Raw genomic sequence first — 47158 nt, forward strand, 5'->3', positions numbered from 1 at the left:
GCGAGCACCGCCGGAATATATTTGAGAAGTTTATTTTTCAATTCGGATAGTTTTGAAATGTTTTATTGTGGGTACAAAATTCATGCTAAACACCTCACAAATTAGCATAATTAGTTTAAAACATCAAACATGATGGTAAGGCTCGCCTTTTATAATAGTCATGGCCCGATACAATTGCTCGGTAAAAATCATCCGAATCATTTGATGTGAGAAAGTCATTTTCGATAAAGAAACCTTTCCTTGAGCATTCCGATACACATCATCTGAAAAACCATAAGGACCGCCAATTACAAAAACCAATTTTTTAATTCCACCAATCATCTTCTGTTCTATAAAATTCGAAAAAGAAACCGAAGAAAACTCTTTCCCTCCCTCATCGAGTAATACTAATGTATCGCCCGATTTAATCTTTTCTAAAATTAATTCTCCCTCTTTTTGTTTTTGCTGACTTTCGGAAAGATTCTTTGTGTTTTTTATATCTGGGATTATTTTCATTTCGAAAGGTAGATAGTGCACCAATCGCTTTTGATATTCTTCCATCCCCGTTTTCACAAACTCTTTATCTGTCTTCCCAATTACCAAAAGAACAATTTTCATTTATTTTTTATTTTAAAATTTAGCCTAATTGCTGTGCAATAATAATTTACAACTATTAAAAACGCCTTCCTATCTACAAAAATTAATTAAAAAAAAACCAAACAATGGTAGAAGAAACCCATTAAAAACACCCAAATCTACACATCATAATTTGCAATTCTTTCTCATTAAAGAAAAAGAAATTCAGATTTTTTTTAACTTGCGGTGTATTTTTCGCACAGTATTTGTGTAAAGGTATATGATATTAAGTTGAAAATTATTCATATGAGATCTATAAAATACATATTTGCCGGAATATTCTTCCTATTAGTTAGTTGCTCATCAGCAATTTCACAAAATCAGGACGATTTACCACGAGAACTAATCAGTGCTTTTAAACAAGGGAATAGCATAAGCCTTTCCAATTACTTTGGAGAGCGCATACAGTTAACCATTCAGGATAAAGAAGCTATTTACAGCAAATCGCAAGCAAAACAAATCATGGCCAAATTCTTCAAGGAATTTCCGCCAACAGGATTCACGAAAAAACATGTAGGTGGAAAACCCGAAGCCCGATATGTGATTGGTAGTTTAAGCACCAGTCAAGGAGATTTTCGAGTTAATTTCCTACTGAAAAATGATACGGGAAAATTTGTTGTACATCAACTCCGAATAGAAAAAAACTAATTGAAAAGCTCCACTATTGGAGCTTTTTTTTTACTTCAATAAAAACCCTCCAAATAAATCGAAAATAACTTAAATAGCATTAAAAACAGCAACAACCCCACCCATTGTGGGGCATAGCTTAGCTATAAACCCTTTTTCAAAGCACACACCCCACATATAATTAGGTAGTTTGGTATTTTTATTCTATTTTTACCATTCAAGCGTAATATTTGACGGACTACAATCCATAATCACACCAACCGGATTTTGTACATTTCTTAAACCATTATTGTGATGAAAAACAGTAAAAAGTGGCTTTATGCCTTTTTGCTACTTATTGTAGTGTCGATTATTGGAATTTTTGTTCCCGGTGTTGAATTTGGAGTTAAGGATCCCAATATCGTTTCGGGCGATGTAGCTTGGATGCTTACCTCCACAGCCTTAGTTCTTCTTATGACTCCAGGTCTTGCTTTCTTTTATGGAGGTATGGTTGATCCTAGAAACATCATTTCTACCATTCTTCAAAGTTTTGTTGCTATGGGAATTGTGAGTATGATTTGGGTTGTTGTTGGATTTAGCTTGGCATTTGGAGACAGTATTGGTCCTGAAGGATTTGGAATCGTTGGAAACCCTCTTACTTTTCTCATGTTTCATAATGTAGGAGGCAACACCAACCCCGACATGTCGCCCACCATTCCCTTTGCTCTTTTTGCGCTTTTCCAGTTAAAATTTGCAATTATTACACCAGCCCTAATTACTGGATCGTTTGCCGGAAGAGTAAGGTTCCGCTCCTATATGATATTCATTAGTCTTTTCACCATATTTATATACGCACCACTTGCACATTGGACATGGCATCCAAACGGATTCCTCCGCAATATGGGAGTATTGGATTTTGCCGGAGGAACAGTGGTTCACATGTCGGCAGGATTCGCAGCTCTTGCTGGAGCAATGTTTCTTGGAAAGCGTACAAAATCGAGATACAACGAGAAACGCTCCAACATTCCATTTGTACTTCTTGGCGCAGGAATGCTTTGGTTTGGATGGTTTGGCTTTAACGCCGGATCGGCTCTGGAAGCCTCATCGACCGCAGTATTAGCTCTACTAAATACAAATACTGCCTCGGCCGCCGCCATGCTCACCTGGATTTTTCTTGATGGTGCTCGAGGACATAAGCCATCGGGATTAGGAGCTGCCATTGGATTGGTGGTTGGACTTGTTGCCATTACCCCTGCCGCAGGTTTCGTAACTGTCGGAGCCTCAATCACCATTGGAGTAATCGCATCAATTGTAAGTAACTACGCTATAACCCTGCAAGGAAGAACATCTTTAGATGACACTTTAGATGTATTCCCGGCACACGGAATGGGAGGAATCACAGGAATGATTCTCACCTCGGTATTTGCCCATGAAGTTGGATTGATACATGGTGAATTCCGGACTTTTTTCATGCACCTTATTGCATTAGTAATTGTCGGAGTCTTTACTTTTGGAGGATCCTACCTTTTATATTGGATCACCAACAAATTTGTATCCTTACGAGTTTCAGAATACTCCGAAGCTAAAGGTTTAGATATTTCTCAACACGATGAATCCTATTCCTTCGCATATAAAGAGTAAAAAAATAACTAAAAAAAAGTCCCGCAGCTTTCGTTGCGGGACTATCCCCTATAAAAATCTAATCTAGTATCAAATTTAATCTGAAAACCAAACCCTTAAGTATTTTCAGTAAAAAATCCGGCACGATTACATGCAATGAATGTATTCATTTACAATCGACATAATTCGATCGACATTACCCAGAATACGGTCATTTAACCCATTATCTTCATATAACTTTAGTTTTTTAACAACAGCATCCAATCTTCCTGCTGGAAAAACACCATTTCGTTCAAAAATCTCTCTTTGTTCGAGTAGACAATCTGCACTTTCCCAACAACAAGTAGGCAACTGTTTCAAGCTATCTAATTTTTCTTTGTAGTGCGGAGCAAAAATATCCACATTAGCATACAAATCTTCTGCTACCTGCAAGCCATCTTCCATCTCTAATCCGTATTGACCAGCAACTATTAAACCAGCCAACAAAGCATGAATATCAGCAGAACCATCCGGCACTCTAAATTCAAAAGTTTGCTTGCTCGAAAAATCTCTTGCATCAGCAGGTTCTAATGGATTTACACTTTTAATCATATCCGAAGCACCTACCCAACCAAGAGGCACCCGAACCAAAACAGAACGATTACGATCTCCCCAACAAACATAAGTTGGAGCCTCCTGATGTGGCACCAAGCGCAAATAGGAAGTTGGTATTGTATTTCCAAAAGCAGTTAAAGCACCCGAAAGTTTCATAATACCTGCAATCATTTTTTTTGCAGTATCGCTCAGCTTTCCATTTTCGATGCAAATATTTTTCCCATCTTTTTCTACCAACATATGAATATGCAAACCGCTACCAGCCTTACCAACAGTAATTTTTGGAGCCCAGCTCACCAATGCCTTTTCACGAGCCGCCAACATTCTCACAATCCATTTTGCAATCACTAGTTGATCAACAGCATCCTCGGCCTCAACTGGTAAAAATTCGATTTCATGTTGTTCGTAACCATCTTCCCCCGAAGAAAAATTCCCAACCTCAGAATGTCCGTATTTAATTTTTCCACCACACTGAGCAATTAAAACCATTGCCTCGCGTCGTAAGTTTTCCCATTTAGTAAAAGGCTGAGAACTATGATATCCTTTTTGATCGACATCTGGATATAAAGTATGATTTTCACTCTTAATATAGTACTCCAATTCCCCCATCGCCTTAAACGTAAGGCCAGTAGATTTCTTGAAATTATTGTGTGCCTTTTGTAAAATATATTCAGGAGCACTTTCCATTGGTTTTCCTTCGGCAGTATAAAAGGAACAAAGAATATCTAAACAAGGCACTTCCGAAAACGGATTCAAAAATGCCGTTTTAAATCTTGGTATCACATATAAATCACTTGAACCTGCGCCTATATAGGAAAACAAACTCGATCCATCAACGCGCTCGCCCGATGATAGAATGTTATCTAAATGATTTTTACCAGTGATAATAAAGTTCAAAGTTTTCAATTTTCCATCCTCAGCAACGTAACGGAAATTAATCATCTTAATTCCATTCTCCACTATATATCTTATCAAATCCGCCTTTGTGAATTCGTTGCTTGATTTCTGAAGGAATTGAACCAATTTGTTTGGATCCATTAAATATTCATCCCTTGTCATAATACGCCTGTTTTAATTTGTGTGTTGTTCTTATTTGTTACTGAAGGATAAAATAGCCTAGTTTCAATTGAATATCCAAGCGGAAAACAAATTTTAAAACAAAGCACAAAACAAACACTAAACAACAATGAATATGGGATATGCAGGCGATGAAATTTATCAAAATAACGAAGTAAAAACCTGTTTTACAGCAGTTTTTCGAAATCGTTTTCGGGTAGTGAAAAATAGATTTTTAGCCCACCCCCCTAAAAAGCACCTACTCCAATCTGTTATCTTACACTTCTATTCCTTCCACTCCCTTAATTAATCTAGTCTTTCACGAAAAGAAAAACAAGACGAGAGAAAACACCCCATTTTAAAGCACCCAAGGCTAAAAACGTCATTTTTCACATATAAAGGGTGTGGTTTTGCAAAAACACAGACTCATTTTAGTCTTTTTAAGCAAGCACACCCCTGTATTTTTAATTTTATCAGACTCAGGTCATTTCAATACTGTTTAATAGAGGGTGATTATCCAATTTATTTATTAAAATCTCAAGGATAAATGTATCCCTCCTGGCGTATTTACCAACCTAAACCCATTACGATACTTCACAAAATAGATACTTCCATTTGTATAATAATCGTTTCCGCGATGCGAAACCCGATGACAATTGTCGGGAACATAAGAGAAATACAGTGAATTTGGTGCATCCACCATAACATACCCTACTTCCGGGTAAAATCGGTAGTAATCACCATCCGAAAAATAGTAATCTCCATGCGTGTGTCGAATCACTACCGGAGCAGCTGCAAACCTCAACACTACATTTCCGTATCGATCATGACGATAACAATTGTGTCCATGCTGGTTGTAAAAATTTCTATAACGCTTATTGGAATGAACCGCTTTTGGATACGAATAGCTCATATAGCGATCTCCAGAGGAATAATACGATTTATGAGGTGAGGTATGATTGTGACTACGATCCCAATGCTTACTATTCCCATTATTACTATTCTTTGAATATTTATTTGAGGTACGATCCCTCTTGTAGTAATCACTTTGTTTATTGCTTGTATTCTTTTTTTGCGAATTTGATCGATCAGAATAACTACTCTTGTTATACTTCTCGCTTCGATCGGCATCGGTTAAACGAGTTGATTTATTGCGTTCTTCGTAACGAGTCTTCTCTTTTTGTTCCGATCGGCGTTGTGCCGAAGCACTTGAAGTAGAAATTGCGATTGCTGCAACCAATACTATACTGGCTGTCAACTTATATAATACAGACTTTTTCATGGCATTTAGATTTTAATATTTAAGCCAACTAGTCCTTTCGTGTAGGATGAAGTTCAACTACTCAATTTACACTATTGAATGGCTTTTACTATTGTTGCCCTATGGTGGGGACAAATCTTCTAAAAGTCAAGTACCGGTATACTTTGATTGGATAGTTGCAAAGCTTGTGCCAAAAATTAAAAAAGCACCAATCCACAGTAAAATTGGTGCTTTCGGCCTTCTTAATTCATACAAACTCCGTTCTTTTCCTGCTGTTTTTTTGAAGCTCGATCGGTAAAACTTCGTTTATTGGGTCGAATTAAAACACGCAACGATTGATCGGAAGTCCAATAGTTCCAAACCCAATTTACCAATATAAAAAATCGATTCTTTACCCCCACAATTGCCATTAAATGAACAAACAACCAAAGTATCCAAGCCAAAAATCCTTGTGTTTTAATTCCAGGCAAATCGGCCACTGCTAAATTCCTACCAATAGTTGCTAACGAGCCTCTGTCCTTATAATGAAAAGCCTTCCATTTTTTCCCTTGCTGACTATTTATGAGATTTTTGCCCAACACAGAAGCCTGTTGCAAACCTACCTGTGCCACCTGAGGATGCCCGTTCTGAAATTCCCCTTCCTGTTGCATCGCTAAATCTCCAATAGCATAAACGTTATTTAAGCCATTTATTTTATTATACCTATCTACGCGAAGTCGGCCGCCACGAGTAGCTGCAAGTTCCGAAATACCTTTTATTGGATTAGCAACAACCCCCGCAGCCCACACCAAGGCATATGAAAAGAACTCTTCGCCATCGGCCAAACTAATTTTTAATCCGTCGTAATCGGCAACCTTAGCCTCGGTTTTCACAATCACCCCCAACTTCTCTAAATAAGTTTTCGCTTTCGCGGATGCTTTCTCCGACATGCCACTCAATAATCGATTGGATGCTTCGAACAAATACACATTCATTAAGGAAAAATCGAGCTCGGGATAATCCTTTGGCAGGATATCATTTTTCATTTCAGCCAAAGCCCCTGCCAATTCAACACCTGTTGGACCACCTCCTACCAAAACAATATTCATGTAATTGGCCGCTTTTTGCGGATCCGATTCATTCAAAGCTTTTTCGTAGTTGCGCAAAATAGAGTTACGCAGAAAAATGGCTTCGGACACCGATTTCATAGGAATTCCAAACTCCTCGATGTTTTTGTTTCCGAAATAATTAGTATCCACCCCAGTGGCTAACACCAAATGATCGTACTTTAGCGAGCCTAAACTTGTATATATCTCCTGAATATTGGTGTTTACCTCCAGCAAATCGGCCATTCTAAAATGCACATTCTTCTTTTTCTGGAAGATTTTCCGCAAAGGAAACGCAATAGAGCTTGGCTCGAGGCCCGAGGTTGCCACCTGATAAAACAAAGGCTGAAACTGATGAAAATTATTCTTATCAATTAAAACTACCTGATATTTTGTTTTCACCAGTTGCCGGGCAAGCTTTAAACCTGCAAAACCACCACCAACGATAACAATTCTTATTTTTCCATTTTCGGGGATATGCTTAATCGTATCCATATTCTTCTCTAGCATTTAGTCATAAAATCAGCTTAATTCGTCCGCATCTCCTCCTTTAAAATTCGTTTCGGATTTTCGGACTCCTTTATCTTTTACAAATTAAAGAATTATTTCTCTAATAATCTAATGTACCAAAATCTTCAACCGATTGCGATGGATAAATTTATTTTGTAAGCACAAAAAAATCCGAAAGACATTTAAACTGCATTTCGGATTCTATTTCATTTTGTCTTTCGCTTTACTTTTTAGCCGCAATTACCGACATTTCGACCAATAATTCAGGTCGAGCCATACGTGCTTCAACACAAGCCCGCGCTGGTTGATATCCATCTACAACCCATGCATCCCAAACTTCGTTCATCGCAGCAAAATCTTTCATATCGCGAACATATATCGTTACCGATAGAATGTGTTTTTTATCAGCACCTGCTTTTTCTAAAAGCTCTTCTATTTTCTCTAAAGTAGTAGTAGTTTGTTCCTTAATATCTGCGTTAGCATCTTTAGCTGTTTGCCCGCACAAATAAATAGTATTGCCATGCTCTACAATACGACTCATTCTTGGTGTGGAATCCATTCTTTTGATTGTCATTTTGGGAAATGTTTAAGTTATTTTGTGGTGCGAAGATAAGGATTCTCAAAGAACAGGAAATAATAATCAGTTATCCGCAAATAAAATGCCGTTTCAAATGAATGAAACGGCATAGCTATATTCTGGAATAAAATTTATCAATCTTTAATTCGACTAAATGCGATTGTATTCACCATCCAATTTGGCAATGATTTTTTAGGATTTCTATCCTTTAGCTTCATATACCAACCAAGCTTTTCCACAATTGGAAGCTTATGTGTTTCAACAAATTCAATTAATGTACCATCTGGATCAGCAATATATGAAAAATGACCAGCAGCAGAACCCATATCGAAACTATCGGCACTATTTACAGTAAAAGGGAAACCTTTTTCGGCACATTCATGTTGCAAATATTCCATTCCCTGAATATCAAAACACAAGTGGATAAAACCAAGCTCACCCCAAATTCTATTTTCAAAAATCATTCTAGGCTGACGATCAAGAGCTTGAATTAATTCAATTTGAGTAGGTCCTAACAACTTTCCAAAAGGACCAGTTCTTTCTTTATGTTTTAAAAGCACACGCCGGTACCTTTCATTTCCTCCTGGTAATTCGGCAAAATCGGCAAAACTACCCGATTCATCATATATTACTTCGCTATATTGCAATATATCGGCATAAACAAGCAATGATTTTTCAATATCAGAAACACCAATTACGACACCAGCTACACCACCGGTTACTGATTTTTGCTTTTTATAATAATTTGATTCCTCAACAACTTCGAATATGTTATTGTAAGGATCCTTTAAATAGTAATGAGCATTTCCTTTTGGATCTTTACTCACCTCACTCAAAACCTCGAAATTTTGATCCTTATGCTTGGCATAAGCTTTCTGTACATCGCGACATTTCATTTTATTAATAAAAATTCCAGTATCGCCCAATTGCACTTCGAAACTAGGCTTCTTAGGTGTTATACTAGTATGTTGCCAAATCTCAAAACCTCCGCCACCTTCCATATTCATGGCTAAGGCTGCATGCCGATCACATTCTTTTCCATTGGTATAGGGTAACATTAACTTAGCAGTAGCGGTATCCTCGAAAACATTAATATCCATACCAAATGCACTTCGATACCATTTCCATGCTTCCTCAACATTTTTTACTCCAACTCCCACTTGTTGAATGCCACAAATATTTTTTTCCATATTGTTTTGTTATTTAATAGCAAGCTTTGAAGGCTTTAATTATTAATTCGTGTTACTAGTTTATGATATAAGGCAGGAAAAAATCGTCTGATATATACCATCAACAATTCCTTTTTACCCACCAATATTTCTTTTTTTTCTTTCTTTACCGCTTTTAAAATTTTTAATGCACATTCTTTAGCCAACATTCCATTTGCCTGTCCGTTGTCCATTTTGTTGTACGATTCGCCCGATTCAATTAGTGCATTACGCGATATATTGGTATTTATCCGACCTGGTGAAACAATAGTTACCTTTATATTTTCTTTCACCAATTCGGCTCTTAAAGATTCAAAATAGCCTTGAATTGCATGTTTTGATGCAGAATAAGCAGTTCGCCACGGGAAACCAAATTTTCCTGAGATACTGCTTACAACAACAATATGCCCTGATTTATTACTGAGCATTTGTGGTAACACAAATTTGGTTAAAGCCACAACACTAAAAAAATTCAATTCCATAATACTTCGATCGTTTTTTAATGGAGTATCCTTTGCCAAGGATCGTTGACTTCTTCCGGCATTGTTAATTAATAAATCGATTTTTCCTGTTTGCTTCAACACCTTATTTACATGCGCTTCCAATTGACTAATGTCCGAAAGATCCATAACCTGGAGCCAGCATTTTGATGTTTTCTGCAAACACTTCTCTCTTACTTGCTCTAGTTTTTTGTCATTACGAGCAGAAAGAACCAGAAAAGCACCTTCGCTAGCAAAAGCATAAGCTAACTCTTCACCAATTCCCGATGAAGCTCCAGTTATCCAAACCACTTTATTTCTAATCTCTTTCATAAAATGCCGCTCCTTTCTTAAAAACTCATTTCCGCCCTAAAAAATATTCCATTTCTATCGGTAAAATCAGATCCTTCGAACTTACCTCCTAATTGCCGAACATACTCAACACGCAAAATTTTAAATATATTCGCCAATCCAAATCCTATTTCACCGTAAGGTGATTTCTTATTGTTTTCGTAGTAATCGGGCAAGTCGAATACTCCTTTGTACGAATGATTCAATTTTCCATGATGAATTTTTAAGGAAACGATCTCTCTTAATTTCAATTTTTTAACTAAAGGAATACGATTCAAAATAATACCGCCTCCATTTATATGCAAATGAGTATTTGTGTACAAATTATGAGCGAAAGATGCATGATGCAATAAATTAAATCGATACTTCGCATATCCTAAAGACATAGAACCTACGGGCATATCGAGTAAATCAAAAGGTGCATCGCCCAACAAATATCCGCCGTTCACCATATAATTCATAAACACCTGCCCCATAACAATTCTGCCTTGAATCGATCCATTAAATTGAACATAGCTTCCAAAATCATCATCGTTACCCGAAATAGATGTTTTACCCATATCAACACTTAAATTTACTATCGGAATTGGATTCATATAGTAAACCCGATCGAAATAATATTTATCGAAGTTCTGATGAAAAGTTAACTTATAATTCATTAGCACACCATAGTTTTGATATCGATTGTAAGTAAGTCCATTCCGATGAAAAGTTACATCAGGAGTAGTTGTACTCGATAAAAAGTAAGGTGAAAATTCAAAATGCATATCACTTTTAGTATGATATTCAAACCTCATATCAACGGACTTCTCCTCTTTGATATAAGGGTTTTTCTCTCGGGTGGTAAACGAACCTATAAAGTTACTATTCCCCTTAATATTTGGGTTGTTCTTTATAAATCGCAAATATTTATCTTGAGATACTAAATTGTAATCATCGGAATAATTGAATCGCATAATAAACTGATCGCTTTTTTGAGGCTGATAGATTAAATTCAATCCATACTTTAACTCCTTACTTTTAGTTCCCACACCTAAAAATCCACCAACTGAAAATCGTTCCCACATTCTTTCATTAGTACGAATTGGAGCAGTAATCCGTGTTCCCTCAACTGTATTGGTTGTATATATACTAAAAACAGGACCAATATCAAATTTCCCAGCTTTCATGTAACTACTTAACACAATTCCACCAATAGCATCAACACCTTTAACAGCTCTTTCCTGTTTTAATTTCCCAACACGATCGTAGTTTTCTTCTTCTATGTCGTTGGCAATAAATTCGGCTTGATTTTTCCAAACACTTGCTTTAACTTCGTTTAAACGTTCGGCAGTAGAGTATCGGGTTGTTTTACTGATTAACCAGTTGCCACTACTTACATTCTCCATTCGCTTTGAACTGTAATTAGAAAGTGAATCCTTATTAATTCGAAGGGACATATTGAGACCAACCTCTTGTTCCTCGTAAAACCAACCTCCTTCGTTGCGCTTTTTATAATTTACTTTCCCTTTAAATCCGTTCACAAAATTCAGATTGGCTTCCTGAGGAATATTAGCCTCTATTTCGGTCAATGCAAAACTTCCATCTTCAATGGTAAAGTGTCCAGAAAACAACGGATTGTAGGGGTTTTTTGGAGCAAAAGAAAAGCTATAGTATTTTATATTATTAACAATAGTACTATCGTTATAATACAAATGATAATACAACATAGCCGAATTACTCAAAGGAGATATAAATCCGCGATCCAGAATATTAATTTGATCCTTATAAAAATCCAGGTCAACAACAACATTATTAAGAATCATAGACTCGATTGCCTGATTGAGATTTGGAAAAATTCCATCTCTTTTTTTGAAGGCAACAGAAGAACTGTCGGTGGTATAGCTCATTGCTTTTTCAGCCAAATAAATCGGCGAAAACCGAATACTTTTATCGTCCGATTCGAGAGTTACCTCATTAATATCAGAAATAAATCGATTTACTTTAGATGCTGTATCGATAGCAATATAAACAGTTGTGTTCTCGACACTTTTATAATTGCTAACACTCTGAATTTGTTGCCTATTTTCCTTTTTATGTTCTTGAATGAGGTCGAATAGCACTTTTGCTCTAGGAACTTTAGGCTTTACCTTTACCTCGCTCAATTGCATAACATCATTTTCCAATAGAACTTCTATTTGATAACCACTTTTTTTAATCGATATTTTTTCGGATTTATAACCAACCGACGAGACACATAAAGTATCAGTTTTCGAAGACGAAATCCGAAAAAAACCATTTAAATCGGATGTTGTTCCCAGTGTTGTTCCCTGAAACCAAACATTCGCAAATGGAATTGCTTCCTTACTATCCTTATCTTTTACATAACCTGAAAGTTCTTGTGCAAAAAGTCCCGAACTAAAAAGAGTAAGTAAAACACTTATCGTTATTCTGTACAACATTGAAGTTCTTATTTGTCCTCTTTTTTCATCAACCAGTACAATCCCTTTACACCAATTTTAATATCATCGAGTTTGAACAAAACGAGGATTTTTTCGATATAAGCGACAGCACCCCAACCAATTGCCAGGTAGTACATCCAAGGATAAAATCCAAAAACGAAAAGAATAAAAAAGAAAATACTTTGAACATATCCGGCAGAAACAGCAGAATATAAATGCAGTCCTGGAATTTTTCCAAATCGGAAAAAAGAAACAAAATAACTCAATACAAATACAGTAAGAAAAATGTAAAGAATTAATGCATGAGGTTCAATTTCTGTCCATTTAAAAACGAAAAGACCTAACAATGCCATTGCATAGGTACAAATATCGGCCAAGTTATCGAGTGCAGCACCAAAATTTGTTTGAAGCTTGAAATAACGAGCAATATTCCCATCTAAAACATCGCTTACTAAACTAATACATAACAAAATAACAAATAGGTTTTCTTGCTTTGTAAGAACTGTGTATAGAATTACCGGAAATACTAAAAGACGATATAAACTAATAAGGTTTGGCACGTTTAAGACACTTTCCCCTTTTACCATTATTTTTTTCATACAATTTATAATCAAATTTGTAAATATAATTTACCAAAAATCAATGCCAAACAACATTCGTTAACTTTAAAATACTTTATACACCTGTTGAATTAACTTGCACGAACGTATATATTTTTAACCTTTTTGTTGGAAAGACTATCCAAAAAATATTCAAGCATTTTATGAATTGTTTGCTCGTTTGCCTCATAAGCTCCATCCGAATCTATAAAACAGTCAAGATTTTTAGTGTCAAAACGCAGATTCGTACTCACGTAACTCCCTGTAAAAGACATTCCAATAGATATGATTCTTTCAACTACATTCATCTCTTCCTTTTTTATAGATTCTGAAGGTTCAATATGAATGGGTAATAGCTTACACAGGCTATTTATAATATTTTTATTCTTTGTTGAATTTTTAGCAATAAAATTCATGATAACTGGCAATTCTTTAGCCTCGGCAGTTCTCATTAAATAACTTACCACGGTATCAATTGGAATCAAATTTTGTGTAGACTCTGGATCAACTTTAACTCTAACCTTCGAATTTGGACTACGATGGGCAAGTCCATGCACTCGTTTGGCAAAATCAAATATACCGTAATCGGTTTTTGTAACTCCCGATTGATTGTTGCCTACTACCTGAGACAAACGTAAGATATGTATATCTAATCCTTTTGACTCCCTATATTCTCGAATGATATTTTCAGCATATCGTTTCGATTGTTCGTAGTAGTTACGAAATTTAGAGATGTCTTCGTTATCGTAAAAGCGTTCCTCAAATACACCACTAAATTTACCGCAAGAGTATGCTGTACTAATAAAAAAGAATCGTGAGGTTTTATTCGAAAATTCCAAAAATACATTCAGCGAATTTTTCACTCCATCAATATTTGTTGCGAAAATTTCGTCCTTTGATTTCAGATCATATTTTAAGCTAGCTGCAAAATGGTAATAGTCCACATCTCCGTTAAAAAGATCCTCCAAAAGATCTTTTTCCAATCCAAAATTATCATCTAAAAGTGAGTATCCATAAACAGTTAAATTTTCGGGCACACAATAATCTGCATCATTAATTTCGGCAAGCACATTATTCATTCTATCTCTAGAAGAACATTTATTACTATCCCTAACCAATGCTATTACCTCATAATTCTGTTTCAGTAATTCAGTTATAAAATTAGAAGCCACAAACCCATTAGCTCCATTAATAATTATTCTCTTCATCTTCTTTTTTTATTTACTATTCATTACCAGAAATATAATTTACGCATTGTTTTTGTAATAAATTAACATCACAAAAATAATACTAACATGACCACAACACTTAAGGGTATTGTTAAGTTATCCGATCCTCTCCAACTAATAAATTCCGCTAAAGTACTCACCAATGCGATGGAGGAAGCAAGCCAAAATGTTTTCAAATCGAACAATTCTCTATTAAAATACAGTGCTATTAAACTAATTACAAAACTTGTTAGAAGAAATGCTCCGGAGCCAAGCCAGGTTTTATTGAATTTATGCCCTAACAATAATATCTGCCCATTCATCTTTTTAATGTTCATTCCAAGAATTGCAGCCATTGGATCACAAATAGCCAAAATTACCATCGGGAGAACATAAATTAATTTTATTTGCAACTTGTACGAAATGTAAAAAGTTAGGTAAATAGAAAGTGGCAATAAATAACTTCCTATTGATTTTCTTTCGATATCGTGTATTGATTGTAACTTGTTGCTGTATTGCGTAACAAACAAAAGAACACAAAACAGCAAAGCCAATACTAGTATGTACCAGTGTGATGTAAAAATGTAAGGAAAAGGTACTGTTGCCAAACAAGCTGCAAAATGAGCAAACTTTCGGGTTATTTCCCCTTTTACTTTTAATCTCCTATAATTCAATTCATTAAACGCCAATAAAAGAACAATTCCAACTAAATATACAAATGAAAGTATGACAATATTATTCATGCTTATTTTTTAATTAACTCAACAAATAAAAATAAAATGCTCCCCAAGCCCCACCTGCAATAAGACTATCAAATCGATCCAAAAAACCTCCATGACCAGGAATAAGTTTACTAAAATCTTTAACCTTATATTTTCGCTTATAATAAGAAGCCGCTAGGTCTCCTAAAAATGCAAAAACCACTACTCCAACCGCCATTGCTAAGGTTTTAAAACTTACCCCTTCATACAAATCTCCCAATAGTAATGAGCTAGCTATTGCAATGACAGCACCACCAACCAATCCTCCCAAGGTTTTATTAGGACTTATTGTCGGAAAAATCTTTTTCTTTCCAAAAAGCTGTCCACTAATCTGACTAAAACTATCGAAAATGGAAAGTATTAGAAAAACAAACAAGAGTACTTTCCAGTGCAAACCACTAAAAATGAAAAAGCCAACAGATAAACTAATTAAAATTACTAATGACCCTACAAAGAAGGTATTCCTTTTAATATAACTGAACGACCTGAGTCTAATTAGTTCAAATATGCTACAAAAAATAATTCCCAAAGTCAAAAATCTAAAAAATTCTGGTTGAATAATAATACTAAAAAAGATAATATGAATAATCAAAAAGTAGGAAGCAAACTTCGTATAGCTTTTTTTGGCCACTTCGGGCTCTCTTTTCCGATTAATAAGATAAAAGCCAATTCCACCCAAAACAAAATAACTGAAAATAATGACATAGATGATTTTAATCATTTTTCTCTTTTTTTCCTAGCCCAAAATCATCGCAAATCCAATTGCAACAATAACTAATGCATAAATATATTTAACTTTACTCTCCGATTTATCTGTCTTTACTTTCGATAATAGAAAAGGCCCAAGCAATGCTCCCATTGCAGATCCTATTGTTAATAACCCAACTAAAGTAAAGTCGACTGTTCCGACTAAACAATGGGCACCAACCGCGAACAAACCATTCGCTAAAACTACCATTAAGGAAGTTCCAATTACCATTTTTAACGGAATATTCATTGAAAATAATCCTGCCAAAATAGGCGCTGTTCCGCTTGTACCAAACGTTCCAGTAATTAATCCCGCACACAATCCAAAGAATGAAATTTTTGCTTTTTCAAAGCCAACAATACCATCTTTGGCCTGTGTTTTGTTATTGATATTGTATATCATCTGAAAGGCAATTAGGATGGAATATATCCCAAACCCTATTTTCAATTGATTAGCACTAATTAAACTTGTAATGCCCGCACCCAAAATCGCTCCAATTACACCGGCAATGGCAAACAAGTATCCAATACGAAGATTCACATTCCCTTTTTTATAATGAGCAACAGTGCCAACGATACCAATTGGCAAAGTAGCCACTAAAGAAGTGAGAACCGCAGTTTGGGTTGGAACCCTAATGAGTAGCGTTAGTATTGGCAGAAAGAAAAATCCGCCACCTCCACCAAGCATAGTTCCAAACAATCCAATTACAAAACCCAACAAAGGTAATAAAAAATAAAAATTCTCCACCGTAGAATCACAAATCATAACCAATTAATTTACATAGTCAAATAGTTGTCTATATAGTGAGTTATCTATAAGCTAATTAGGACTCATTACTTGTAATTTGAAAATTTTTAATATTCATTTTTTGAACATACTCTAAAGAACGAACCTTCATATTCGAACTTCTTCCAGACTCCAAATTACTTACATGAATAGATTTAGGATAATATTTACCATTAGAGTTGCTTACCTTGATGTAATCGGATAATGCAGTAAGACTTTGCAATTGATCCTTGCTATTGTACTTTTCGACACGCAATAAATACTCTTCTTTTATCGATATATAGGCAATTGCATACTCTTTCTCTTCTGGCTTTTCCACTTTAATTTTGTAACAATCTGTTCCATTCACTTCATCATTACCTAGCATGCTAAATAAATAATCCGATTCTACAACTGAACTAAACTGTGTGATTGGAATTTCACTTCCCATCAATTTTAAATTTCTATTATTTGCTCTGAATTTTTGAATTTTACCAGAAGCAGGCATATAAATCTCAATAATCCCCTTTTTATCCAAGTAATTGGTGGTTAAAATTCTTGTTCCTTTCACTTCCTCGGGAGCAGTTATTTCAATCATCACTTTTTTCTGCTGATTAAATTCACCAAAAGCAACCGATAAGGATTTTGATTTTGTATTTCCTTTCTTATCAAGAATTTCCAAATCGAGATTCAAACAAACGTTTTTAAGAGAAAGTTTTTGCTTCGAGTTTTCAAAGAGTTCTTTAGCTTTTACATGATCAGTACTCGTGGCAAATAGGCTATTCACACCAACGAATAAGCACATGAAGAAAAATATCTTTTTCATATCAATTTAATTTAACTTGGTTCTAAAAATCGTGGTTTACTTACAACAATTACGGCTGGAATCAGCAACAAAGCACTAATTAGGCATGAAAAAATGGAAACAACTACCAATACTCCAAAAAATCGAAGCGGTGCAAAACTTGAAAAAATAAGAATAGTAAAACCAACAATCACCGAAAAGGCATTGAAAATAATTCCTCTTCCAGCTGTTTTCAATGTATTCACAATTGCCTGTTTACTATCTTTTAGTTCTGCATATTCCGACTTGTAGCGCCATAAAAAATGGATGGTATAATCAACACCAACACCAATCATAATTGAAGATAACAATGCAGTAACGATATCCAAAGGAATACCTAAAAAACCCATCAAACCAAACAAAAACAAGCTTGACAAAATTAATGGCAAACTTCCCTTCAGCCCAGCGATGATAGATTTAAAGATTAAAGCCAATAATACGAAAATAATAATCAAAGCCATAATTAACGATTTTATTTGCCCTGAAATTACCATATCAGCAATTTGAATTTTAGATAAACCCGGTCCGGCAATACATACCAGATTTGGATCCTTTTCGGTTAACTCTCCCAAGGCTTTTAATATTGACTTCATGGTTTGATTACTACCATCTGTCATACTAACCAGAATTCGAGCATACTCATAATTGTAATCTATTAATTGAGAAGCCGAGCCATCGTAACCACTCATAGCTAATAACTCCATATATTGTAGTGCCTCATCCTCGGTTGCCGGCAATGCTTCGAAACCCAATTCATTTGGCTCGTACATCCCTTTGCTCAATTCTTTAAAGAAGGAACTAGGCGAAATAATATGGCCTACATGGGGAATTTTCCTGATCTCTTTGGTATAATTCTCCATCCGATTTAACACTTCGGGAGCTAAAACATCACCCTTAAATAAAATAGACACATATTGAGATCCACCAAATTTTTTATTGACCAATTCAATCCCCTTTTTAATATCTGATTTTCCAATAAAATAGCTTTCTACATTAGTATCTACTTTTAAAAAGAAGAGTCCAAAAGAACTCAGCATGGTAACGATAATAAAGGTAGCAATTACTCTTTTAGGATAACTATTTACCCATTTTGCGAAAAGCTCGAGAACATAAGTAATGAAAAATTTCTTATGAATTTCCTTCCTCTTTTTATCTTTTGGAATAGGGTAAAAACTCAACAAAACGGGCACCAGAAACAAGCTCATTAACAATGCCAACCCGATACCAACAGCAGCCAAAACACCAAGCTGGGCAGCAGGAGGCATTTTATGCGAAAGCAAACCCAAAATTCCACCAATTGTAGTTAAAGCGGTAATTAAAATTGGCTTACGTAATTCGTAGTATATTTCGATCACAATATCTTTCATGCTTCGATCCTGCGAATACTCCACTTTTTCTTGATACAAATTAATTAGATGAATGCTATAATCATTGGCTATTGCAATTAGCATGATTGGCAATAAAATTGTTATTAATGAAATTTCCCAACCAATAATTGCCATTAGTCCAAAAGAAAATACAATAGACAAAATCACAACAACAAATGGAATAAAAACACCCTTCCACTCCCTAAAGGAAAAATATAACATTAAAAGCATTAAAATAATTGCACCTGGCAACAGGGTAATCAAATCATGTTTAATATATGATTTTATTGATTGCCTAACATAAGCCAAGCCTCCAATATAAACATTCTCTGTTCCTGGATTATTCTCTATTACACTTTCAATTTCCTTAACAATCACATTATCATCTACCTTTGTTGATTTACTTAAAATAATTGCAGTTGCAGTTAAATCCTGAGACACAAATCGTTGTCCCATTTCATTATTTAAAATCCTTTGTGTTAACATGGATAATTCCTTTGGATCTTCTGGTATATCATCCAAAATCGGATCAAAACTGGTAATCCCATCTTCTAATTGAATCTCGATCACATCCAAAAGCGACATACACCTTTCTACCCCATCCAAATCATGCAGATCAGTAGTTAATTTAAGAATTCGATCGTAAGTATCTGAATTTATAATCCCCTCCTCATTTGTGAGAATTAAAAGTAATTTCTCACTTCCTCCAAAAATACTATCCAATTTTTCTAAATAAGCTCTGTTTCCAACTCCAGCTGGGATATAATCGTTAAAACTTGGATTAATTCGAAGTTTTGAAAATTGACCTACTGATAGAACAGCAAGCAAGATAGCACCACTCAGTACTAAAATTCGATATTTATGAATTAATTTACTCACAATTACTTGATATACTTTTGTTTATTACTAATCCTTGTTTAAATGCATTTTGGCGCGTAAAATTAAATAAATTAAACTAAGCAAGTGCATTTTATTCTAAGATTTTGAAACAGTTAACATTTGCACTTTAATCGGCTTAAAACGATAGAGGCTGAATCGATATGGATTCAGCCTCTGTTTTATTTTCAATATCTATTCTTTTATCCGATCATAAACCCTCTGCGGTATTTTACACTCCTTACCTGAAGCTTTCACTAGATCGATGTATTTTTCCTATTACCGGATAGCCTAAAAAAAATATATACAATGTATTCATATTATTTATTCTTTTCAATTTGAATGCCCTTATTATTCCGACCAGTATAAATTGCTTTTGAATCAATAAAATAACAAGTATCTTTAATGTATAATTTAATAATCGGTTGGTAGGCTTTATTATAATCAGTACCTTCAATTGTTTTCACATATGATATATATAAAGTATCTCCATATATTTTATTTTTACATAAATCAGAAAAATAAGTCATATGACCAACACCTACAAAACGTGACGTATCACCTTTTACATCAATAGTATAATAGTATAGCATATTACCATCGATTCCATCAACTTTTCCTTCTTTATTATCTCCTATAACAATTTTCAATCCATATGTACCATTAAATTTGTCAATGTCATCACTTTTTTCATTTTGATCTATACATGATATCATAGATAGATAAAATACAAACAAAACAAAATATTTAATCATAATTTCTTTCTTTTAATTTCTATATTTTTCACCTTCTTTAAGATACTTCTGTACACTTTTTTTAATTTCCTTTTTCCACATCTTACCATCTTTATCTAAATCCATTCCTTTATTTGGTTCGTAAGCATCTTTGCGAAGGCTTTGAAGATAAATACTTTCTTGCTTATCTAGACCTTTTCCATCTTTACTGAATACAATATGATCAGGCTTACCAGATGAAATTGGGAACAATACTTGTAAATAAAAATCAACAAATTCCACAGTCTTCCCTTTTAATGGCTTAAAATACTTACCTACATATCCTAATTGTTCAACAACTGTCATGTCAGCAAATTCTTTAACCCGTTTAAGTGTTTTCTTTTTCCCCCAATAATTATAAACTGTTTCAATAGTTATTTCTTTTCCTAATAATCCTTTTGCAGTTGGAGGCATAAATTGTATTAAGCCTGTACCTCCAGAATTTGCAAGATTCGGGGCATCTGTTCGAAATGTACCTCCACTTTCCCATGCAAATACAGCCATTAAATTATTTGCCATTTCAATTTCGCGATCTTCCCCCCATAACCCATTAGCTATCTCTATAACTTTTTGCCTTTCTTCTTTTGTAAATTTCAAACCCCAAATTAATGAAGGATCATCTTCCATCCTCCTCATCTGCTCCACAAAAGCAATAGGGTGAAAATGATATACTTTAGGAGAAATAGGAAATGGCGTGTATTCTTCTTCCTCTTGCTCGTATTCGAAATCTCGATCCCAAGGGTATCGCTTACGAGATTGGTTTCGAATAGGATCGTATATCATATCAGCAGGCATTCCTGACAATTTATTCGGAATGGAAATTTTTACTTTGCTCCAAAACTGCAAATTCGTCACTTTCTGTTTGGTATGCAAAAAACAGCACCACCTAATAACCTTTAAAAATTATCAACAAGAATAACATACAGAGGCTGAATCGATATGGATTCAGCCTCTGTTTATTTTCAATATCTATTCTTTTATCCGATCAAAAACTCTCTGTGGTATTTTACACTCCTTACCCAAGGCTTTCATTAGCTCAATGTATTTTTGATAGGCTTGTTTGGCTTCTTCATAATCACCATGACTGCTATATGCATCTCCTAAATTTAAGTACGCAACTGTTCTTTGAGGGAATTTAGAAACTACATTCTCCAATATATAAATGGCTTGTTGGCAACTACCTGCTTCTATTAAAAAAAAAGCAATATCGTTATATTTTTGAACCGACTCCACATTGATTTCAATATAATTTAGATAATCAAACACATCATAAATTCCTAAATTATATCTCTTTACAATGTCTTTTCTTTCATGCTCTGATTTTAAGATTGTATAACTTTGGCAAAACTTATTCTTCATATTATTATAGCTTACTGAATCAAAAATTGAAATTGACCTAGTATTATCCAAATTTGAAGTATTATTAATATTAGTCGCAAGTGGAACAAAATTAGAACACTCTTCTTGCTCCTCATAATCAATTGAATAAAGATCTAAACTACCCATATAGAACCAATCAGCTTTCTCTTCTATCCATTTATAATAATAATTAACTTCACTTAAACTGCCTGTTCCACTATACTTTTGAGTAATTATAACCCACCCCTTATCAATAATTAAATCACTTAAATTTCCAGGTTCCCTATAAGTAAAAGACTTATTTAACAGAATTCCATTATTTTCTTGAATTTTCACCCTAAATGTGCGATTGTATTCAGCATTTTTAATTAATGTATCAATCACACCATCGTTATTGATATCACCGTATATGGAATCCTTATCAAAACTATCATGTACCCAATTTAATTTTTCTTGACTTTTTATTGCGGAACAATAAAAACAAATAAACAGTAGAATTATAATTTTATTCATTGTATTTATTTTTAATATTTGTGAGTTCTTCTTCGTACCATTCCCAACGTTTCTTTTTCACATTTACTCCATTAATTTTTTTCGTAACAATTTTTTTTGCATTATTTGAATTCATATACGAACTAGTAGCAACACTGTAGTTGGCTACATTTTCGCGATATTTATCACTAAACTCATCAATTTTTTGAAGTGTTTTACTATCAACTTCACCAGTCGGCGTTATTTTCATATAATCGGTCTGAAACTGCTTAACGCCTTCCTCTGTTAATTCTGTGAACTCTTCCGTTGGTAACATTCCCCCAAATCCAGACAAACGAAAATTCAATTCAAGAATAAGTGCACCTTTATCACCTTTACGGTAAACTGTACTCATCCTCCTCATCTGCTCCACAAAGGCAATAGGATGAAAATGGAAAACTTTAGGAGAAATTGGAAATGGCGTGTATTCTTCTTCCTCTTGCTCGTATTCGTAATCTCGATCCCAGGGGTATCGCTTACGAGATTGATTTAGAATAGGATCGTATATCCAATCGGGAGGTATTTCTGGTGTAGTTTTAAGAATAGGAACTTTTACTTTGCTCCAAAATTGCAAATTCGTCACTTTCTGTTTGGTATGCAAAAAAACAGCACCTCCTAATAACCTTTAAAAATTATCAACAAGAATAACATACAGAGGCTGAATCTTTATCGATTCAGCCTCTGTTTTATTTTCAATAACTATTCTTTTATTCGTTCATAAACCCTCTGCGGTATTTTACACTCCTTACCTGAAGCTTTCATTAGTTCGATGTATTTTTGATAGGCTTGGCTAGCATTATCCTTTTCTTCTAATCCCCAGTAAGCATCGCCTAGATTGATGTAGGCAACAATTCGGGTAGGGAAATATTCTAGAACTATTTTCAAAATCATAATTGCTTCACCAAAACAACCTATTTCAGATAAGTAATAAGCTTTATCATTTAAAGTCATAGCATTTCTTTTAGATAAACTCAAATTTCCATTTTCATCCCTATTAAGCCATGTTTTTTTTAATAACTCTCCATTTGTTAGAATACCGACTTCGACTAAAGTGGTATTAATTGGTAATTCATTTAAGGATGTAAAATCAACCGAATTTGAACTATACTGAAATTCAAAATGATAATTATTTTCAGATTCAAAAGACCAATAATCATGCTCTTTATAAAAGACTATATTTCCTTCAAGCTTTTCTTCTTTTAACCAAATAGAAATATTCCAATCTTTACAAGCAAATAGGAATATTTGTTTTTCATTATTTAATGAATAAAAATATCTGTCATTTGTAAATGAATCATTCAGCTCATAAATCTCCTTAATCTCACCATTTGTTTGAGCGCTTACAATTAAGCTAATACACGAGATTAGAATTACTAGTATGGTTATTCTTTTCATCAATTTTCATTTAATTTATTTATTCTTTTCTGTGCAGCCTCACGAACTTTCACTTTATCCTCGGTATCCTTCAGATCCGAGAATTCACTCATTTTATGAATTAAGTATCTATTCTTAATTTTATAATTACTATCAGTTAAATTAATCAACCGATTATATCCTTTTAAAGCTTCATCCTTATCTTTCGTACAACCAGTTTTTTCAAGATCCGGATCATGCCAAAGTCCCCAAGCAAAAGCATAAATTGGATTATCATATGCTTTACTTTCATTAAATTTATACTCAGTAGAGATTTCTTTCTTTATGTTACAATTTGTATAATATGTGAGAAACCCTTTTTTCAAATATTCTAATCTATGATTATATCCATTTAAACCACCATTTATCTTCATTGTAATATAGATAAAATCATTTTCGTCAGCTTCATCATTTAATTTTGCCTTTTTATCCCAAAACCATCCTGCTGAATTTGCTGCGTGAGGACTACTCTCTAATTTTGCTTTATTTGTTGCACTTGTTGTTACATCTTCACCAGAAAAAGTTTGATAAGCTTTGTAATTTGATTCACCTGTTATTTGAATCAAGCCTCTTCCTGGGAAACCACCATAATCAGAGTCTAAAACTCCACCTTCTTTTGTTGCACTCAATCTAGCTGATTCATGAATTATTTGGGCAAGAAAATGCACCTTCCTTAAACATGTATTTATTGAATTATTTTTAAAAGCTTCATTTAACCCAGGCAGATGTTTTTCTATGTCCGAATCTTTCGAATCATACGCAATTGTTTTTAATTCTTCTTTATTCATTTTAGCACTACAACATCCCCCCATCCTCCTCATCTGCTCCACAAAAGCAATGGGGTGGAAATGGTATACTTTAGGCGAAATTGGAAATGGCGTGTATTCTTCTTCCTCTTGCTCGTATTCGAAATCTCGATCCCAAGGGTATCGCTTACGAGATTGGTTTCGAATAGGATCGTATATCCAATCAGGAGGTATTTCTGGTGTCGTTTTGGGAATAGGAACTTTTACTTTACTCCAAAATTGCAAATTATCAACTTTTTGCTTTGTATTCGTAATTGTCAAATCTTTCTTTTGGTTCAATGCATTTTTTTTATCCGCATTCTCTTCTTTATTAATTCCCTCATCAAGAAGAGTCTCTATTTCCGATTGTAAAGAGCTGTACTTAAGCCCCCATTCGCTGGTATGGTAACAAATCATCTTCGAGAGTTTTTTTACAACAAACTCATCACCTAAGCCGGAAGCCAATTCCTTACTACTAAGAATTTTATTTCCATCTTTATCGATTTGTTTCCAAACTGTTTTAATAAAACCTGGTGCATTTTCCTGCTTAAGTATTTCCACCGTTTTATTAAAAACAAACTCATCTTCCTGATCTTTAAAAGTTTCAAAACCAAAAACAGTCCAGTCGTGAGCCGAAACTTCACTTATATTTGCATCGTCAGATTTTATAAAACCTTGAACTTCCGTACTTCGAACAAAGCCTTTATCATCCTTTACTGGAGTCATTGTTTTGATGTCGTAAAAGAACTTATCCGATCCTGCTTGTGTTACTTTCTTTACTTGTGAACTCTGTACAAAATAATCTTCACCAAGCTCGCTCTCTGTTTTATTTCCAGGCTTATTTTTGAATAAGCTTTTTAAATTTGCCGATAAACTAATTGGAGCAGTTGGCTTTTCTGAAACCCCCAACTCCGTTTTTTTCACCCAGTAGATATGATTCCCTGCAGGAGGACAAAAACTAACTTCGCGCTTTTCTTCCTCGCCAGGTAATGATTTTATCCATTCTATCTCAGAAGTACTTTGTAAGGTATCATTAAATACTTTATTCAAATTTTCTAATTTTTCAGGCGTATACTTTGCTGCAATTACTTTATTGTCTTCTTTTTTCTCACTCCCTTTTGTATATTTTAAATCGGCTTTTAAAACTATTCTAATTTGCTTGTGTAATTTAATTCGGCAATACTCTTCATTTTCCCCTTCCGGAAATTCAAGAACTTGAATCTCGTCGTTTGCATAAAATGTAGCAGGATACTTTAAGCTTAATTTACTTCCTTTTGCAAACTTTAAAAACTTTTTTGTATCCTTAACATCATCCTTATCCCCTTCAATTCCCTTTAGAAACTCAGAAGGATCTTTATCGGTAAATACTTCAACATGGGCTGTTTTATATGTTTTATTGCCCTTAAATCCATGAGTTCCTGCGAAACCGAGCTCTTGACCTACTTTAACAAATACTACCTTATTGAAATCATTCCCCGAAATAATTTTATCCATCTCGGCATCAACTCCGTCCACAAGATTAGGTAAACTATCTGCCCACATAATAGCATCACTTACAGGTTTACCATCAATTTTTAATATTTCGTAGTACTTATCTAAGAACTTATCACCAACAACAACTTTCGATCCGTTTTCGACCAAGCGAATAACCGATTCCTTTCTGCTCTTTTTTCTGAGATTTTCTCCTATTTTCCCATTCTTGATCTCAGTACCTTGCACCGTGGTACTTTTAATATGAAACAAGCTAGGGTAACGCTTATTTGCTTTCATCTCAGAAAATGATAAAAGACCTGAATATAATGAATAAAAAACTAATTTGCGACCCTTAGGACTCTTATATTCATGTTGAAGCAACACAAATCCGTTAGAATATTTACTCTCTCCCACTTGTAACGCAGAATTAGGAATTCTATAAGCTATCAAAGTTCCATCGGCAATCGCTTTTATAGGCGAACTGCTATTTTCTGCTACATGAACTCCTCCATGCCAATTAAATAATCGACCAATAGGATAGGTACCTACAATATTATTACATCCTAATTTTTGATCTGGATCACTTATACCATCTACTGGATACTCAAATTTCATACAAGAAAAAATTAAATACTAAAATCATAATCAGGCAAATAACCATGTTTCTCAGCCTCTTCCTTCAAGATTTTCTGATTGGCTTGCGCTTCCTGAAGGTTTGCGTTGGTTGTATCGCCACGAACAATTTCTACCACACTTGAAGCCAGTTTTTGTGCAATACTTATTTCGGGAAAAGGAATTTCCTGGATTGGACTAGTCACTTGGGGGTTGGGGGCAGAGGTGCTGATAAGAATGTTGGCTTCGCCAGACATTACGATGCCGCCATGAGCGGTCATATCACCTTGGCACACAACGGGTACGCCATTAATTAAAACTGATGGATTTCCTTGAGCGACCACATCGGGTGGGCCCACACAAACACACATATCGCCCATAAGAGCAGCGGGTTTTCCGTTGATTAATACATTGGATGCTCCGGGACCTGCTATTGGTCCACCTACATGGGGCACAAGTCCACTGCACATTGGACAAACGTGCATACTACCTACTGTTGCAATTGGTTTTCCTGCCATAATAATTCCGTATTTAAACTAAGAATAGTCGGTAATTTACTTTGCTTTATGATTATATTTCTAAAATAAAATTAGCTTAATCTATTAACCAATATTTAAAGTATAAAGAAAGCGAAATAAAGCTTCTAATTTAGGTATTCTATTTCATATAACAAATTACAATAATTGCATACGAATGTGTATTTTGCCACACTAAATAGCACTATATTAAGACGACACATAAGTACATCAAACACTATGCCACTGATTAATAGTCTGAAAAACGCATTTCCACTAGTAATAAATGTATGTCTTTACAATGTAACAATCTACCAACATGCTTGCGATAGCTATAACTATTAAATCATAAATTAATGGCTATTTTTACTTAAAAAAGAATATCAATAAATGATATTTTATCATAAAACAGACTAGATAAAAGACGACACAGCGTGAAGGATTGTAGCGAAAACCCCACAGCCTGGCTTCAAAATTTGAGAATGGAAATAAGTGATAGTGCTGTGTGACTTTTGGTAGAAAACACGAAAGTGGCTAGGCGAGGAGTTGCAGTGAAAAGCCTGACCCGAAGAAGTGAGGGGCACGCCCAAAAGAAAATGCCGTTCCAACTGAATGAAACGGCACTTTTACTATTTAATCTGCGACAATCCTAAAAAATCATGATTATCTGCGTCTATTTATTATTTCATGCTGGCAATGCGCTCTTCTAAAACTTTAATTTTAGCTTCGGCATCGGCCATTTTCTTTTTCTCGATTTCGATTACATTAGCCGGCGCATTGTTTACAAAACGCTCGTTGCTCATTTTCTTTTGAACCGAAATTAGGAAGCCTTTGGTATATTTCAACTCCTCCTCCATTTTCTTCAACTCTTCCTCTACATCAACCAAGTCGCCAAGTGGAATGAAATATTCAACCGCATTTACAAGGAATGTCATAGCTCCAGTCATATCTCCGTTTGCAACAGTAATCTCCTTTAGGTTACACATTTTAGCCACCACACAATCGAAAGAAGCATCGTAATTGTCGCCCTTCAATTTGTAATTCATTTCTAAAACCTCCTTAAAAGCGATATTTTTTTGCTTACGGATATTACGAACCGCTACAATCACTTCTTTTACCTGCTCGAATTTTGCCAACAAGTTAGCATCATAAGCATCTGGCTTAGGCATTACTGAAACCATGATGCTCTCCTCATCGGAACGATCGGCAAGCAATTGCCATATTTCCTCGGTAAGGAAAGGCATAAATGGGTGCAATAACTGCATCAATTTCTCGAAAAGAACTACCGTTGAGTCGAAAGTTTTACGATCGATTGGTTGCTGATAAGCTGGTTTCACCATTTCTAAATACCAGGATGAAAACTCATCGCGGAATAAAGTATAAACAGTCATTAAAGCTTCGCTGATGCGATATTGCTTGAACTGCTCATCTAACTGTTCCATGGTATTATTTAAACGCGCATGGAAAACTTCAGTTGCAATACGAGCATATTCTGGTTGTTCGATATCGGCAACTTCCCATCCTTTTACCAAACGGAATGCATTCCAAATCTTGGTAGTAAAATTACGTCCCTGTTCGGGCAAGTTCTCGTTAAAAAGTAAATCTCCACCCGCTGGCGAACACAATAACATTCCCACGCGAACTCCGTCTGCGCCATATTTTGCAATTAAATCAAGCGGATCGGGTGAGTTGCCCAATGATTTTGACATTTTACGGCCTTGCTCATCGCGAACAATACCCGTTAAATATACATTCGAAAATGGTTTTTCGCCTCGGTACTCGTATCCTGCAATTACCATACGGGCAATCCAGAAAAATAGAATATCAGGTCCGGAAACCAAATCGTTGGTTGGGTAATAGTATTTGATTTCCTCGTTTTCGGGATTACGAATACCATCGAAAACAGAAATTGGCCACAACCATGATGAGAACCATGTATCCAATACATCCTCATCCTGACGTAAATCTTCTGCTTTGTATGTTTTTCCTGTTTTAGCATTTGCCTCAACAAGAGCTTCTTCTATTGATTTTGCAACTACGTATCCGCCTTCGGGCAAGTAATAAACCGGAATGCGCTGTCCCCACCACAACTGACGGGAAATACACCAGTCTTTCACATTCTCCATCCAATGACGGTAGGTGTTTTTGAACTTAGCTGGGTGCAATTGAATATTGTCGTTCATTACCTGCTCAAGAGCTGGCTCGGCCAATTCCTTCATGTTTAGGAACCATTGCATACTCAACTTAGGTTCGATTACTGCATCGGTACGTTCCGAGAAACCTACTTTATTCACGTAATCTTCAATTTTCACCAAGTTACCTGCTTTCTCTAAATCTGGAAGAATTAGGTCGCGAACTTCGAAACGATCTTTGCCAATGTAAAGCTGTGCCGCTTGGCTCATGGTTCCGTTATCGTTAAAAATATCGATAGTCTCTAAATTGTGCTTATCGCCAATTTCGTAATCGTGAATATCGTGAGCAGGAGTAATTTTTAATGCACCGGTACCAAATTCCATGTCAACATACTCATCTTCGATAATAGGAATGGAACGATTCACCAAAGGTACGATACAACGCTTGCCTTTTAAATGCGCAAAACGTTCATCGTTTGGATTTACACAAACCGCAGTATCGCCCAATATGGTTTCTGGTCGAGTGGTTGCGATGGTAATAAACTCTTCGCTTCCTTCTACCTGATATCTTAAATAGTACAATTTCGATTGTAATTCCTTATGAATAACTTCCTCATCGGAAACGGCTGTTTGTGCCGATGGATCCCAATTCACCATACGAACCCCACGATATACCTTTTCCTTTTTATATAGATCGATAAAAACATCGATTACCGATTCGTAAAGAGATTCGTCCATGGTGAAAGCAGTACGCTCCCAATCGCATGAAGCACCCAATTTCTTAAGTTGCTCTAAGATAATACCACCATGTTTTTCTTTCCATTCCCAAGCATGTGCCATAAACTCCTCACGAGTAATGTCTTCTTTAGAAATGCCTTCCTGCTTTAGTTTGTTTACCACTTTAGCTTCGGTTGCAATGGATGCATGATCGGTACCTGGCACCCAACAGACATTTTTTCCCTGCAATCTGGCTCTACGCACCAATACATCTTGAATTGTATTGTTTAGCATATGCCCCATGTGTAACACTCCGGTGACATTTGGTGGAGGTATTACGATTGTATACGCCTCTCTCTCATCTGGTACAGAGTGGAAGAATCCTTTATCCATCCAATACTTATACCATTTGTCCTCCGATTCTGCAGGATTGTACTTTGTTGGGATTTCCATGTGTTTAACTAAAATTTAAAAATCTATACTACTTAAAAAATTTGGCACAAAATTAAGAAAATCTGAGCGATAAATCTCCAAGAAAAAGCAACAATCTGTAGGAAAGCGATCTGTAAGTTTTTTGCAACAAAAATAATTGAAAATAAGAAGCGAAAAAATTACTGTGAAAATGGGAGCTTGACAACTAAAATTCAGATTTTTAATAGGATGCTGAAAAGCAATAAAAATCATTTTTTTTACATGGTTTTTTACCTACTTTTGAGCAACAAAAAACTTAATTCATAAAATATATAAACACTTAACAAATGCCAAAAATATCAGATAAAGGAAGATTAATGCCTGAGTCACCAATTCGTAAATTGGTTCCTTACGCAGAAGCAGCAAAAGCTGCAGGAAAAACGGTATATCCATTAAACATTGGTCAGCCAGATATAAAAACTCCTGAAGTTGCAATGGAAGCTATTCGAAATTGTACTGAAAAAGTGATTGAATATTCACACTCGGCAGGTAATATTTCTTATCGCAAGAAATTGGCAAAATACTATCAGAACATCGGAATTAATGTTGACGAAAATGAGATGTTGATTACTACTGGTGGTTCGGAAGCAATTACCTTTGCTTTAATGACTTGTATGAATCCGGGTGACGAAATTTTAATTCCTGAACCTTTTTATGCGAATTACAATGGTTTTGCCGTAGCTGCAGGTGTGGTTGTGAAACCAATTACTTCGAGTATCGAAAACGATTTTGCATTGCCTGCAATTGAAGAATTCGAAAAATTAATGACTCCAAAAACCAAAGGAATTGTTATTTGTAACCCAAATAACCCAACTGGTTACCTATACTCAAAAGAAGAATTGAACCAGTTGCGCGAACTAATTTTAAAGCACGACTTGTTCCTTTTCTCGGATGAAGTATATCGCGAATTCTGTTACGATGGCGAAGAACATTTCTCTGCAATGAAGCTGGAAGGCTTAGAACAGAATGTTGTTTTAATGGATTCTGTTTCGAAAAGATACAGTGAATGCGGCGTTCGTATTGGTGCCATGATTACTAAAAATAAAGAAGTAATTACTACCGCTTTAAAATTTGCTCAGGCTCGTTTATGTCCTCCCGCTTTTGGACAAATTGCTGCCGAAGCTTCGTTGGATACACCTCCTGAATATTTTACCGAAGTTTACAACGAGTACATTGCTCGTCGTGATTTTATGGTGGGCGAGTTGAATAAAATGGAAGGTGTTTATTCTCCAACTCCAAAAGGTGCTTTTTACACAGTTGTAAAACTACCAATTGATGATGCAGACAAATTTGCACAATGGATTTTGGAAGATTTCGAATACAAAAATCAAACGGTAATGGTTGCTCCTGCTACAGGATTTTATGCAACTCCAGGCTTAGGTAAAAATGAAGTCCGTATTGCTTACGTTCTTAAAAAAGAAGATTTAGCCAAAGCAATGGAAACCCTTGCCGAAGCTTTAAAAGTTTATCCAGGAAGAACACTATAAATAATTAGAAATTAATAATGGGTAATTAATAATTATCAAACAAACTGTATATTAGTTAATTATAAATAATAAAATACAGCAATACATTACTCATGGTACTTAATAATGGGTGAAGGAAAAAAGTTAAAAGGGTAAAGAAAGAAGAATAAAAGTTAAAAGAAAATTGGCTTTACTGATCTATAAAAAGAACGGCTCCAAAATTTGGGAGCCGTTTCTATTTTAATCTTTACTGTCGAAAGCTTTTATATATTGATGCATATTCCAAATGCCAACCATTTCTTCCGGCATATGCATGATGTAATGAATTTCTTTGGGATAGAAATAATTCTCATCATAAAGCACTTTTATTTCTTTAAGATAAACCTCCCCAGTCTCTTCATGCAATAAATCATTCGTGTATTTTGCTTCTATCTGAGCAAATAAACTATCAATAACGAACTGATCTGCATCTTGAATTCCGTTTTCGACCAATGCTGTTGGTACTACTTCATTTCCATTGCTAACATCTACTTTTATCCGAGAAGCAATTCCCGAATACGAATACCCTGAATTAGAATATTCGTAAGTGTAATTTTGCAAGTTTAGTTTATCCCAAGCCGCTCTATTGGTCCGCAATTCCTCGATATTAAATTTTTTTCGAACATTGCCATCCTCCTCCTCGTCGCACGAAACAAACAACACAGGGAAAAATAGCAAACACCACAACAATAAATTTGTTCTCATCATAAATCTTTTACTTGGAAGAGAGCAAATTGGCAATTTGGTTGCGTATCAACAAAAAACTTATTTTAAAATACTATTGATTTCAGATTTACACCAAATCGCACGAATCTGCAGGCATCCAATGCTTATCTTTACCATCCCATTTTACATTGCAACCAATTGGATTGGTTACCGGTACCGATATTTTTTTGCCTGCCAAATATTCATCAATTGCCCGTTCCAAGTCGCGAACCTGAACTTTCGAAGTATCTCTAGGATTATCGACAGCCCTGCCAATATAAATTAGTTTTCGAGCCTCATTAAATAAATAGTAGTGAGGAGTTCTTAACGCTCCATAAGCCATCGCAACCTCCTGTGTTTCGTCGTACAGGTACACCCAAGGAAAATCATTCTCTTCCATTCGAGTTACCATATGATCGTAGTCGTCTTCTTCGTAAGTATTTGGTGAATTGGAGTTTATACCAATAAACTCAACTCCATTTGGAATATATTTATCCGCAATATTTCTTGTGTCCTCGTCGGAACCAATAACATACGGACAATGGTTACAAGTAAAAAACACCACTAAAAGTTTAGAGGATTTAAAATCGTTTAATTTATAACGAATTCCATCGGTGGCTATCAGATCAAAATCCGGAGCCTTATCATTAATCTGTAAGGTAAATGCCATTTTAATTATTTTATTTATTCAACACTCCTTTAAATTTACTTATTATTTTTAAAAGATCTAAATTAATTTTAAGCTATTAGATGCTTAATTTTCCCCTTTACAGCCTAAAAAAGGAAGTAAAAAATTAACACCTAATTAATGTCTGCTTTATTAAAAATAAATTTCTCTTTCGTAAACTTGTTGTGATCAAGGAGTATAAATATAAACGAGTACAAGAATATCCCTCAGAAACAGATCATCGGACTTTCAAATTAGTCGATACTACTTTCCATTCACTCCGGTGATTCTGTTTCCCTTCCCTCCTACTTTTCTGTAAAATCAGGATAAAGAAGATACTTTTCCCGAATTTCAAGATACTGTCGAATATCCTTTTGCCAGCTTTTCCGAATTTCCGTTTCCGATAAGGAGTTTTCAATTTGTGATCGTAGTTTTTCTGTACCAGCCAGATTCACAAAAAAGGAATTAAAAAAGTCAGGCTTGGCTTTCAATTCACCGTAAGCATTTAAAAGAAAAGACAAATCCATTTTTTTATTTTTTCGTAAATCCTTCGTATTTATCTTCCGTAAATCGTATCCAACACATTTCTCCCCTTCAAACTTTGGATATTTGCTTGCTCCAGAAATGCTTCGTGGAGTAAACTCAAAATCTCCTTTGGTAAATGATGGATGCCCATACACCTGAAAAGGAAAATCGGTTCCCCGACCAGCACTAACCACAGTACCTTCGAAAAAGCATAGCGATGGATATAAAGCAACAGCCAATTGGTTGGGTAAATTGGGCGATGGTTTTACTGGTAAAGCATAAGCATTATCGCGATTCCAATTTTTGCATTTAATAATAAACAATTCACATTGCACACCATCCTTCAACCATTTTTCTCCATTAATCATTTTGGCATATTCGCCTATCGACATGCCATAAACAACCGGCACAGGATGCATTCCCACAAACGAGCTATATTTCATTTCCAAAACCGGTCCATCTACATAATGTGCATTCGGATTGGGACGATCCAAAACAATCACTTGTACTCCCTGCTCGGCACAAGCTTCCATCACGTAATGCAAGGTTGAGATGTAAGTATAGAAACGAACACCAACATCCTGAATATCAAAAACTACAACATCAACTCCCTTTAAATCGGATACCGATGGTTTGTAATGCTTCCCATACAAAGAAACAATTGGCAATGCTGTTTTTGCATCAACGGCATTGCTAATTTTCTCGCCAGCATCTGCAGTGCCTCTAAAACCATGCTCGGGACTAAATATTTTAGTGATCTCTATGTTTTTTGCTAACAATACATCCACCAAATTCTCGCCATTTACCATTGAAGACTGATTGGCAACAACAGCAATTTTCTTTTGCTTAAGCAGAGGAAGATATTCTGTAAAATTTTCTGCTCCGACAGCTAAAGTTGTAACTTGTTTTTGTGCACACGATGTTACGCTTACCTCCAACAATAAGCAGGTACACAACACAGTATATTGTGCTATTTGTTTTATTTTTCTCATTTAACTAATTTTTCACATCCTTAAACCCGAAATTACTACTTTTGTACCAATCTCTATAAATAATAGATTGTTAGATTTGAGATTTCGGACAATAAATCGATTTACAATCAAAAAACAATCGTGGCATTTTCAAAACAATAGCCAACAAAACAGTTTATAAAATTACATACTTTGAATCTAGAACTCTTTATAGCTAAGAAAATTACCGGTGGCAAAAAAAGCGATGGAAATATATCTCATCCCATTATTAGTATTGCCAAAATAAGCATTGCGCTCGGTATTTCGGTAATGATTCTAGCTGTAGCTATTGTTACTGGTTTTAAATCTGAAATTACCAATAAAGTAATTGGCTTTGGTTCTCATATCCAAATTACCAATTACGATAACAACTCCTCGTTCGAAACGCAACCTATCGAAAAGAGTAGCCTCCCAATTAGCTACATTGAAAAAGTACCGGGAGTTTCTCACGTACAAGCCTTTGCTACCAAGCCAGGAATTTTAAAAACAAAATCGGATATCCAAGGAATTGTTTTAAATGGAATAGGCAAAGATTACGATTGGAGCTTTTTTACCAATCATTTGGTGGAAGGAAGAACAATTCAACTAAGCGATAGCACAAAAAGCAATGAAATTCTGATATCGGAGCAACTCTCGAACCTTCTTCAGCTTAAAGTTGACGATAAATTATCCGTTTATTTTATTCAGCAACCGCCCAGAGTGAGAAGCTTTACCGTTACCGGGATTTACAATACCGGAATGGAAGAATTCGACAAACTATTTCTGATTTGCGACATACAACACATACAGAAACTAAACGACTGGACTGACAATCAAGTTAGTGGATATGAGATCTTTATTGATGATTTTGACGACTTAGATCTTATAGAACAGCAAGTAAGAGGGATTACTGCTACATCGTTTACCGATGATGGTGCTGGCTTAAAAGTAAGAAGCATTGTTCGTAAATATCCACAAATATTTAGTTGGTTAGATATGCTCGATATGAATGTTTGGATCATTTTAAGTTTAATGATTTTAGTAGCTGGTTTCAATATGGTTTCCGGCCTGCTGATTATTATTTTGGAAAAAACCAATATGATTGGGATTTTAAAAGCCTTGGGCACAGAGAATTGGTCTATTCGAAAAATATTTTTATACCAATCGGCCATGCTTATTGGGAAAGGAATGTTGTGGGGAAATATTATTGGCATCTCTATCTGCTTGCTTCAGTACTTTTTTGAAATAATTCCTCTTGATCCAACCAATTATTACGTAGACACAGTACCTATCAATCTTAAGCTGAGTCATATTATTCTTCTAAATATTGGCAGTTTAATCGCAACAGTTTCGATGTTACTGGTTCCATCCTATTTAATCACCAAAATTACCCCTGCCAAGGCGATTAAGTTTGATTAAAAAAAGAAAGGACAGGATGATTTTCCTGCCCTTAGTATTATGCCTTTATTTCTCAAAATCAGTGAAATTATCCAATTGAATGGTATCTCTTGCCACAATTTGATTGTTAAACCAAGCTTCGGCATACAAAATATTGTTTTTCACATCAATAGCATCCCACTGAAAACGAGTATCTCCTCGTGGGCCTGCATTTTTTGTTCTCGACCCAAAATTTATTTCTTTTCCCAAATCGTTGTACATCATTACCGAATCGCAGTTACTGTACACCCAAACATCCTTCACTCCCGGTTTTTCCCATCTATCGGTCCACGATTCCGAAACAATATAAACCATAGGACAATCGCTGGCTTTTCGATACATACTCTGGTACAAATAGTAAGCATCTTTTTTAGTTTTATGATCGTGCAATAGTAATCCTTTCTGATTCATGTACGGAATCGGATTCATATCCCTACCTAGTCTTGGCGAAGCAAAATCGAAACCGACCCAAACAAAATGCCCCGGAAATTTATCCTTATTCGACTCTCCCTTTGAAATTTTGTACTCGTGCAATAAACAACCATACTCCTGCGACCAAAATTCCGTTTTCCCCGAAGAATAGTAATCCTTACTCACATCAAATTGTTCTTCACTATGTGTGGTGTATTCCATATCTGCGCCGTATTCTCCAATTATTTGATTCGGATTGTACAAATCAATTTCGCCCATATACCAACCATTCCAATCTTGCGGAGCATAAATAGAAACAATATCTTGATTCGATTTGTATTTAAAATTACAACCTGTAGTTGGACGACTCGGGTCTATTTCCTTGGCCAAATCGACAAGCTCCTGATACAGTTTATTCGATATTGCTTCGCTAGCTCCAGAACGATCCGACTCATTACCTACTCCCCAAACAATTACTGCAGGATTATTATAGTATTGCTCAATCATTTCCTGCATTTGTTGTTTGCAGTTTTCCAAAAAAGAAGGATCTTCAGAAACACTTCCCGTTAATGGTATTTCCAACCACAGCATTAAGCCCAACTCATCACAAGCTTTCGCAAATTCTCTGTCGCAAGGGTAGTGTGCATGCCGAACTGCATTAAAACCTGCATCCTTAAGGATTTGAGCATCTGCATAATGCTGTTCATTTGGCAAAGCATAACCTAAGCCTTCCATATCCTGATGTCGATTTACACCACGCAAAAGCATTTGCTCTCCATTCAAGCTAAACCCTTCCTTATTTGCCAAGGTGTAATACCTAAATCCAAAAGTACTCTCGAACTCGTCCACCTCCTTTCCATCGTAACTTATGGTAGAAACCACTTTATAGATATTTGGATGATCGACACTCCAAAATTGCACCTCTCCTAAGGCTGCTTCCGATTGTTTAAAACTCACCTCAGTTCCAGCCTCTAACGTTTTACTCATTTTTTTTGTCGCAACCAAAATCCCTTCCGGGGAGAAAATTTCAGAACTCAATTTTACTTTTTTAATTTCCTTCGAGTAATTTTTCACTATTGTCTTTATCGACAAAACACTTGGAGCTTGTCCACCACATACCGGCGTATTAAATACTTTCTCAATTTTAATAGGATCGGTACTCGTAATCCAAACATCGCGATAAATACCTCCATAAATCGCATAATCAAAACTGAACGGAAAAGAGCCTTTTTCATCAGCCATCCAAGGTGCAATACCCGGATTATTAGAATTATCGGCTCTTACCGCTAACACATTCTCTTTCCCAAACTTTATAAAATCAGTGATATCAAAAGAAAAAGCAGTATATCCCCCCTGATGCACTCCCACCTTTTTTCCGTTCACCCACACTTGAGCTTCTAAAGAAACCGCTTCGAATTCTACAAATATTCGTTTTCCAAGCTGCTTTTTATCCACACTAAACTTGGTACGATACCACGCAGGACCTTTGTACATGGTACGAACATCGTTTTCAAAATCGAAACGACCATCGAAAACATCCCTATTAACACCATCGCTACCTCCGTTAAAATCGTGAGGAATAGTTACACGAAGCCATTCGCTATCGTTAAAGAAAGCTTTGTGAGCATTCTTTACATCTTCTTTTTTAAATTTCCAATCGTTCTTATTAATGGAATGTTTACTTCTATTTTCAGCAAGAGCTTCAATGCTCGAAAAAAAGTAAATACCCACAAACAGAAGAAGGAAACAGTGCATTTTTTGCTTTAACATGATATGATATTTTTAGTTTTGTTATATCTTTCGATTCGAAACAATAATACCAATGATTTTTTGTTTTGGAAAGTTAAAAACGGTAACTAGTTACCGTAACTCCTTCTATCAAATCTCTATATATCAGAATAATATCAATGAAAACATCAGAATCAGAAAAGAAAGAAATAATTGACCGAATTGTGAAGGGAGAGGTGTTCTCCAAATCGGAAATGCTTCGGAAACTATTACTCTACCTATTCGATTCTCATAAACAAAACCTCCATGTAAAAGCCATTAATATTGCTATTGATCTGTTTCAAAGGGAAGGCGATTTGAAAGAAAACGATGAAACAATTGCACGGGTATATATTCATAAACTAAGAACAAAACTTACCAATTACTATCAGAAGGAAGGCCAAAACGAAAAAATAATTGTTGAAATCCCTAAAGGAAAATATGACCTTTATTTTCGGATTCCCCAAACAAAAATAAACACTAAAACAAACATCAGACCCTTTAAAATAGTACTGCTTATCCTAGTCCCTATTCTTCTATTCAATATTCTAATATGCTGGCATTTTGGAGTTTTTAATACACAAAAAACAGTCAGTTCTATTTGGAAAGAGTACATTACTGAAAAAACGGATGTGAATTTGATGCTTGCCAATCCGTTTTTTTATACCGTTCGAAATTTAAAAAATGATTCCACTTTTGTCGTGCGTAACTTCCATATCAATTCAGCAGGAGAACTAGCAAACATGCCCGGTTTATTCCCTAAAAACGAATACGATATTAAAGAAAGTGACATTTCATATTATGCCAACAATAACATCAACTCCTTACCGTCTCTATTTAAAGCCTTGGCTGAAAGTGATAATAAAGTTCAGTTAAAATCTGGTGCAAATATCAATCTAGAAAATATATTAAATAACAACACTATTGCTCTTACCTCCTTAAAATCTATTGGGATATTTCACGAATTTTTAGACCAAACTTCGATCAGAATACCTCAAAAAAATGGACTTAGTTTGTTGCTAATTAATAAATCGGATACAATTAAATACACTGCATTAAAATCTTATACTGATTTTTATACCGATTATGCCTTTTTCATTAAGCTTTCCACTCCAAAAGGAAAAATCTTATCGATTATTTCAGATTCTCATTCGATAGGAAATAAAGGATTAATGGAACTTGTAACCAATAAAAATGCCGACAAAATAATTTTGCAACAATACCCTGAGTACAAAGGAAATTTTCCAAAACATTTCGAATTGCTGGTAAAAGTTTCGGGATATCACGAACAAAATTTAAACACAGAAATCATTCATTTTCAGAATCTTAATTAAACTTTATTTTTCCCAAGTAATAATAATGTTTATTCTATTTCCAGTATCTGTTATTAAGTTCTAACCACCAAATTCAAACAATAAACAAACGGCATACTAAAAAAGATAAACACTTTTCGCATCCCGACAATATTCTGAATCTTCTTTCATAATATAAGTTTTTTGTTAACTTTACCTCCCTAACCAAAAACTCATATTAATGTCCGAAATAAACAATACGCCTGCAATCAAAAGAGGCTGGCTTCGAGCACTTTTAATTCTACTTCCCTTCATAATAATTACAGGTATTTTTCAAATTATAGGCACTATTGTCTTGGCTCTGGCATCAGATATTAATATGATGGAAATGCTCCAAAACCCATCTGATACTTCTACTTCCACATTCTTAGTCATTCAATTTTTCGGAACTATCGGAACTCTCTTATTAGTATGGATATTTACCCGATTTATCGACCAAAAGCAAATAATTGATCTCGGATTTGCACTTCAAAAACGAGCAAAAGATATCCTTTACGGATTACTTACTGGCTTTATTATGATGGGCGCTGGTAGTTTGATTCTGTATTATACGGGACATCTTTATTTCGAATCCATCACTTTTAGCTTAATCGGATTAACTCAATCACTTCTTCTGTTTATTCTTGTCGCCATAAACGAGGAAGTTTTTGTAAGAGGATATCTCTTGCGTAATTTTATGGATTCTATGAACAAATACATTGCTTTAATAGTTTCATCATTACTATTTATGGCACTTCATCTTCTGAATCCAAACCTTTCTTTGGTCGGCACAATCAATATTTTCCTTGCCGGATTACTCTTAGGAATTAGCTATATATTCACTAAGAATTTATGGTTTCCTTTGGCGCTTCACTTTAGTTGGAATTTTTTTCAAGGTCCAATCTTCGGATTCGAAGTGAGTGGTACTAGTTCCACTCCTCTTATCACACACAGTATTCAAGGAAGTGAGCTAATTACAGGCGGACAATTTGGTTTAGAAGGATCAATTATTGCAACAGTACTGTGTTCACTGGGAATTTTATTATTTTGGAGGATATACAAGAAGCAGGACATTGTAATAGCCACAAACTAGTTTATCATGAAAATCTTGCTTTCATTTTCATTACTAGTAACCCTTTTTGCTTGTTCAGAGCAAACCAATTCAATTCTGAATAAGTATACATCTTCCGATTTAGAACAAATTTTCGAATCACAACAAATAAACGCTTGTTTTACCATTTACGATTTAAAAAATGATGCAAAACTCAGCTACAATCCGGAAAGATTAGATTCTGCATACCTACCTGCTTCTACATTCAAAATAATTAATTCGATGATTGCTTTGGAAACCAAAGTAATTAAAGATGAAAATGAAATTATTAAATGGGATAGCATCGATCGTAGCTACGCCAACTGGAATAAGGATCAAAATCTGAAAAGTGCGTTAAAATATTCTGCTGTTTGGGTTTATCAGGAACTGGCACGAAAAATTGGCGAAGAAAAAATGAACTATTGGGTGAAAGCATGCAATTATGGAAACAGAAATATAAATGGAGGCATTGATATTTTCTGGTTAAACGGAGACATTCGAATAAGTGCCAATCAACAAATCGACTTTTTAAAGAAATTATATCTCAACCAGCTTCCTTTTTCACAAAAAAATCAAGAAATTGTAAAAGAAATAATGATTGTTGACCAAACTGCAACTTATACGATAAGAGCAAAAACAGGATGGGCCATGCGAATTAACAATCAAATTGGTTGGTATGTTGGGTATATCGAAAGAGATAAAAATGTATATTTTTTCACCATTAACATGGATATTAAAAATTACGATGATGCCGAGAAAAGGAAGTTAATCGTATCCAAAATACTCGATCATCTTCAGTTAACTAAATAAGAAAAATCTAAGAATAGTAAAGACCATGAAAAATATAGTATTATTTTTATTTCTAAGTGTTTCTGCATCTGTATTCGCATCTTCAGGACAAGATACGAACACTTACGAACAAGATTTGAAATACCTTTTTCAAATTAACGGATCGCAGGCTAGCTATCAGGAATCTATTAAAGCAATGATTATTCAGTTAAGAAATCTAGATTCAGATATTCCCAATGAATACTGGGACAAGGCAGAGGTAGAATTCGTAAATACTTCGGTGAATGATTTAATTAAAATGTTACTACCAATCTATCGACAAAATCTTTCTCATGATGATATATTGGCAATGATTAAATTCTACGAATCGGTTGCTGGAAAAAGAATCGCTCAAAAATTACCAAAAATCACTACCGAAACCATGCAAGCCGGAATGTCGTGGGGACAAACAATTGGAGCAAAAATTAGAGCCGATATTGAAAGTAAAGGATTTAAAATTAGATTGCCATTTACCCCTTAACTTCAAAATAGAAATTGATTCAGCAACGAACAAACCTGAATTAAATCATATCTTAATAGTCTAATTATTAGTGTTTTTTGGAGTTGCTAAAACTAATTAGATATGCAACCCGACATTATCAATCTTTAGGTAGATTATGGCTACAAAGGAATTATTATTTCTAGTGCCGGACCTGGCCATGTTAACAAACCCGTTTACCCTGCTTTAAAAAGAGCCATTGTAAGGAGAGTTAATGTATTTATGACTGTGCAAACTCTTTGGGGTTACACGCACATGTTTGTTTATGATACAGGTAGAGATTTACTTGCTATGGGAATATGTTTCCTGAAGCTGCCTATATAAAATTAGGACGAACTTTAGGTCAAACTTCCAATCGACAAAAAATAATTGACTTGATGCCAACACCAATAAACGACGAAATAACAAAACGAGAACCCTACAACGGATATCTCGTTTATCAGGGAGGAGTTCCATAAATTGAGCAATTTGTTAAAAATTTCAGAAAATAAATTAAACCCCGGTCTTTTTCAGGGTTTCTTTCTACTGATTAAAAAAGATTAATATTTTTTTCATATTAGAGGGAAACATTATTGTTATCTTTAGGTACTATTAGAAAAATACCTTTATGAGTAGTTTAGAAACAATATTTGACCTCGATCAATTTACCAGTATATTAAACAATCAACTAAATATTGGATTACCGGGTTTCGATGCTCAAAATATAATGTCCCCATCCATTCGCGATCATGCACTTAAAACCAGCGATCCAAGTTTAGCAAGGGATAGTAGTGTTTTACTTTTATTCTATCCCAATAATGGCCAATTATACATTCCATTCATGAAAAGAACAACTGGAAACACAAATCATAGCGGACAAATTAGTCTACCTGGAGGAAAGTATGAGGAAAGTGATGAAAACCGAACAATAACCGCAATTCGCGAAACCAATGAGGAATTAGGCGTAGATTGCGATCAAATAAAAATACTCGGCTTTTTAACTGAACTATATATTCCAGTTAGCAATTTCATGGTATTACCTGTATTAGGATATTGTGAAAAAAGACCAGATTTCAAATTGAGCGAATTTGAAGTAGAGGAAATTATTGAAATGCCCATATCCCAACTATTAGCCAAAGAAAATATTGCAAATTTCTCCTTTACCAAAAATGGTTTTGAAATTCATGCGCCCTATTTTCAAGCAAAAGAGCATAAAATTTGGGGAGCCACTGCAATGATATTATCCGAACTAAGAGAAATTATTCGTCGTGCAGGTCTAATTCAATAATACAATGTTTTGATAATTATTATAACGCTCTAAAATTTTAATTACATACTGATATGGCTCTGAACCACGACAATAACCATATTTCACGACAGGATCATTAAAAAACTCTGGCTTCGACTTATTCAATAAATAGTAATCAACACTTCCTTTCCATTGATCTGGATTTTTACCATTTTTCTCGGCCAAACGTCTTGCATCTAACACATGACCTAAACCCACATTGTACGAAGCCAACAAGAATTTAAGTTCATCTGTTTTATCCAATAAGGTTTCGTCCAGTTTCCCTTTTAAATATTTTAAGTGTCTAACTCCAGCATCTACATTCTCAATAGGCGAAGAAAGTGAATCCACATCGTATCGATAAGCAGTTTCTGGCATTAGTTGCATTAAACCAAATGCTCCCACCCAAGATTGCGCTTTCGGATTGAAATTAGATTCCTGTGATATTAATGCCGCCAACAATCTCCAATCCCAATTAATTTTTTTTGCCTTTTCTTTAAGAAGATCATCATAATCCGAAATCTTACCGCTTTTTACCGTAAAATATTCACTCTGAATCATTTGTTCAATCCTACTACTTTTAAAGTATCTACGATAAATCCTTCTATACTCTTTGGTTTTTTGAAACTCCATTAACCACATATTAACATCGTGAGTTAAATGGTTCGCTCCTTTACGTAAAGCCCAAGCCAAATTTTGTGGAAAACTAACACTTGTTTTAAACTCAATACCAGGATAGTAGGTAGAATTTACCATTGCAACATTTTCATCTGCAATAGTATAATCTATCTCACCACTTGCTACCATGGAAATAAGCTCCTCAACTTCCAACATTTCAACTGCAACTATATCAATAGGCATATCTAATTCTTCAGAAAGCAATTGCAACCGCTCCTCAAAAGAGGATCCCTTTTGTACATGAACCCTTTTCCCTGACAAATCAGATTGGCTCCTTATAAACCCAGTAGAATCAGTCGTAGGTTTTCGCTGAATTAGCACCTGAGACGATTGACTATGAGGAATCGTAAAATTGAATTTCTCCATACGATCAGTTGTAACCGCTAAATTCATTCCCAACAAATCAACATCACCTTGCTCCAAAGAACTAAAAGCCGATACCAAATCATTATTAACCGTCAATTCTAATCTCACACCTAAGTGATTCGCCAAAGCTTCTAGCATTTCATACTGAAATCCCATTGTGTGGCCTTTATAAACGAAATAATTCGTAGAATTATAATCAGTTACCACACGTAATTTTCCGCGAAGCTTAACATGTCTTAGCTCCACCACTGGTTTTTCTTCAATTTGTAATCCAACAACCTTTCGGTTTTGATTACAGGTCTGAAGAAAAACCATGAATATCACAGGGATAAGTAATTTTAAATATTTTATTCCAGACATAACTTTTCCTTTCCTAATTTGAAATTAGAAAAAATCAGATTTCCAACCTAGAAATATTTGATTCCAGTTTCTTGGCTTATTATTAAATCTTTAATTGTAAAAAGTCCAGATTAGTCCATACTTTAGCATGGCTGGATTGAGAGGGTAGTGTGGCGCCGAAAAATAGTTTTTACTGCCTATAGACGCATTCATGTGTTCGTACATAAAAAAGATACGCGTACGTTTAATTCTAAAGTTAAAATAAACATCAACCTTAGGATAATCACCAGTTTCTTTCTGATCCTGCAAAAAGAACTGTCCTGTTGAAGGCATATAATCAGGAGCGTAAAATGCTGTATTGTAACGCACCGCAAATCCTACTTGAAGACCTAAGGCACCATTAAAAAATGTATTCTTATAATAGTTATCACTATAGACTGAAAAAGTTGGTAATGGCAAAATTTTATCCTCAGATCCTTTTTGACCAACTAACTTTTGGTTTAGATAAAAGTTTCCCAATTTGAATCTTTTTTCTAAATATCCGGTTAATACCGTAATTCCTTTTCCCGTTTGTTCGGGTGTAGCACTCAAGCCAAAATAGGTATAATTATCGATTTGATTAATATGACCACCTATTTTTATATGATTTTTCTCATTAAAATATTCGATTCCAAGCTCTAATTCGGTGGTTTTATCCAAATTCAAATTCCATTGCTGATGATTCCCATAATACTTAGAAAGAAGAAAATCCGGAGTTTTCGAATCCAACTTCGCGAATATAGAAACTCCATGAGGAATGGAATCTTTTTTCCCAATCCATTTAGTGAGCTCATACTTTAACTCAAAATCATTTTGCTTATATCCTTCAAAAACGAAAACCCCTGTTGCATTCCAATTTAATTTGGAACCAGCATTACTAAACAGACCTGCAAGAAGTTGATTATTATGTACTTTACTGTCTTTTTGATGCAAAGAAATTTCATTTACTTCCAAACGTGAATTGTACTTTCCAAAATCACTAATAATACCAACCCTAGCACCTAAACGAATCCATTTATTCTTGTTCTCATTAAAAATAAGCTGAAACGAATTTCGAAAGTTCGAATATTCTACTTTATCAAATGTTGTTTCACTATCGTAGTAGTAATTAGAATAAAATGTATCATCCAATAATGTTTCTCTAAATCTCCAACTATCCGATTCATAGTGAAAGCCATAAACAAAATTCATCGGATAAGCATAAGTGGTATCCTTCTCCTGAACCACCTCCCTTTCTTCCCCAATTCCATAAGAATGTTTCATGAAGAAATTAAAATTTGTCAGCTTACTCTTGGAGTCGTCTAATTTAACTTGCAAATTTTCAGAGTCTTCACTATCATCAGTTAACTCAGTATCATCCAATAAACCACCATTCTCCTCGTTACTCAAACTATTTTGATTCAGAACAAAATCCAAACCATATCTTTCTTTCCTATAAGTAGAAAAGAAACTAAAATCGTATAATTTAGTTTTCTGATTCTGATACTGACCATCACTTGAAATCAAATTATAGCTAACCCCCACATTCCAGAATGGGTTAACATTTTGCGTTTGTAAAACTTTCAAAAGATTTTCTGCTTGTCCTTTTGCACCACCAGTTTCGTAATAGATGCTAGTATAAGGAGTTGTTGTATTGAAGAAAATTATATCCTCTGGTTTAAGCATATAATCTCTATAGTTAGAAAATAATAAAAACTGTTCGCTATTATTACGATCTTTATAAACATTAGAAATATAAGGCGATCCTAAATTTCCCAAATAAGTATTCGAAATACTATTTCTAAATATTGGATTGTAATTATATTGAGAACCCAACATCGTATCTAATTCCACATACTCAATTCGCGAAGCGAAATCAGTAAGTTTCCAGCTCTTAATTACAGACTTGACGTTATTATACCCCAAACTGTCCATCTCATTACCCTTCTCCCCTGACTTATTCCTACTTCCCAGTTTTTTATTTTCAAGATCACCAGGACCACCATCAAACACCTGAGCGTAAGAATTCAAGCAAGTGCAAATCAAGATTGTTACAAATAGAAAGAATTGTTTCATAGCCAACAAAGATAAACAAACTGTTATTAAGTTGAATGGATAGACTCAAAATATAGGTTAAAAAACCTTAGTAAGAGTTAAAGAAGAGGATTTTTACGACCAGCGGCAAATCCAACGTAAATCGTTTATATAAAACTGCACTAAAAAACAACAGGTATAACAAAAAAGAGTCTCATTCCTGTTGGAATAAGACTCTTTTAAAAGTTGGCGTCGACCTACTCTCCCACCTTTCGGCAGTACCATCGGCGCTAACGGGCTTAACTTCTCTGTTCGGAATGGGAAGAGGTGGAACCCCGTTGCAATAGACA

The 47158-nt window shown here is 34.9% G+C and carries 39 protein-coding genes, 1 rRNA gene and 1 pseudogene (1 of these 41 running past the window's edge); 10 read left to right on the plus strand and 31 right to left on the minus strand.

Annotated features, from left to right (window positions below; translation table 11 throughout):
• Together BZG02_RS15840 and rlmH are read right to left on the minus strand one after the other, a co-directional pair.
• Nucleotides 1–41, minus strand: partial view of an ATP-binding protein gene (locus tag BZG02_RS15840; protein ID WP_101262461.1) — the start only. Its footprint begins 3631 nt before the window's first position; the window shows 41 of its 3672 coding nt (coding positions 1–41); it begins with the start codon at nucleotides 39–41; its stop codon lies beyond the left edge, outside the window.
• Between the two features lie 82 nt (nucleotides 42–123).
• Nucleotides 124–597 (minus strand): 23S rRNA (pseudouridine(1915)-N(3))-methyltransferase RlmH, encoded by a 474-nt coding sequence (gene rlmH, locus BZG02_RS15845; RefSeq protein WP_101262463.1) that lies wholly within the window; start codon nucleotides 595–597, stop codon nucleotides 124–126.
• Nucleotides 598–861: 264 nt separating this feature from the next.
• On the opposite strand from rlmH, the gene BZG02_RS15850 reads away from it, so the two are divergent.
• Nucleotides 862–1263, plus strand: a complete 402-nt coding sequence (locus BZG02_RS15850; protein ID WP_101262465.1) for a DUF4783 domain-containing protein — start codon at nucleotides 862–864, stop codon at nucleotides 1261–1263.
• Between the two features lie 273 nt (nucleotides 1264–1536).
• Nucleotides 1537–2862 carry an ammonium transporter gene (locus BZG02_RS15855; protein ID WP_101262468.1) on the plus strand — a complete coding sequence of 442 codons (1326 nt, stop codon included), beginning with the start codon at nucleotides 1537–1539 and terminating at the stop codon, nucleotides 2860–2862.
• Between the two features lie 126 nt (nucleotides 2863–2988).
• On the opposite strand, the gene BZG02_RS15860 is transcribed toward BZG02_RS15855, so the two are convergent.
• The 22 genes from BZG02_RS15860 to BZG02_RS15965 form a co-directional block, all read right to left on the minus strand.
• Nucleotides 2989–4494, minus strand: coding sequence for a glutamine synthetase family protein (locus BZG02_RS15860; protein ID WP_101262470.1), 1506 nt, complete (start codon nucleotides 4492–4494; stop codon nucleotides 2989–2991).
• Nucleotides 4495–5020: 526 nt separating this feature from the next.
• A complete protein-coding gene (locus BZG02_RS15865) occupies nucleotides 5021–5773 on the minus strand; it encodes a DUF6515 family protein (RefSeq protein WP_101262472.1) in 753 nt (250 codons plus the stop codon).
• 221 nt (nucleotides 5774–5994) lie between these two features.
• Nucleotides 5995–7332, minus strand: coding sequence for an NAD(P)/FAD-dependent oxidoreductase (locus BZG02_RS15870; RefSeq protein ID WP_218972266.1), 1338 nt, complete (start codon nucleotides 7330–7332; stop codon nucleotides 5995–5997).
• A gap of 238 nt (nucleotides 7333–7570) precedes the next feature.
• Complete coding sequence (locus BZG02_RS15875; protein WP_101262476.1) at nucleotides 7571–7921, minus strand: RidA family protein; 351 nt, start codon at nucleotides 7919–7921, stop codon at nucleotides 7571–7573.
• 137 nt (nucleotides 7922–8058) lie between these two features.
• A complete protein-coding gene (locus BZG02_RS15880; RefSeq protein WP_101262478.1) occupies nucleotides 8059–9114 on the minus strand; it encodes a VOC family protein in 1056 nt (351 codons plus the stop codon).
• A gap of 35 nt (nucleotides 9115–9149) precedes the next feature.
• Nucleotides 9150–9944, minus strand: coding sequence for an SDR family oxidoreductase (locus BZG02_RS15885; RefSeq protein WP_101262481.1), 795 nt, complete (start codon nucleotides 9942–9944; stop codon nucleotides 9150–9152).
• 17 nt (nucleotides 9945–9961) lie between these two features.
• Nucleotides 9962–12403 carry a DUF5686 and carboxypeptidase-like regulatory domain-containing protein gene (locus BZG02_RS15890; RefSeq protein WP_101262483.1) on the minus strand — a complete coding sequence of 814 codons (2442 nt, stop codon included), beginning with the start codon at nucleotides 12401–12403 and terminating at the stop codon, nucleotides 9962–9964.
• A gap of 8 nt (nucleotides 12404–12411) precedes the next feature.
• The gene (locus BZG02_RS15895) at nucleotides 12412–13002 is read right to left on the minus strand and encodes a CDP-alcohol phosphatidyltransferase family protein (RefSeq protein WP_101262485.1); all 591 of its coding nucleotides are present in this window, start codon (nucleotides 13000–13002) and stop codon (nucleotides 12412–12414) included.
• A gap of 92 nt (nucleotides 13003–13094) precedes the next feature.
• Nucleotides 13095–14210, minus strand: a complete 1116-nt coding sequence (locus BZG02_RS15900; protein ID WP_101262488.1) for an SDR family oxidoreductase — start codon at nucleotides 14208–14210, stop codon at nucleotides 13095–13097.
• A gap of 68 nt (nucleotides 14211–14278) precedes the next feature.
• Complete coding sequence (locus BZG02_RS15905; RefSeq protein WP_101262490.1) at nucleotides 14279–14953, minus strand: diacylglycerol/polyprenol kinase family protein; 675 nt, start codon at nucleotides 14951–14953, stop codon at nucleotides 14279–14281.
• Between the two features lie 13 nt (nucleotides 14954–14966).
• Nucleotides 14967–15692 carry a phosphatidate cytidylyltransferase gene (locus BZG02_RS15910; RefSeq protein WP_101262492.1) on the minus strand — a complete coding sequence of 242 codons (726 nt, stop codon included), beginning with the start codon at nucleotides 15690–15692 and terminating at the stop codon, nucleotides 14967–14969.
• 15 nt (nucleotides 15693–15707) lie between these two features.
• Complete coding sequence (locus BZG02_RS15915) at nucleotides 15708–16484, minus strand: sulfite exporter TauE/SafE family protein (RefSeq protein WP_101262493.1); 777 nt, start codon at nucleotides 16482–16484, stop codon at nucleotides 15708–15710.
• 58 nt (nucleotides 16485–16542) lie between these two features.
• Entirely contained in the window at nucleotides 16543–17310 is a 768-nt protein-coding gene (locus BZG02_RS15920) for an outer membrane lipoprotein-sorting protein (protein WP_101262496.1), read from the minus strand.
• An 11-nt stretch (nucleotides 17311–17321) separates the two neighbouring features.
• A complete protein-coding gene (locus BZG02_RS15925; RefSeq protein ID WP_101262499.1) occupies nucleotides 17322–19574 on the minus strand; it encodes an efflux RND transporter permease subunit in 2253 nt (750 codons plus the stop codon).
• Nucleotides 19575–19891: 317 nt separating this feature from the next.
• Nucleotides 19892–20326 (minus strand): hypothetical protein, encoded by a 435-nt coding sequence (locus BZG02_RS15930; protein WP_101262501.1) that lies wholly within the window; start codon nucleotides 20324–20326, stop codon nucleotides 19892–19894.
• 12 nt (nucleotides 20327–20338) lie between these two features.
• Nucleotides 20339–21199, minus strand: coding sequence for a lytic transglycosylase domain-containing protein (locus tag BZG02_RS15935; RefSeq protein WP_180335753.1), 861 nt, complete (start codon nucleotides 21197–21199; stop codon nucleotides 20339–20341).
• Nucleotides 21200–21313: 114 nt separating this feature from the next.
• Nucleotides 21314–22216, minus strand: a complete 903-nt coding sequence (locus BZG02_RS15940) for a tetratricopeptide repeat protein (RefSeq protein ID WP_101262505.1) — start codon at nucleotides 22214–22216, stop codon at nucleotides 21314–21316.
• The gene (locus BZG02_RS21045; RefSeq protein ID WP_218972267.1) at nucleotides 22209–22817 is read right to left on the minus strand and encodes a peptidoglycan-binding protein; all 609 of its coding nucleotides are present in this window, start codon (nucleotides 22815–22817) and stop codon (nucleotides 22209–22211) included. Before BZG02_RS21045 ends, BZG02_RS15940 begins: the two co-directional genes overlap by 8 nt.
• Nucleotides 22818–22933: 116 nt before the next feature.
• The gene (locus BZG02_RS15950; protein ID WP_101262508.1) at nucleotides 22934–23629 is read right to left on the minus strand and encodes a tetratricopeptide repeat protein; all 696 of its coding nucleotides are present in this window, start codon (nucleotides 23627–23629) and stop codon (nucleotides 22934–22936) included.
• Nucleotides 23629–26520: a hypothetical protein gene (locus BZG02_RS15955; protein WP_101262510.1), complete on the minus strand. Its 2892-nt coding sequence runs from the start codon at nucleotides 26518–26520 to the stop codon at nucleotides 23629–23631. Before BZG02_RS15955 ends, BZG02_RS15950 begins: the two co-directional genes overlap by 1 nt.
• Nucleotides 26521–26531: 11 nt before the next feature.
• Nucleotides 26532–27002: a PAAR domain-containing protein gene (locus BZG02_RS15960; protein WP_245868113.1), complete on the minus strand. Its 471-nt coding sequence runs from the start codon at nucleotides 27000–27002 to the stop codon at nucleotides 26532–26534.
• Between the two features lie 710 nt (nucleotides 27003–27712).
• On the minus strand, nucleotides 27713–30334 hold the full coding sequence (locus BZG02_RS15965; RefSeq protein WP_101262516.1) for a valine--tRNA ligase: 2622 nt from the start codon (nucleotides 30332–30334) through the stop codon (nucleotides 27713–27715).
• Nucleotides 30335–30639: 305 nt separating this feature from the next.
• On the opposite strand from BZG02_RS15965, the gene BZG02_RS15975 reads away from it, so the two are divergent.
• Nucleotides 30640–31839 carry a pyridoxal phosphate-dependent aminotransferase gene (locus BZG02_RS15975; RefSeq protein WP_101262520.1) on the plus strand — a complete coding sequence of 400 codons (1200 nt, stop codon included), beginning with the start codon at nucleotides 30640–30642 and terminating at the stop codon, nucleotides 31837–31839.
• 219 nt (nucleotides 31840–32058) lie between these two features.
• Here BZG02_RS15975 and BZG02_RS15980 read toward each other — a convergent pair whose 3' ends face one another.
• The 3 genes from BZG02_RS15980 to BZG02_RS15990 form a co-directional block, all read right to left on the minus strand.
• The gene (locus tag BZG02_RS15980) at nucleotides 32059–32565 is read right to left on the minus strand and encodes a DUF6174 domain-containing protein (RefSeq protein WP_101262523.1); all 507 of its coding nucleotides are present in this window, start codon (nucleotides 32563–32565) and stop codon (nucleotides 32059–32061) included.
• Between the two features lie 85 nt (nucleotides 32566–32650).
• Complete coding sequence (locus tag BZG02_RS15985) at nucleotides 32651–33232, minus strand: thioredoxin family protein (RefSeq protein WP_101262525.1); 582 nt, start codon at nucleotides 33230–33232, stop codon at nucleotides 32651–32653.
• Between the two features lie 302 nt (nucleotides 33233–33534).
• Nucleotides 33535–34746, minus strand: a complete 1212-nt coding sequence (locus tag BZG02_RS15990; RefSeq protein WP_101262528.1) for an exo-beta-N-acetylmuramidase NamZ family protein — start codon at nucleotides 34744–34746, stop codon at nucleotides 33535–33537.
• 171 nt (nucleotides 34747–34917) lie between these two features.
• Here BZG02_RS15990 and BZG02_RS15995 point away from each other — a divergent pair, with 171 nt between their 5' ends.
• On the plus strand, nucleotides 34918–36162 hold the full coding sequence (locus BZG02_RS15995; protein ID WP_101262530.1) for an ABC transporter permease: 1245 nt from the start codon (nucleotides 34918–34920) through the stop codon (nucleotides 36160–36162).
• Between the two features lie 45 nt (nucleotides 36163–36207).
• Here the strand turns inward: BZG02_RS15995 and BZG02_RS16000 are convergent, their stop codons facing one another.
• Nucleotides 36208–38361, minus strand: coding sequence for a glycoside hydrolase family 2 protein (locus tag BZG02_RS16000; protein WP_101262532.1), 2154 nt, complete (start codon nucleotides 38359–38361; stop codon nucleotides 36208–36210).
• 137 nt (nucleotides 38362–38498) lie between these two features.
• On the opposite strand from BZG02_RS16000, the gene BZG02_RS16005 reads away from it, so the two are divergent.
• The 6 genes and pseudogenes from BZG02_RS16005 to BZG02_RS16025 all read left to right on the plus strand — a co-directional run bounded on the left by BZG02_RS16005 (nucleotide 38499) and on the right by BZG02_RS16025 (nucleotide 43373).
• Nucleotides 38499–39692 carry a hypothetical protein gene (locus BZG02_RS16005; protein WP_101262534.1) on the plus strand — a complete coding sequence of 398 codons (1194 nt, stop codon included), beginning with the start codon at nucleotides 38499–38501 and terminating at the stop codon, nucleotides 39690–39692.
• A 199-nt stretch (nucleotides 39693–39891) separates the two neighbouring features.
• Entirely contained in the window at nucleotides 39892–40782 is an 891-nt protein-coding gene (locus BZG02_RS16010) for a CPBP family intramembrane glutamic endopeptidase (protein ID WP_101262536.1), read from the plus strand.
• Between the two features lie 6 nt (nucleotides 40783–40788).
• A complete protein-coding gene (blaOXA, locus tag BZG02_RS16015; RefSeq protein WP_101262539.1) occupies nucleotides 40789–41589 on the plus strand; it encodes a class D beta-lactamase in 801 nt (266 codons plus the stop codon).
• Nucleotides 41590–41614: 25 nt separating this feature from the next.
• Nucleotides 41615–42088: a DUF2059 domain-containing protein gene (locus BZG02_RS16020; protein ID WP_101262541.1), complete on the plus strand. Its 474-nt coding sequence runs from the start codon at nucleotides 41615–41617 to the stop codon at nucleotides 42086–42088.
• A 141-nt stretch (nucleotides 42089–42229) separates the two neighbouring features.
• Nucleotides 42230–42430: pseudogene (locus tag BZG02_RS21370) on the plus strand (hypothetical protein); the annotation flags it as partial.
• Nucleotides 42431–42713: 283 nt separating this feature from the next.
• Nucleotides 42714–43373, plus strand: a complete 660-nt coding sequence (locus tag BZG02_RS16025) for an NUDIX hydrolase (RefSeq protein WP_101262543.1) — start codon at nucleotides 42714–42716, stop codon at nucleotides 43371–43373.
• Here BZG02_RS16025 and BZG02_RS16030 read toward each other — a convergent pair.
• The 3 genes from BZG02_RS16030 to rrf all read right to left on the minus strand — a co-directional run.
• Complete coding sequence (locus BZG02_RS16030) at nucleotides 43362–44777, minus strand: MltF family protein (protein ID WP_101262545.1); 1416 nt, start codon at nucleotides 44775–44777, stop codon at nucleotides 43362–43364. The genes BZG02_RS16025 and BZG02_RS16030 overlap by 12 nt on opposite strands.
• A gap of 90 nt (nucleotides 44778–44867) precedes the next feature.
• A complete protein-coding gene (locus tag BZG02_RS16035; RefSeq protein WP_101262547.1) occupies nucleotides 44868–46850 on the minus strand; it encodes a putative porin in 1983 nt (660 codons plus the stop codon).
• A gap of 202 nt (nucleotides 46851–47052) precedes the next feature.
• Nucleotides 47053–47158: ribosomal RNA gene (gene rrf / locus BZG02_RS16040) — 5S ribosomal RNA — on the minus strand; the annotation flags it as partial.

It is taken from the genome of Labilibaculum filiforme, assembly GCF_002843315.1.
Lineage (GTDB): Bacteria > Bacteroidota > Bacteroidia > Bacteroidales > Marinifilaceae > Labilibaculum > Labilibaculum filiforme.

Coding starts and splice junctions, on each gene's coding strand:
- BZG02_RS15900 (WP_101262488.1), bottom strand. CDS start 14,210: ATGAAGAGAATAATTATTAATGGAGCTAATGGGTTTGTGGCTTCTAAT.
- BZG02_RS15960 (WP_245868113.1), bottom strand. CDS start 27,002: ATGCACGTTTGTCCAATGTGCAGTGGACTTGTGCCCCATGTAGGTGGA.
- BZG02_RS15950 (WP_101262508.1), bottom strand. CDS start 23,629: ATGAAAAGAATAACCATACTAGTAATTCTAATCTCGTGTATTAGCTTA.
- BZG02_RS15860 (WP_101262470.1), bottom strand. CDS start 4,494: ATGACAAGGGATGAATATTTAATGGATCCAAACAAATTGGTTCAATTC.
- BZG02_RS15920 (WP_101262496.1), bottom strand. CDS start 17,310: ATGAAAAAGATATTTTTCTTCATGTGCTTATTCGTTGGTGTGAATAGC.
- BZG02_RS16020 (WP_101262541.1), top strand. CDS start 41,615: ATGAAAAATATAGTATTATTTTTATTTCTAAGTGTTTCTGCATCTGTA.
- BZG02_RS15940 (WP_101262505.1), bottom strand. CDS start 22,216: ATGAATAAAATTATAATTCTACTGTTTATTTGTTTTTATTGTTCCGCA.
- BZG02_RS15930 (WP_101262501.1), bottom strand. CDS start 20,326: ATGATTAAATATTTTGTTTTGTTTGTATTTTATCTATCTATGATATCA.
- BZG02_RS15955 (WP_101262510.1), bottom strand. CDS start 26,520: ATGAAATTTGAGTATCCAGTAGATGGTATAAGTGATCCAGATCAAAAA.
- rlmH (WP_101262463.1), bottom strand. CDS start 597: ATGAAAATTGTTCTTTTGGTAATTGGGAAGACAGATAAAGAGTTTGTG.
- BZG02_RS15985 (WP_101262525.1), bottom strand. CDS start 33,232: ATGGCATTTACCTTACAGATTAATGATAAGGCTCCGGATTTTGATCTG.
- BZG02_RS16010 (WP_101262536.1), top strand. CDS start 39,892: ATGTCCGAAATAAACAATACGCCTGCAATCAAAAGAGGCTGGCTTCGA.
- BZG02_RS16030 (WP_101262545.1), bottom strand. CDS start 44,777: ATGTCTGGAATAAAATATTTAAAATTACTTATCCCTGTGATATTCATG.
- BZG02_RS15870 (WP_218972266.1), bottom strand. CDS start 7,332: ATGGATACGATTAAGCATATCCCCGAAAATGGAAAAATAAGAATTGTT.
- BZG02_RS15865 (WP_101262472.1), bottom strand. CDS start 5,773: ATGAAAAAGTCTGTATTATATAAGTTGACAGCCAGTATAGTATTGGTT.
- BZG02_RS15965 (WP_101262516.1), bottom strand. CDS start 30,334: ATGGAAATCCCAACAAAGTACAATCCTGCAGAATCGGAGGACAAATGG.
- BZG02_RS16025 (WP_101262543.1), top strand. CDS start 42,714: ATGAGTAGTTTAGAAACAATATTTGACCTCGATCAATTTACCAGTATA.
- BZG02_RS16005 (WP_101262534.1), top strand. CDS start 38,499: ATGAAAACATCAGAATCAGAAAAGAAAGAAATAATTGACCGAATTGTG.
- BZG02_RS15980 (WP_101262523.1), bottom strand. CDS start 32,565: ATGATGAGAACAAATTTATTGTTGTGGTGTTTGCTATTTTTCCCTGTG.
- BZG02_RS15975 (WP_101262520.1), top strand. CDS start 30,640: ATGCCAAAAATATCAGATAAAGGAAGATTAATGCCTGAGTCACCAATT.
- BZG02_RS15885 (WP_101262481.1), bottom strand. CDS start 9,944: ATGAAAGAGATTAGAAATAAAGTGGTTTGGATAACTGGAGCTTCATCG.
- BZG02_RS15910 (WP_101262492.1), bottom strand. CDS start 15,692: ATGATTAAAATCATCTATGTCATTATTTTCAGTTATTTTGTTTTGGGT.
- BZG02_RS15915 (WP_101262493.1), bottom strand. CDS start 16,484: ATGATTTGTGATTCTACGGTGGAGAATTTTTATTTTTTATTACCTTTG.
- BZG02_RS16000 (WP_101262532.1), bottom strand. CDS start 38,361: ATGTTAAAGCAAAAAATGCACTGTTTCCTTCTTCTGTTTGTGGGTATT.
- BZG02_RS15895 (WP_101262485.1), bottom strand. CDS start 13,002: ATGAAAAAAATAATGGTAAAAGGGGAAAGTGTCTTAAACGTGCCAAAC.
- BZG02_RS15850 (WP_101262465.1), top strand. CDS start 862: ATGAGATCTATAAAATACATATTTGCCGGAATATTCTTCCTATTAGTT.
- BZG02_RS15905 (WP_101262490.1), bottom strand. CDS start 14,953: ATGAATAATATTGTCATACTTTCATTTGTATATTTAGTTGGAATTGTT.
- BZG02_RS16035 (WP_101262547.1), bottom strand. CDS start 46,850: ATGAAACAATTCTTTCTATTTGTAACAATCTTGATTTGCACTTGCTTG.
- BZG02_RS15855 (WP_101262468.1), top strand. CDS start 1,537: ATGAAAAACAGTAAAAAGTGGCTTTATGCCTTTTTGCTACTTATTGTA.
- blaOXA (WP_101262539.1), top strand. CDS start 40,789: ATGAAAATCTTGCTTTCATTTTCATTACTAGTAACCCTTTTTGCTTGT.
- BZG02_RS15990 (WP_101262528.1), bottom strand. CDS start 34,746: ATGAGAAAAATAAAACAAATAGCACAATATACTGTGTTGTGTACCTGC.
- BZG02_RS15880 (WP_101262478.1), bottom strand. CDS start 9,114: ATGGAAAAAAATATTTGTGGCATTCAACAAGTGGGAGTTGGAGTAAAA.
- BZG02_RS15890 (WP_101262483.1), bottom strand. CDS start 12,403: ATGTTGTACAGAATAACGATAAGTGTTTTACTTACTCTTTTTAGTTCG.
- BZG02_RS15875 (WP_101262476.1), bottom strand. CDS start 7,921: ATGACAATCAAAAGAATGGATTCCACACCAAGAATGAGTCGTATTGTA.